This is a genomic window from Pseudomonas sp. 7SR1 (assembly GCF_900156465.1).
Classification (GTDB): Bacteria; Pseudomonadota; Gammaproteobacteria; order Pseudomonadales; family Pseudomonadaceae; genus Aquipseudomonas.
On sequence record NZ_LT707064.1, the window covers coordinates 780,001 to 836,582 of the forward strand.

Here is a 56,582-nt window from a genome sequence, read left to right on the forward strand (position 1 = left end):
CGGCGCCGGCCTCTGTGTTTTCAATTACAAGCTGGGAAACGCGAACTGCGAAGCCTCATGACTGGCGCGCTGCGGCCAGCGCTGAGTAATGGCCTTGCGTCGAGTATAGAAACGCACGCCATCCGGGCCGTAGGCGTGCAGATCGCCAAACAGCGAACGCTTCCAACCGCCGAAGCTATGGTAGGCCACAGGCACAGGCAACGGTACGTTGACGCCCACCATGCCGACCTCGATCTCATCGCAGAACAGCCGCGCCGCCTCACCATCACGGGTGAAGATGCAAGTGCCGTTGCCATATTCGTGATCATTGATCAGTTGCATGGCCTCTTCCAGGCTATTGACCCGGACAATGCACAGCACCGGCCCGAAGATCTCTTCCTTATAGATGCGCATCTCGGGCGTCACGCGATCGAACAGGCAACCTCCGAGGAAGAAACCTTCTTCGTGCCCGGCCACACTCAAGCCACGACCATCGACCACCAGCGTCGCACCCGATGCCACACCGTCCTCGATATAACCGCTGACCTTGTCGCGATGCTGTCCAGTCACCAACGGCCCCATGTCCAGACCGCACGAGGTGCCGGCGCCAATCTTCAGCGCTTGGATCTGCGGAACCAGCTTGCTCACGAGCGCATCCGCCACCTGGTCCCCGACACAGACAGCCACCGAAATAGCCATGCAACGTTCGCCGCAGGAACCATAGGCAGCCCCCATCAAGGCACTGACCGCATTGTCCAGGTCCGCATCCGGCATCAGCACCGCGTGGTTCTTCGCTCCGCCCAGCGCTTGGACGCGCTTGCCACGCCGAGTGCCCTCGGCATAGATGTATTCGGCAATCGGCGTCGAACCGACAAAACTCAGCGCCTTCACTTCCGGCGCTTCGATCAGCGCATCCACCGCAACCTTGTCGCCATGCACCACGCTCAATACGCCCTTGGGCAGCCCGGCTTCCAGAAGCAGTTGCGCAATCAGCAAGGTCGAGCTCGGATCGCGCTCGGAGGGTTTGAGGATGAAACAGTTGCCGCAAACGATCGCCAGCGGGTACATCCATAGCGGGACCATCGCCGGGAAGTTGAACGGAGTGATCCCCGCCACGACACCCAGCGGTTGAAAGTCCGACCAGGCATCGATGTTCGGGCCTACGTTGCGGCTGTATTCGCCCTTCAGAATTTCCGGTGCGGCGCAGGCGAACTCGACGTTTTCGATACCACGCTTGAGCTCACCAGCCGCATCTTCCAACGTCTTGCCATGCTCCTCGCTGATCAGTTGCGCGATACGCGACTCGTTCTGCTCAAGCAGTTGCTTGAAACGGAACATCACCTGGGCACGCTTGGCCGCCGGCGTCTTGCGCCAGGCAGGGAATGCCGCATTGGCTGCGTCGATAGCCTGTTGGATGGTGGCACTGTCGGCCAATGGCACTTTATGGATCGCCTGGCCGGTGGATGGGTTGAATACATCGGCCGTACGAGCACTGTCACTCAACAACTCGCCATTGATCAAATGCGGGATGAGGCTCATGGAGATCTCCGAAAATTATCCACAGGCGCCCGTGCCCGGGCGCCCATCATTGAATGTATAAAGAAGAGAATGTCAGTCCAGCTTGTTCAGCACTTCACCAACCGCATCGAATAGACGATCCAGGTCCTGAGGCTTGCTGTTGAACGTCGGCCCGAACTGCAGGGTATCGCCGCCGAAACGGACGTAGAACCCGGCCTTCCATAGGGCCATGCCCGCCTCGAACGGACGTACGATTGCATCGCCATCCCGCGGTGCAATCTGGATCGCTCCCGCCAGGCCGAAATTGCGAATATCGATGACGTTCTTCGCCCCCTTGATGCCATGCAGGGCATTTTCGAAATGCGGCGCGACCTCGGCCACGCTCTGCACCAGGTTTTCCTTCTGCAGCAAATCCAGCGCCGCCAGGCCCGCAGCGCACGCCACTGGGTGTGCCGAATAGGTATAACCGTGGGGAAATTCCACCGCGTATTCGGGGGTCGGTTGGTTCATGAAGGTCTGGTAGATCTCGGAACTGGCGATGACCGCGCCCATGGGAACAGCACCGTTGGTGACTTGCTTGGCAATGCACATCAGGTCGGGGGTCACTCCAAAGCTATCTGCACCGAACATCGAACCGGTACGGCCGAAACCGGTGATAACCTCGTCGAATACCAGCAGGATATTGTGCTGGTCGCAGATGTCCCGCAGGCGCTTGAGATAACCTTCAGGCGGCACCAGCACACCGGCGGACCCGGCCATCGGTTCGACGAATACTGCGGCGATATTTGAAGCATCGTGCAGCTCGATCAGCTTGAGCAGCTCATCGGCCAGAGCGATACCGCCCTCCTTCGGCATGCCACGGGAATAGGCGTTGCTTGCCAACAGGGTATGGGGCAGATGGTCGACATCCTGCATGGGCTGGCCGAACAACTTGCGGTTGCCGTTCACGCCACCCAGGCTGGTGCCCGCGATGTTGACGCCGTGATAACCACGGGCTCGGCCAATCATCTTGGTCTTGGTCGCCTGACCCTTGAGGCGCCAGTAGGCACGTACCATTTTCACGGCGGTATCGGCGCACTCGGAACCCGAGTCAGTGAAGAACACGTGGTTGAGGTTGCCTGGCGTCAGGCTGGTGATTTTTTCCGCCAACTGGAACGACAGCGGGTGGCCGTATTGGAAACCTGGCGAGTAATCGAGAGTTCCCAGCTGTTTGGCGACCGCCTCCTGGATCTCCTTGCGAGTGTGCCCGGCGCCACAAGTCCACAGCCCCGACAGCGAGTCGTACACCTTGCGCCCCTTGTCATCGACCAGCCAGCTGCCTTCGGCCGCGACGATCAGACGAGGATCGCGCAGGAAATTGCGGTTGGCGGTGTAAGGCATCCAGTGGGCATCGAGCTTGAGCTGGCTGGCCAGTGAAGCACCAGCGTGTTCGGGCATGTTCATCGACAAAACCTCGCAAGGAATAGACTGCATGAAGACGGAAGTGTGGTTGCGACTACGTTGCCACGGGGATAAAGTCGGTGAAATTCAACTTTTCTAACCTTCAGTCAGCGGTTCACTAAACTATGAGCGTTCGCCGCCCCGATCCGTTGGCCCAGGTCAGCGATTTCGATATCCGCTTGCTGCGCATCTTTCGAAGCGTAGTGGAATCCGGAGGATTTTCTGCGGCGGAAACCGTGCTGGGTATTGGCCGCTCAGCCATCAGCCAGCAGATGAGCGATCTTGAGCAAAGGCTGGGGCTGCGCCTGTGCCAGCGCGGAAGAGCCGGCTTCTCGCTGACGGAAGAAGGTCGCGAGGTGTATCAATCGGCGCTGCAGCTACTGAGCGCGCTGGAAAGCTTTCGTACCGAGGTCAACGGCCTCCACCAGCACCTGCGTGGCGAACTGATCATCGGCCTGACCGACAATCTCGTCACCCTGCCTCACATGCGCATCACCCATGCCCTGGCTCAGTTGAAGGAGCGCGGGCCCGACGTACAGATCCAGATTCGCATGATTGCCCCTAACGAAGTCGAGCAGGGCGTACTCGACGGGCGCCTGCATGTCGGCGTAGTGCCCCAGGCCAGCCCCCTTTCCGGGCTGGAGTACCAGCCGCTCTACAGCGAACGCTCGCTGCTTTACTGCGCCGTCGGGCATCCGCTGTTTTATGTGGATGACCTGCAGCTCGACGAAGCGCGCCTGAACAGCCAGGACGCCATCGCGCCAACGTTCCGCCTGCCTGCTGAAATCCAGGCCCGTTACCAGGCACTCAACTGCACTGCCAGCGCATCGGACCGCGAAGGGATGGCGTTCCTGATTCTCACCGGGCGCTACATCGGCTATCTGCCGGATCACTACGCCAACCTCTGGGTCCAGCAAGGCCGGTTGCGCGCCCTGAAACCCAGGGAACGCTTTTATGACCTGAGCCTGGTGACGGTGACGCGCAAGGGCCGACGTCCTCATCTGGTGCTGGAGAGTTTTCTCGAGAATCTCGCGGCTACCCGCTGACACCTCGCAGATGCGTGGGCAGGGTTTGCCCAGCGATAACGGAAAGGCTTTTGTCACAACGGCACTTGTCGGATCATCGCCGGTGCGCTATCAACGCATTTGCTTGCCCCACAGACCCAGTTCGGAAACGTCCATGACCTTCGAAGTCCCTGCCCACGGTGGCAAGCCCACCGGCCGAATTCGTCAAAAGAACGAAGAGACCATCCTCAAGGCCGCTGAAGATGAATTCGCCCGGCACGGATTCAAAGGCACAAGCATGAACACGATCGCCCTGAATGCCGGACTGCCCAAAGCGAACCTGCACTATTACTTCACCAATAAACTCGGGCTGTATGTCGCAGTCCTGAGCAACATCATCGAATTGTGGGACAGCACCTTCAACACCCTCACGGCTGAGGATGATCCGGCCGAAGCCTTGACCCGTTACATCCGCGCCAAGATGGAGTTTTCCCGCCGCCACCCCCAGGCCTCGCGGATCTTCGCCATGGAAGTGATCAGTGGCGGCGAATGCCTGACCGAATACTTCAACCAGGACTACCGTGCCTGGTTCAAGGGTCGTGCAGCGGTGTTCCAGGCCTGGATCGATGCCGGCAAGATGGATCCGGTCGATCCGGTACATCTTATCTTCCTGCTATGGGGCAGCACCCAGCACTACGCCGACTTCGCCACCCAGATATGCCGCGTGACGGGACGTAGCAAACTGACCAAACAGGACATGATCGAGGCCGGCGACAACCTGATCCGCATCATTCTCAAAGGCTGCGGCCTTACCCCCATCCTCTGAGTTCCAGCATGCCTTTTACCCTTGTCGGCCTTTGCGAGTACCGCGAAGAAATTCGCAAAAGCCGCTTCATTACATTCGCCGCCCCCATCACCAGTCCCGCCGAGGCCCAGGCCTTCATCGAGCAGCACAGCGACCTGGACGCAACGCATAATTGCTGGGCGTGGAAACTGGGCGATCAATATCGCAGCAACGATGATGGGGAACCGGGTGGAACCGCTGGAAGGCCGATCCTGGCCGCCATCGAAGCCCAGGCTTGCGATCAGGTCGTGGTGCTGGTGATCCGTTGGTACGGCGGGATCCAGTTGGGCACGGGCGGGCTGGCGCGGGCTTATGGCGGCGGCGCGAACAAGTGCCTGCAGAGTGCCGACAAGACAGAATTGATCAGCCGCGTGGCGCTGCATTGTACCTGCGCGTTCGCAGAGCTGGCCCTGTTGAAGCTGCGTGTCGCCGAATCTGGCGGACTGATAAACAACGAATCATTCACCGCCAACGGTGTGGAGTTGCAGCTGGCGGTAGCCGAAGCCCAGATCCAGACCTTGCAGGCACAACTGGCCGACTTGAGTCGCGGCCGAATTGTGCTGGTGCGAACCGACGGCGCTGATAATACCTGATCAAAATTGCCCACAACCACTGTGCAGCCGGCTGTGGATAACCTGAGCACATTCCTTTGCAACCCTTCTGTCATGCGGCTTTGCGAGGGTTGCTCATTTTTCGTCCAAGCGCCTGGCCAATCCAAATTCCATCCATAAAACAAACGCTTGCAGGGGGTTATCACTTTTGGAAGAAAGCCGGCCAACGCTTATGCCCGAGTCTCGGGCTTTCACACAATAACTGTGGAGCAAGCTGTGGATAACCCGTTCATGTCTCCCGCGACCCCAGGAAATGCATGGTTCTCAAGCGCTTGCTCACTTTTTAACCATTCCCCCCATGGACAAAACGAGCTTGCTCGCCACGTACAGGCAACAGCTGGACGACGGCCCACATCAACTCGAAAAACAGAAATACCCACACCAGCGCGCTGGCGCCATGCAGCAGCGCGTAAAGCATCCAGGTCGCAAACAGCAACCGCCCCACGGCGTCATACCGCCCGTACAGTGGCCGCGGATCCCGAATCCGCAGTACCGACCATACACAAACGATCGAGCCCAAGAGATTGGCCACCAACAGGTGCATGACCCCAAACGGGGGCAACTCTCCAGGCAGGCCGAGCATCTGGGTCGCGCCCAGCAACCAGCCGTGCAGAGCGGCGAAACTCCATGGCGTGGCGAATGCCGCAGTGACGATCAGGTCGTACCAGGCGCCACCGAGCACCACGCGACGAAATTGCAGTGAAGTCCACATAGGCATTGCTCCAGATAATCAAGGAGCGAAAAGACTAAAGCCTGGAGTAAGCTCCAGGGTCAAGCTTTCCGGAGATTGCCATGCGAATCGGTGAACTAGCCCAGGCCTGTGCCGTGAGTCGTGACACGCTGCGCTTCTACGAGCAGCGCGGACTGATTGCGGCGGGCCGCAGCGCCAATGGGTATCGCGACTACCCCGCCGACATGGTGCAACTGGTGCTCTATATCAAGACAGCTCAACGCCTGGGCTTTACCCTCGGCGAGATCGGCAGCAGCGTCGCCGCCCTGCGGCAGGCACCTGACCCGGACCGCGCCGTGGCTCAACTGCTGCAGAACAAACTGAACCTGATCGAAACCCGCATGAACGAACTCGACGCTTTGCGTCACGAGCTGAAACAACGGCTCGGGCAACGTTGTCCATTAAATCCGTGACCATTTCTTTCTAGGATGCTCCCCATGAATTCGGCAAAAAACGCACTGATCATTGGCGCCTCTCGGGGGCTGGGCCTTGGCCTGGTGAAAACGTTGCTGAGCGATGGCTGGAACGTGACCGCCACCGTACGCAATCCGCAGAACGCGCAGGCATTGAAGGCGCTGGGCCCGGTTCGAATAGAAAAACTCGACATGGATGACCAGCAAGCCGTAATCGCCCTGAGCCAACAGCTCAAGGGCGAAACCTATGATCTTCTGTTCGTCAACGCGGGCGTCAAAGGCCCGGACAACCAGAACCCCGGCGGCGCGACGCTGGCCGAAGTCGGCCAGTTGTTCTTTACCAACGCAGTGGCACCGATCAACCTGGCCCAACGGTTCGTTGGCCAGATCCGCGAAGGCAGCGGCGTCCTGGCATTCATGAGTTCGGTCCTGGGCAGCGTGACCATGCCCGACGCGCCGGAACTGGCGTTGTACAAGGCCAGCAAGGCCGCGCTCAATTCCATGACCAACAGCTTCGTTACCCAACTGGGCGGACGGCCATTGACGGTACTGTCATTGCACCCGGGCTGGGTGAAAACCGACATGGGCGGTGAAGGGGCGGATATCGACGTCGAAACCAGTACTCGTGGATTGATCGACCAGGTCAACGCCTTTGCCGGCAAGGGTGGACATCACTTCGTCAACTACAAGGGCGAAACCATCCCCTGGTAATGACGGACATTGGCAATAGGCTTACTTGCCAAGACAACGGGCCAGCCGGCATCAACGCCGGGTGCCCTTGCACATTCGCGAGTAAGCCCGCCTGCCCAGGAGCACGCGGCCCGGCACTGGAAATGTGTCCGGCAACCTGAGTAAACTCGCGCTTCGCCCCCAACGGCGACCCTGGATCAGCAGACAGGGCATCACTGAGCTGGCTAACCTGAACCCACTTTCAGAGGAGCCGGCCACCATGCCTGCGACCCGTACCTGGTTGAAAAATCCCCTCGCCATCTTCACGGCCAACGACCTCGACGCCCGTGGCGGCCTCGTCCTGCAAGGCGGTGTGATCGTCGAACTGCTGAGCGCGGGCCAATCCCCTTCCCTTCCCTGGGACAACGTCTTCGATGCACGCGACCATGTCGTGCTGCCGGGTTTGATCAATACCCATCACCATTTCTACCAGACGCTGACCCGCGCCTGGGCGCCGGTGGTCAACCAGCCATTATTCCCGTGGTTGAAAACCCTGTATCCGGTGTGGGCGCGGCTGACGCCGGAAAAACTTGCCCTGGCGACCCGAGTGGCACTGGCTGAATTGCTGCTGTCGGGCTGCACCACGGCCGCCGACCATCATTACCTGTTCCCCGAAGGGTTGGAAAACGCAATCGACGTGCAAGTGCACAGTGTCCGCGAACTGGGCATGCGCGCGATGCTGACCCGCGGTTCCATGAGCCTGGGCGAAGCCGACGGTGGCCTGCCGCCGCAGCAGACGGTGCAACAGGGCCAGGTAATTCTCGATGACAGCCAGCGCTTGATCGAGCGTTACCATGAGCGCGGCGACGGCGCGCAGGTCCAGATCGCCCTGGCGCCCTGCTCTCCATTCTCGGTCACCCCCGAAATCATGAAAGCCAGCGCCGACCTGGCGGACAGCCTCGATGTCCGCCTGCATACACACCTGGCAGAGACCCTCGACGAGGAAGACTTCTGCCTGCAGCGTTTCGGCCAGCGTACCGTGGACTACCTGGACAGCGTCGGCTGGCTCGGTCCTCGCACCTGGCTGGCCCACGGCATTCATTTCAACACCGACGAAATCGCTCGCCTTGGCGCCGCCGGCACCGGCATCTGCCATTGCCCCAGCTCAAACATGCGCCTGGCCTCGGGTATCTGCCCCACCGTCGAGCTGACCGCCGCCGGCGCCCCCCTTGGCCTCGGTGTGGACGGTTCGGCTTCCAACGACGCCTCGAACATGATCCTGGAAACCCGCCAGGCGCTGTACATCCAGCGCCTGCGCTACGGCGCACAGGCAATCACGCCAGAAAGGGTGCTGGGCTGGGCAACCCGGGGCTCGGCGCAGTTGCTCGGACGCAGCGACATCGGCGAACTGGCGGTGGGCAAACAGGCTGACCTGGCCCTGTTCAAGCTCGACGAGCTGCGCTTTTCCGGCAGCCACGATCCGATTTCAGCCTTGTTGCTGTGCGGCGCGGACCGGGCCGATCGGGTGATGATCGGCGGACGATGGCGCGTCATCGACGGCCAGGTCGAGGGGCTCGATCTGAAGGGGCTGATTGCCGACCACGGTCAGGCGGCGCGGGAACTGATCGCGGGTATCTGACCTGAAGCCTGCTCGCGATGCACACTGCTGTCGCGAGCAGGCCTTAGAGGCCCAGCAGCGACAACATGATGAAGGTCGCGAACAGGACGAAGTGAGTCATGCCTTCGATGGCATTGGTTTCGCCATCGTTGAGGTTGATGGCGCTGACGATCAGGGTGATGAAGATCATCACTGTCTGCACCGGGGTCATCGCCATCTGGAAAGGCTGGCCGGAGTAGAGCGCCATGGCCTCCATCACCGGCACTGTCAGGATCACCGTCGATAACGAAGCCCCCAGGGCAATGTTCACCACCGACTGCATCCGATTGGCGAGAGCGGCGCGCAGGGCGGTGAGGATTTCCGGTGCGGCGGAAATGGCCGCCACCAGTATCGCGGTGACCACCGGCGGTGCGCCTGAGCCCTCCAGGCCCAGGTCGATGGCCTTGGACATGACCTCGGCCAGCGCGCCGATCAGCACGACGCCAAACACCAGCGCACCGATGGAAAACGCCAGGCTGATGGGCTTGGGCTCGTTCTCCAGCGGTTCTTTCCGGCGGCGCTTTTCCGGATAGCTGTAGCTGAAGAAATAGCTGTGAGGTCCGACCTGCATGCGAAGAAAAAGGGTGTACAGCACGATCATCGCGCCGATGGTGAATGCCGAATAGTGCTTCCAGTTTTCCTGGGGAATGAATTCGGGCACCACCATCGAAACGCCCATGGCGGTGAGAATCATCACGCTGTAGGTGCGTGCCGAATCGTCGTTATAGACCTGCTCGCCATGCTTGAGCCCACCCATCAGCGCGGCGAGCCCGAGGATGCCATTGATGTCGAGCATCACTGCGCTATAGATCGTGTCCCGCACCAGAGTGGGAGATGCCTGGTTGCTCATCATGATCGCCAGGACCACGACCTCTACCAGTACCGCCGACAGGGTCAGGATCATGGTGCCGTATGGATCGCCGACCTTTTCCGCCAGCAGTTCGGCGTGATGGGCCACGCGCATGGACGCCGCGATAATGAAGCCGATCAGGACCAACCCACCCGTCAGCGCAACGATCCGGCCACCGCCCAACAGCCAGTGTTCCAGCGGATAGGCGACGAGCGCCGCCAGAAGCGCCAGCAACAACAGTTTTTCTTGCTTGATCAATGAGGACATCCCAGGCCTGCACTGTGCGCGGAGTCATGAGCTACTAGACTGTGGGGGGCTACGAACGTTTCCTCCGATTCATCGACCCGCGAGGCTCGCGGTGCGCAGCCTTGCCCAGACAGTGGATCGGCCGGTCAGGTTTTACCAGACATTACGGCCAGCCTCTGTAGAATGGCTGCCATCGATTCGCTGATGAGAAAAGAACATGTACGACTGGCTGAACGCCCTGCCCAAGGCTGAACTACACCTGCACCTGGAGGGCTCGCTGGAGCCCGAGCTGCTGTTCGCCCTGGCCGAACGCAACAGGATCGCCCTGCCGTGGAGCGACGTCGACACCCTGCGCAAGGCCTATGCCTTCAACAACCTGCAGGAGTTCCTCGACCTGTATTACCAAGGCGCCGACGTCTTGCGCACCTCGCAGGATTTCTACGACCTGACCTGGGCCTACCTGCTCCGTTGCAAGGAGCAGAACGTGGTCCACACAGAGCCGTTCTTCGACCCACAGACCCACACCGACCGTGGCATTCCTTTCGAAGTGGTGCTCAACGGTATCGCCGCCGCCCTCAAGGACGGTGAACAGCAACTGGGCATCACCAGTGGCCTTATCCTCAGCTTCCTGCGTCACCTGAGCGAAGAACAGGCCGAGAAAACCCTCGACCAGGCGCTGCCCTTCCGCGATGCCTTCGTGGCCGTGGGTCTGGACAGCTCCGAGATGGGGCATCCACCGAGCAAGTTCCAGCGGGTATTCGACCGCGCGCGTCACGAAGGTTTCCTGACCGTGGCCCACGCAGGCGAGGAGGGCCCGCCCGAATACATCTGGGAGGCCCTCGACCTGCTGAAGATCCAGCGCATCGACCACGGTGTGCGGGCCATCGAAGACGAGCGGTTGATGCGGCGGATCATCGACGAGCAGATTCCGCTGACGGTCTGCCCGTTGTCCAATACCAAGCTCTGTGTGTTCGACGACATGTCGCAGCACAATATCCTCGACATGCTCGAGCGTGGCGTGAAGGTGACCGTCAACTCGGACGATCCGGCGTACTTCGGCGGCTACGTCACGGAAAACTTCCACGCGCTGCACACTCATCTGGGCATGACCCAGGACCAGGCCAGGCGTCTGGCGCAAAACAGCCTGGATGCACGCCTGGTCAAGCCTTAAGCCTCACAATGAGCGACTCGCCACAGAAAAAGACCTGTGGCGAGTACTCTTGCTCCCCTCGCCACGGTCGTGTTCGTTACCTGGTGGCTTCGCTCAATTCTTCCAGGGTCCTGCCCCGGGTTTCCATCCCGAACAACCACACCACTCCGGCCGCCACGGCGAAGCACAGCGCGCCCAAAGCGAATACACCGCCCTGTCCGGTGATGGGAAATACCAGACCGGTCACCAGTGGCCCGAGCAACGAGCCGATGCGACCGACCGCGGAGGCAAAGCCCGAGCCCGTGGCCCGCGCCGAGGTGGGATACAGTTCCGGCGTGTAGGTGTAGAGCACCGCCCACATGCCGAACAGGAAGAACTGCATCAGCAGACCGGTGCCGATCAACAGGCCAACGTTGCCGCCGAACACCGCGCTCTGCCCATAGAGAAACGCCATTACGCCACCGCCCAACAGGGTCATGACACACACGGGCTTACGTCCCCAGCGTTCCACCAGCCAGGCCGCCATCAGGAACCCCGGGATCCCGCCCAGGGAAATCAGTACGGTGTAATACACCGACTGGGTCACGGCAAACCCCGACTGCTGCAGGAGCGCGCTCAGCCAGGATGTCAGCCCGTAGAATCCCAGCAGGGCGAAGAACCAGACACTCCAGATCATCATCGTGCGCTGGCGATACAACGGTGACCAGATCCGCGTCAGCGCCGAAAAGAACGTGCCCGGCGCATCCACCTGCCTCGGCAGCCGGATCGGCTCCGGCAGTGCCTGGCTCCCCAGGGAGCGCCGGACCTTGTCCTCGATTCGTCCCAGCACGGCGTCCGCCTCGCCATCCCGCCCGGCTTGTTCCAGCCAGCGCGGCGACTCGGGAATGAAGAAGCGAATCACCAGGACGAACACCGCCGGTACCGCCAGCACCAGAAAGATGTCGCGCCAGCCGATCACCGGCAGCAGGAAATACGACAGCGCCCCCGCCGCCACGAAGCCCAGCGGCCAGAAGCCATCCATCAAGGCAATGTAGCGTCCCCGCTGCCTGGCCGGGATCAGCTCAGAAAGCATGGACTGGGCAATCGGAAATTCCATGCCCATGCCGATCCCCAGCAGGATGCGAAACAGCGTCAGTGTCTCGATGTCCTGGGCGGTGGAGCACAGGTAACTGGCGACGCCCCACAACACGATGCTCCACTGGAACACCGGTTTGCGCCCGAACCGATCAGCCAGCATCCCCGATAACGACGCCCCCACCACCATGCCGAAGAAGCTGGAGCTGGCCAGCAGTCCCGCCTGGGCAGTGCTCAAGCCGAACTCGACTTTGATCGAGCCCAGCAGGAAGGTCATCATGGCCAGGTCCATCGAGTCGAAGAAAAACGCCAGGGCGATGATGATGAAGATAACCCGGTGATATCCGCTGATGGGCAGCCGCTCCAAGCGTTCTGCCGCACTGTAACGGTGAGTGTCCATATTGCGTCCCCAAGTCCGATGATCGTCGGCCCGAGTGTGCGCGAACCTCGCGGCTGGCTATTGCTGAATACGACCTTTCGATAGCCCTAGAGCGCCATTTCCAGGGCATCCTGCCTGGCGAAACGATGGATTTCCTGCTGGCCGAGCACCGTCACCTGCAAGGCGCGTGAGTCGTTGGGCAGGCTCAACCAGCCGGACTGCATGAACAATTGCAGCAACGCAGCCCCCAGGGCGCCTCCCAGGTGCGGACGGCGTTCGCTCCAATCGGGGCAGGCGCAGGCGGTGCGGGCATTGCGATGGGCCAGGGCCTGGATGAACAGGCCATGACCGGCCAACTGGCTGGAACCCTTGTGGGTGACGATGACACGCTGGTCGCACTGCTCGATCCAGCCGGCATCCAGCAGGCGCTGGTACAGGTCGGCCGCCAGGGTGCCTCCCAAGTGATCGTCACACAGCCTGGCCCGCAACAACGAGGCCGGGGCCGACGGCGCCTTGGTTGGCATCACCCCTCGCTTGAAGACCTCCGGGATCTGTCGCGGTGTGCTGGCGAGCGTGGCGCTGGCCAGGGCCTCGACAGCCGCGCCGATCTCGGGTGCCGCGAGGCGGAAAAACCGTTTGCGTCCCCGGGCTTCGACTTTCAACAGGCCACCGGCGGACAGGCGCCCCAGATGAGCACTGGCCGAGGACGGCGATAACCCGGCCAGCAAAGCCAGCTCTTCAGCCTGCCGCGCCGTGCCGTCCATCAGCGCCCACATCATTGCGCTGCGCTTTGGGTCGGCCAGCAGCGTGGCGATCTGGCTGATGCAAGGTGCATGTTCCATGTATTCACTCCCTGTTGAATCATTCGTCTACTGCTCTGGGGCCTGGTGACCCGTCATGAGGCGCCGCCCAAGGCGGCCCGACCGCGGGAACCGACGGCATCGATGCATCGACGGGACAATGCTTCCCCCGTGCCGTGTCGATTCAGGCGGCCGTTAGTATAAGCGTGGCGACCAAGCTTTCCTGTCCTCCGGAAACCTTTGGAGGCGATTGTTCATGAGGGAAAATTCTCTATTTGCCCGCGACTATTGGTCATCCTCTGTCGAGCGCGGAAATTGCGCGGTCAAATGTCCACAGCGGGCCTTGAGCATTTCCCGCAACAGGTTGATGGGCTTGCTCAACTGTGCCCGATGAGCACACAGCAGATTCAGCGGCGCACGCTCGCATTGCAGGTGCGGCAGCAGGATCTTCAAGCGTCCGGCCAGCACATCGGTCGAGACATCCAGCCACGACTTGTAGGCGATGCCCGCCCCGGCCACCGCCCAGCGTCGCACCACGTCGGCATCGTCGCTGAAGCGGTCCCCGCTGACGGTGAGACTCACTTCCCGCTTACCGTCATGAAAGCACCAGCGGTCATGGACCCGGGTACCGAGCATGTACAACAGGCAATTGTGCTGGGCCAGTTGTTCCAGCTGACGAGGTTCGCCATGGCGGGCCAGGTAGTCCGGCGCAGCACATAGCACCCTGCGGTTATCCGCCGCGACCGCAAGGGCCACCAGGCTAGAGTCCTCCGGTTCGCCATAACGCAGCGCGATGTCCACGGGTTGCTTGAACAGGTCGGCGATCCGATCCCCCAGCAACAGCCGCACCGTCAGCCCGGGATGCTCGCCCTGGAATTCGTCCAGCCAGGGCAGCAGCAGGTTGCGCCCCAGATCCGAGGGTGCGGACAGCTGCAGCACACCACTGACCCGGTCCTGGCCACTGGTCAACAATCGCCGTCCCTCGTCGAGGCTGCTCAGTGCGGCCCGGGCATATTCGAGGAAGCTCTCCCCTTCGGCGGTCAGGCGCAGGCTGCGGGTCGAACGGGCCAACAGCCGGGCCCCAAGATGCTGCTCGATCCGCTTCAATGCGGCACTGGCCACCGCTGCCGACAGGTCCATGACCCTGGCCGCGGCAGAAAGGCTGCCCAGATCCGCCGCCCGGACAAAGAGCTGCAGGTCATCGAATCGAAGCATGGCGACTCCATTATCAAAAAAATATTGAAAGAGCCTGTTCTTTTAGCCGGTTTTATCGCGTCGATAAATAGCTAACCATTGGCGGCATCCAATCATCTGACGGAGCCGCTTCATGAAAGCCATTGCCTACTACCATTCGCTGCCGATCACCGACGTGGAATCGTTGCAGGACATCGAGTTACCCGAACCTGTCGCAGGTCCCCGGGACCTGCTGGTGGAAGTCAAGGCCATTTCGGTCAACCCGGTCGACACCAAGGTCCGCCAGAATGTCTCGCCTGAAGGTGGCGCCGCCAAGGTGCTGGGCTGGGACGTGGCCGGTGTGGTCAAGGCCGTGGGCAGCGAAGTATCCTTGTTCAAGGCCGGTGACAAAGTGTTCTACGCCGGTTCCATCGCCAGGGCGGGTGGCAACAGTGAATTGCACGTGGTGGACGAGCGCATCGTTGGCCACATGCCCGTGACCCTCGGTTTTGCCGAGGCGGCCGCACTGCCATTGACAGCCATAACCGCCTGGGAGCTGTTGTTCGAACGGCTGCAGATCCGCGAAGGCCAGGACAACAGCGACCAGAGCCTGCTGATCGTCGGTGCCGCGGGAGGCGTGGGTTCGATCCTGACGCAACTGGCTCGCCGGCTCACCGGGCTGAAGGTCATCGGCACCGCTTCCCGGCCACAGACCCAGGAGTGGGTACGGGGCCTGGGGGCCGACCTGGTGATCGATCACAGCCAACCGTTGAGCCAAGCACTGAAAGCAGCGGGCCAGTCCCAAGTGACCCACGTTGCCAGCCTGACCCAGACCGACCAGCATCTGGAGCAATTGGTCGAGGCCCTGGCCCCCCAGGGCAAGCTGGCGCTGATCGACGATCCCAAGGCGTTGGACGTAACCAAACTCAAGCGCAAAAGCCTGTCGCTGCACTGGGAATTCATGTACACCCGCTCGCTGTTCGAAACGCCAGACATGATTGAACAGCACCGCCTGCTCAACCGTGTCGCCGCGCTGGTCGACGCCGGCACCCTGAAGACCACCGTCGGGGAACACTTCGGCATCATCAACGCCGAAAACCTGCGCCGCGCCCATGCGCTGCTGGAAAGCGGCAAGGCCAAGGGCAAGATCGTACTCGAAGGCTTCTAGCGATCGGCATGGCAGCTTGCTTGCGATGAATATGAGGAGGCACGGGACAGCGTGCCGCTCTCATCGCAAGCCTGCCCCTGGACGGAAATAGCCACCGTCAGTCTGACAATTGACCGTTGTCACAATTGCGATCGTATTCCGGTCTACACTCGAGGCCTTTGCAACGCAATCTTTTACGTGAGGAGGTCAGCAATGAAGATCCTGATAAAAGAAGTGGCAAAATCCCAGTGGCAAGTGCGTCTTGACCAGCATGTCGTCACCTTCCGTACCGAGGCCGAAGCCAAGGCCTTCGCCACCACCCTCCAGGCTCGAATTCTCGCGCCGCACCAATTCCCTGAACAGCAACAGCGCGCGGCCGGCTGAATCAGTCCTGACGACCGACGACCCGGGCATCCTGCAAGCGCCGGGTCAGCATGGCCGTGCCAACGACCAACAGTCCGCAAAGGCTGATGACCAACGCCATCGGCACGGCCGTACCGTCATGCAACGCCGCCACCAGCGCGGCAGAACCAGCGGCCACGGAGAACTGCAGGCACCCCAGCATGGCTGAAGCACTGCCAGCCCGGGCACCTTGGCCGTTCATGGCACATGCAGACGCGTTGGGAATGATGCATCCCAGGCTGGAGATGCAAACGAACAGAGGCACCAGCAACGGCCACAAATGCGCAGGCTGCAAGGAGCAAACACCCAGGAGGCTCAGGCCGGCGGCCAGGTAGACCCATACCGCGCGGACCAGCAGGAAGGCCGGGCCACGCTTGGACAGCAACCGAGCGTTGAGCTGCGCCACCAGGATAAAACCGGCTGCGTTGGTCCCGAACAGCCAACCGAAGTGCTCGGCCGGCACGCCGTAGAGCTTGATGAATACGAACGGCGAGCCGGCGATGTAGGCAAACATCCCGGCCATCGCGATCCCACCTGTCAACGCATGCCCCAGGAAGACCCAATCGCCCAACAACCGACCATATTGGCGCAAGGCGCCGGACAATGGTTGTCGGGGCATGTGGGGCGGCAGGCTCTCGGGCAGCCACAGGGCCACGGCCGTTGCGGCCAGTGCGCTGAACAGGGTCAGGCCGATGAAAATCGATTGCCAACCGTACAGGTTCACCAGCAGGCCGCCGAGCATCGGGGCCAGGATCGGCGCCAGTCCCATCACCAGCATCAGCTGGGAAAACACTTTGGCCGAGCCGACCGCATCGCATTTGTCGCTGACCACCGCGCGGGAGATCACCATACCGGCACATCCGCCCAGGGCCTGGACGAAACGGGCCCCGATCAGCCATTCCAGGCTCGGTGCGTAGGCGCAGGCCACGGACGCCAGGGTGAACAACCCGACGCCCGTCAGCAATGGAATGCGCCGACCGAAGCGATCGGCCACGGGCCCGTAGGCCAGTTGCCCGATGGACAGTCCAAGGAAATAGGCGGCGAGCGTCAGCTGGATATGTTTTTCGTCAGTGCCGAAGGCGGCAGCCATGGCCGGAAAGGCAGGCAGGTAGAAATCGATCGCCAAGGGACCGAAGGCGCTCAAGGCGCCAAGAATCAGAATGATACGAAGGTTCATCGGGCGTCCCGTTCAGGCGTCAGTCGGCAGCCCGACATTCTATCCGTGCCGGGCGCCCTTGAACATTCCGATAGGTCGCTAACGATTAAAAATAATTCAGGCGGGAGTGACCTCGTACCCCTCCTCCTGGATGGCCTCGACCAGCGTCTCGACCGGCAAGGAACTCTGGACCCGTACCGTCTTGGCGCCGAGGTCCACCTGCACGTCGGCGGATGGATCCCTGGCCTGTACAGCCTGGGTGATGGCCCTGACGCAATGACCGCAGGACATTCCCTGGACATTGAGTGTTTGCATGAAATGACTCCTAGGCAGTTGAGGTTGTCGGCAGTTTCAAGCTTGCCATCATGGCAAGGTCAAGTTCTGGCGAAAACTGCCGGGCTGGCAATCGGCAACGCGCTCAGCCAAGCTGCACACATCAAGGATTTCACACCGGAGGTTCAGTCATGCGCTGGTCAGCGTTCAGCCTGTTTTGCATGCTCGGTTTGTCAGCAGTGGTTCCCCAGGCTTCGGCCGCCGGCGAAGACTACGGCGTGCTGATCATTTCCCGCGAGCGCCTGGAAGTACCGACTTCCTGCGAGATTGGCATCTATATCGACGACCAACTCACGGCCAGGCTGTTTCAGGAAACGAGTACCTCCTTCAACCTGCCGCCAGGACGATTCTCCTTGCGTCTGAAACTACTGCCAGGCCAGGTGCCGGGATGCAGTCCAGGCATGCTCGCGCCAGGCTCGCAAGACGTCACCCTCAAGGCCGGGGACATTCTGAAGTTCCGTATAGCCGCCAATCAGCAAGGCATGTACCTCAAGCAGGCAACGCTGGGTTATTGATCCCCAGGATCGAATGAAGCGCTGCCTGCAGGCGCGAGCCAGCTCGCGATAGGGTCGCGCCTTCAGCCGCTCGCTTCCAGATGACTGGATAGTTTGAACTGGCTCTTGACCTTGCCAGCATGGCAAGGTTGATCCTGTAGTCATTCACTACAGGGAGCCTGACCAATGTCCGAATCCACCACGTTCAATCTGCCGATCGCCGGCATGACCTGCGCCAGTTGCGCCGGTCGGGTCGAGCGGGCGTTGAGCAAAGTCGCCGGCACCCGCGCCGTCAGCGTGAACCTGGCGACGGAACAGGCCCGGGTCGAGGCCCCGGCACAGAGCCTGCCGGCCTTGATGCAGGCCGTCGAACACGCCGGCTACAGCGTGCCCGTCCAGACCCTTGAACTGAAGATCGAAGGGATGACCTGCGCCTCATGCGTCGGCCGGGTCGAACGCGCCCTGGGCAAAGTCCCCGGCGTGAACCGCGTCAGTGTCAACCTGGCCAACGAGCGCGCCCACCTTCAATTGCTCGGCCAGGTCGATTCGCAAGCCCTGATCGACGCAGTCAAGCGTGCCGGTTACGACGCCAGCGTCTGGCAGGCCGAGCCCCCCCAGGACAGCCAGATCCGTCGGCTGGACCGAGAACGCCTGGTGCTGATACTGGCGATCATGCTGTCGTTGCCGCTGGTGCTGCCGATGCTGTTGCAGCCATTCGGCGTGCACTGGATGCTCCCGGCCTGGGTGCAGTTCGTCCTGGCGACGCCGGTCCAGTTCATTTTCGGGGCGCGTTTTTATGTCGCGGCCTTCAAGGCAGTGCGTGCTGGGGCGGGGAACATGGACCTGCTGGTGGCCCTGGGCACCAGCGCCGGCTACGGCCTGAGTATCTATGAATGGGTGCTCGCCGGTTCGTCGCATCTGTATTTCGAGGCTTCGGCGGTGGTGATTGCCCTGGTATTGCTGGGCAAATATCTGGAGAGCCGTGCCAAGCGCCAGACCGCCAGCGCCATTCGCGCCCTCGAAGCCCTGCGCCCGGAACGGGCAACGCAGGTGATCGACGGCCAGGAACGGGACGTCGCCATCAGTGCCCTGCGCCTCGATGACGTGGTGCTGGTCAAGCCTGGAGAGCGCTTTCCAGTGGACGGTGAAGTCCTGGAGGGACAAAGTCATGCCGACGAGGCGTTGATCAGCGGCGAGAGCCTGCCGGTCCCCAAACAGCCCGGCGACAAGGTCACCGGCGGCGCCATCAATGGCGAAGGCCGCCTGTTGGTACGCACACGGGCCCTGGGTACCGAGACAGTCCTGGCGCGCATCATCCGCCTGGTGGAAGACGCCCAAGCGGCCAAGGCCCCCATCCAGAAACTGGTGGATAAGGTCAGCCAGGTATTCGTGCCCGTGGTGCTGGTGCTGGCCCTGGCCACCCTGGCGGGCTGGTGGCTGTATGGGGCGCCGCTGGAGACGGCATTGATCAATGCCGTCGCCGTACTGGTGATCGCCTGCCCTTGCGCCCTGGGCCTGGCGACACCTACAGCAATCATGGCCGGTACCGGCGTGGCGGCGCGCCACGGGATTCTGATCAAGGATGCCGAGGCTCTGGAGCGCGCCCATGAAGTCAGCTCGGTGGTCTTCGACAAGACCGGTACCCTCACCTCCGGCACACCACGAATCGCCCACCTGGCGGCCCTCGACGGCGACGAGGCTACCTTGTTGCAACTGGCTGGTGCCCTGCAACGCGGCAGCGAACATCCCCTGGCCAAAGCAGTGCTGGACGCTTGTGCCGAGCGTGGCCTGGATGTGCCGAACGTCAGCGACAGCCAGGCCCTGGCCGGACGCGGCATCGCCGGCAGCCTCGATGGTCGGCGCCTGGCCCTGGGCAATCGTCGCCTGCTGGACGAACTGGGCCTGGCCCCCGGATCGCTGGCCGAGTCGGCCCAGGCCTGGGAAACCGAAGGCCGGACTCTGTCCTGGCTGGTCGAACAGAACGCCACGCCCCGCGTGCTGGGCCTGTTCGCGTTCGGTGACACCCTCAAGCCTGGTGCTCTGGCGGCTGTGCAGGCGCTGGACGCACGGCATATCACCAGTCACCTGCTCACCGGCGATAACCGGGGCAGCGCCCGAGCGGTTTCCGAGGCGCTGGGTATCGCCAATGTGCATGCCGAAGTGCTGCCGGGAGACAAGTCCGCCATCGTCGTTGAATTGAAGAAAAACGCCGTGGTGGCCATGGTCGGCGACGGGATCAACGACGCCCCGGCCCTGGCCGCCGCGGACATCGGTATCGCCATGGGCGGCGGTACCGACGTGGCCATGCACGCCGCCGGCATTACCCTCATGCGCGGTGATCCACGGCTCGTGCCGGCGGCTCTGGACATCAGCCGCAAGACCTACGCCAAGATCCGCCAGAACCTGTTCTGGGCCTTTGTCTATAACCTGATCGGCATTCCGCTGGCGGCATTCGGCTTGCTCAACCCCGTATTGGCCGGCGCCGCCATGGCGCTGTCGAGCGTCAGCGTGGTGAGCAATGCGCTGCTGTTGAAATTCTGGACACCCGGGCACCTGGAGGACAAGTGATGAACATCGGCCAAGCGGCCCGCCAAAGCGGCCTGAGCGCGAAGATGATCCGGTATTACGAAGCCATCGGCCTGCTCAAGGCCGCCCATCGAACCGACAGCGGCTACCGGATCTACGGCACCGAAGACCTGCACACCCTGGCGTTCATCAAGCGCTCCAGGGATCTGGGGTTTTCCCTGGAAGAAGTCGGCAAACTGTTGACCCTCTGGCAGGACCGACAACGGGCCAGCGCCGATGTGAAGGCCTTGGCGCGACAGCACATCGACGAACTGAACCAGAAAATTCGTGAGCTGGCCGGGTTGCGCGACACCCTTCAGGACCTGGTGGAGCACTGTCACGGCGATCACCGCCCGGACTGCCCGATTCTCAAGGAGCTGGCATCGGGGTGCTGCGAAAAGACCGCGGATGCCTAGATCCGCCTCCCCTTGAGGATTTGAATGCCCCCAGGACATCAATGCGGGAGCGAACCGGCACCGACGATGCCGATACATCCGGCATCACCGCGAACTGACTCGCTCCCACAGAGCTCGAGCAACCGAATCACTGCATCCAGGGCGGAGGCGGCTCTTCGGCCTTGCCAGGCGGTGCATCCTCGGCCGCACGCAGGGCCTGGCGACGTTCTTCTTCCCGACGGGCGGCCTCGATCTCGCGCATGACCCCACCCACATCCGCCAGTTGCTCCGGCTCAGCGAACTCACCGGTCAATACGCTGCCAGGATGCAAGGTGCCGGCCTCGTAAAGCGCCCACATCTCCTTGGCATATCGGGTGCGCTTGAGCTCCGGGGCGAACCGGCCGAAATAGGACGCCATGTTGCCTACGTCCCGCTCCAGCATGCTGAAGGCATGGTTGTTACCGGCGGCATCCACGGCCTGTGGCAAGTCGATGATCACCGGACCGGTCGGCGCGAGCAGCACGTTGAACTCCGACAGGTCCCCGTGCACCAGTCCGGTACACAGCATCAGCACGATCTGGGAGATCAGAAACGCGTGGTACTCACGGGCCTGTTCTGGCTCCAGTACCACATCGTTCAGCCGTGGGGCTGCGTCGCCGTACTCGTCAGCCACCAACTCCATCAACAGCACGCCCTCGAGGAAGTCGTACGGCTTGGGCACGCGTACCCCGGCATTGGCCAGGCGGAACAGCGCCGCCACTTCGGCGTTCTGCCAGGCGTCTTCAGTTTCCTTGCGTCCGAACTTGGAGCCCTTCGCCATGGCCCGGGCCTGGCGGCTGTTGCGCACCTTGCGGCCCTCCTGGTATTCGGCGGCCTGACGGAAACTTCGCTTGTTCGCCTCCTTGTAGACCTTGGCGCAACGTAGCTCATTGCCACAGCGCACCACATAAACAGCTGCTTCTTTACCACTCATGAGTGGGCGCAGCACCTCGTCGACCAGACCGTCCTCGATCAGGGGTTCAATGCGTTTTGGAGTCTTCATCAGCTTTTATTCTGGGTCCTTTGTGACCAAACACGCGAATGACAGCCGTTATACGGCAATACAACCTCCACGGGGAGGGGTTGCCGACCTGTGTAGAGGCAATGCACACAATGTGCCGATATCGACAGAGTCGAATCATAGCCGAGAGCAGTACCGGTGTTGCCAAGCGATGCCCTGGTTATTGCGACAAGAACTGACAACCCTCGCCAGGCTCAACGCTTGAACAACTCGCCCGGCGTGAACCCGAACATGGTCTTGAATGCCGCAATGAAAGCGGAGGTGGAATCATACCCACACGACAACGCCGCGCCGGTCACGCTGTCCCCCTCTTCCAGCGACCCCAGGGACGACAACAACCGCATGCGCTGTCGCCAGGCTCGGAAGCTCAGACCGGTCTCACGCTGGAACAGACGCATCAAGGTCTTTTCCGACATGCCCAGGCGTTCGGACCAGGCCTGCAGGGTGGCGTTCCGTTCGGGCTGCCCGATCAGTTCGTTGCACAATCCCAGCAAACGCACGTGACGGGGCAGCGGCAGGGAGAATTCCACTTCCGGCAACGTTGCCAACTGGTCCAGCAGCACCTGCACCAGCCGCTCCTGCGGCGTGTCTCCCTGGGGATAATCGGCCGGCCACTGGCAGAACACCTTGATCAGTTCCCGGGCCAGCGGCGTGACTTCCAGCACCCGACAATGGCCATCGGCCCAGGGGCAGGCGTCGCGATGGACATACAGGCTGCGCATTTCCGCCCGGGTGGAGGTCACGACCTGATGTTCCAGGTCCGCCGGGATCCAGATGCCCCATTGCGGCGGGGCGAAGAAACTGCCAGCGGCGGTATGCACCCCCAGGACACCGCTGATGGCATAGGAAAACTGCACCCAGTCATGCCGATGGGCCTGCGTCCATGAACCGGCGTTCAAGCTTTCGACACGGGCGTACAGCGGCCTGGGCAACTGAATCAGGTCGGGAATGCGGCGTTCCAGCTGCTGGTGTCCGTTAGTCGGCATTGAATGGCCTTATGTCGCAAGACGGTGGCAGGGGCCGACGTTAGGCTAAGTCATCGTTTCCTACAACTGTGGTGCACTATGGCAATCTTCAGACACCTCAAGCGCATGGTGACCGACTGGTTCCTGTGCGGCATGCTGCTCGCCACATTGCTGGCGTACTTTTTTCCCACTTTCGGCGCCACCGGTGGCGCAATGCATGCCGAATGGGTCGTCAATATCGGCATCTTCGTAGTGTTCTTCCTGCACGGGGTGAACCTGTCCGGCGAGCAGGTCCGTCATGGCCTGAAAAATATCCGGCTGCACCTGATGGTGCAGGTCTTCACCTTCGCGGTATTCCCACTGATCTGGCTGGCCTGCAATGCATTGCTGGGCAGCCATGTTCCGCCACTGCTGATGCTGGGGTTCCTATACCTGTGCGCCCTGCCCTCGACCATTTCCTCTTCCGTGGCCCTGACCGGTAGCGCAGGCGGCAACGTCCCGGCGGCGATTCTCAACGCGAGCCTGTCCAGTGTGCTGGGGATTTTTCTTACGCCACTGCTGGTCAGCTTCGTCGTCGGGCGGGGCGCCGGGGGTATCGACCTGGGCTCCACGCTGCTGGATCTCTGCCTGATGCTGCTCCTGCCGCTGGTGCTCGGGCAGTTCCTGCGGCGCTGGCTGGCCGGGTTCTTCGGCCGCTACAAGCGCTACACCGCCATCATCGACAAGCTGGTGATCCTGCTGCTGGTCTATGCAGCGTTCTGCAATTCCATGGTGTCCGGGATCTGGCAGCAGCAAGGCCATGGCGTGCTGCTCAGCGCCGTACTGGGCAGCACCGTGCTGCTGGCAGTCATTCTGTGGACCACCACTCGCACCGCCCGTGCCCTGCGGTTCAGCAATGCCGATGAAATCGCCGCGGTGTTCTGTGCCAGCAAGAAGTCCCTGGCCGCCGGCGTCCCGATGGCGGCGCTGATCTTCGGCGACCATCCCGGCCTGGGACTGATCCTGTTGCCGATCATGATCTACCACCCGCTGCAGCTGATCGTTTGCTCGATCCTGGCCGAGCGCTATGCAAGCCGCCGGCGGGTCTCGGCCACCCAGCCAGCCAAGGCAGTGCTCAACGCTCGATGATGGCCGTCACGCCCTGGCCGGCCGCTGCGCAGATGGAAATCAGCCCTCGTCCCCTGCCCGCGGCATCCAGCAGCTTGGCGAGGTTGGCGACGATTCGCCCGCCCGTGGCGGCAAACGGATGCCCGGCGGCCAGGGAACTGCCCTTCACATTCAGTCGGCTGCGGTCCAGGGCACCGAGCGGGGCGTCGAGGCCCAGGCGGGTCTGGCAATAGTCCGCATCCTCCCAGGCCTTGAGGGTGCATAACACCTGGGCGGCGAATGCTTCGTGGATTTCGTAGTAATCGAAATCCTGCAGAGTCAGGCCGTTGCGCGCCAGCAGCCGCGGTACCGCATAGGCTGGAGCCATGAGCAACCCTTCGGCACCGTTGACGAAATCCACCGCCGCGGTTTCGCCGTCACGCAGATACGCCAAAATCGGCAGTCCCCGGGCCCTGGCCCATTCTTCACTGCCCAGCAACACCAGCGAAGCGCCGTCGGTCAGCGGCGTGGAATTGCCAGCGGTCAGCGTCCCCCTGGCGCTTTTTTCGAAAGCCGGTTTGAGAGAGGCAAGCTTTTCCAGGGTCAGGTCCGGGCGCAGATTGTTGTCCCGGGTCAAACCGAGAAACGGCGTCATCAGATCGTTCTGCCAGCCCTGGGCGTAGGACGCGGCCATTTTCTGATGACTTTCCAAGGCCAACTGATCCTGGTCCTCTCGGGAAACCTGCCAGGTCTGGGCCATGAGTTCGCAATGCTGGCCCATGCTCAGGCCCGTGCGCGGCTCATTGATGCGAGGCAGGTCGGGGATCAGATGACGGGGACGCAGTTGCAGGAAGGTCTTGAGCTTGTCGGCGGTGCTCTTGGCTCGATTGGCTTGCAGCAGGATCTTGCGCAGCCCTTCGTTGACGGCAATCGGAGCATCCGAGGTGGTGTCCACGCCACCGGCGATAGCGCTGTCGATCTGGCCAAGGGCAATCTTGTTGGCCACCAGCAACACGGTCTCCAGCCCTGTGCCGCAGGCCTGTTGCACATCGTAGGCCGGGGTGCTGGGAGACAGTCTCGAGCCCAGCACGCATTCGCGGGTCAGGTTCATGTCCCGGGAGTGCTTGAGCACCGCCCCGGCAGCCACTTCGCCGAGGCGCAAGCCATGCAGGTTATAGCGCTCGATCAGCCCCTCGAGGGCGGCTGTCAGCATCGCCTGGTTGCTGGCGGTGGCGTAAGGCCCGTTGGAACGGGCGAAGGGAATGCGGTTTCCACCGATGATGGCGACGCGGCGTGGCTGTGTCATGAAGAACCCCCGTGTATGTTCGGATGTGCCCGGATAAAACCACAGGCGCTGTATCGCGAGCAGGCTCGCTCCCACATCAGCCCAGCTTAGGCTTTATACGAAAAGTCGCCGAGCTGCGATCAGACAGGCCTTTTGCTGCACTGCATGCTCGTTGCCCTGGCACTTTCGACACTCAAGCCTAGGCTTTATTTGGTCGATCGAACGACCGATTGCCAATCATGGTCCACACTTGGAAGCTCATCAGCCGGAGAGTGTTCCATGTCTGACCGTTATATCGACTTCGCCAACTCGGCCCTTGGCCTGCGCCTGGTGGGGGCGCTCGGCTTGCCCTCGCCGGTACGCCTGGAGCGCTGGCAGGCCGGTCGGCTGCGGCCGATCGAGGGCGCGCTGCTGCTGGGTGGTGGCCCACTGACCGAACAGGTCGGTGCGTTCGCCAAACGCCTGACCGACGCGATTTTCGTCTACGGGGGCGAGCCGACGCTGGCCACCGAGTGGATCCCCGGCCATGGTCCGAAAATCAAGGCCGTGGTGTACGACGCCAGTCATCTGGTCCAGGTGGATCAACTCAAGCAACTGCGGGAGTTCTTCCAGCCGCTGATGAAGAACTTCGACCACAGCGCCCATGTCGTCATCCTCGGGCGCGCCCCGGAAAGCCTCGGCGAGCCGTTCGCCGCCAGTGCGCAACGGGCGCTGGAGGGGTTCAGCCGGTCACTGGCCAAGGAGCTGCGTCACGGCGGCACCTTGCAACTGCTGTATGTCGGCGACGGTGCCGAAGCCCAGTTGGAGGGCGCGCTGCGGTTCTTCCTGTCACCCAAGAGCGCTTACATTTCCGGGCAAGTGATCCGCCTCCAGGCCTGCGAGACCCAGGTCCAGGACTGGACCCGGCCACTCACGGGGCTCAAGGCGCTGGTCACCGGCGCCGCCCGTGGAATCGGCGCGTCCATCGCCGAGACCCTGGCCCGTGACGGCGCCGATGTGATCCTGCTGGACGTCCCGCCCGCCAAGACCGATCTCGACGCCTTGGCGGCACGCCTGGGCGGGCGTAGCGTCACGCTGGATATCTGCGCCGAAGAGGCCGCCGCCCAATTGATCGAACACTTACCCGATGGCGTCGATATCGTGGTGCACAACGCCGGCATCACCCGGGACAAGACCCTGGCCAACATGACCCCGGAATTCTGGGACGCCGTGCTGGCGGTCAACCTCAACGCACCGCAAGTGCTGACCAAGGCCCTGCTCGACAGCGGCACCCTGCGGGACAATGGCCGGGTAATCCTGCTGGCGTCCATCAGCGGCATCGCCGGCAATCGCGGCCAGACCAACTATGCGGCCAGCAAGGCCGGGCTGATCGGCCTGGCCCAGGCCTGGGCCCCGGTCTTGAAGACACGAGGGATCAGCATCAACGCCGTGGCCCCGGGTTTCATCGAAACCCGCATGACCGCCGAAATCCCCTTCGCCCTGCGCGAAGCCGGGCGACGCATGAGTTCCCTGGGCCAGGGCGGGCTGCCCCAGGATGTCGCCGAAGCCGTGGCCTGGCTCGCACAACCGGGCACCGGGGCCGTCACCGGCCAGGCATTGCGGGTATGTGGGCAGAGCCTGCTGGGAGCATGACCATGACGACTCAATGGCATGAAGTCAGCAGCGCACCGAACATGTCCGGGCTCTACACAAAAGCCGCGACACGACGCAAGGTCACTGGAACGACCTTGCCGGGCGACGGACTGCGCCAGGTGCTTCAGGTCGATCAACAACGCCTGGCGGCCTACCGCAAGGTCTGCGGCTTCGTCGAAAACGGACTGTTGCCGCCGACCTATCCTCATGTGCTGGCGTTCCCCTTGCAGATGCAACTGCTCACCGCCAGCCACTTCCCCTTCCCGCTGCTGGGGCTGATCCACCTGAGCAACCGCATCCGGGTGCTGCGTCCCATGGGCGGCGTCAGCCAGGCGAGGGCCAGTGTCCATGTGGAAAACCTGCGCCCTCACCCCAAGGGCGCGGTATTCAGCCTGGTGACCTGTCTCGACGATCAACTGGGCCCCTTGTGGGAGGCCGAGAGCGAGATGCTCTGCAAGGGTGTGCAACTGGATGGCGCACTGGTAGAGCCACCTTTACCGGATACCCCGGCATTGACCGAGGTGGCGCACTGGGCCGCTCCCGCCGACATTGGCCGGCAGTACGCCAAGGTCTCCGGCGATTACAACCCGATCCACCTGAGCGGCATCAGCGCCCGGCTGTTCGGTTTCCCCACGGCCATCGCCCATGGGCTGTGGAACAAAGCCCGGACCCTGGCGGCCCTGGACGATCGCTTGCCCAAAGCCAATGTGGAAATCGAGGTGACCTTCAAGAAACCGGTGCGCCTGCCCAGCGAAGTGACGTTGCTGGCGAGCGCCGCAGGGTCCAGCGGCGATTTGCAATTGGTGGGATCGGGTGAGTTGGAACATATGGTGGGGAGTTGGCGGCCAGTTGTCTGAACGGTCCCAGACCAATAGACCTACCCCGGCACACCCGCCACACGGACGTTTTCGGGGCGGCGTCCAATCCTGGTCGCTCGGAAAAGCGGGCTTGCGCGAAGACGTTGCACCAGCCTGACCCTATGCCAGGCGAGACTGTGTTTGCGCGTCCGACATCCGGTCCACCACCAGCCAATCATCGCGGCGGGTAATTGGACAGGATCCGCGCCACGGTTTCACGTACCGCCGCGCTACGGTCGGCCGGGTTGGGCGAGGTGCTGAGCAGTTGCTCGTCACTGCCCCGCCATACCAGCTTGCCGTCCTTGCCATCGAGCAGGTCGACCTGCACCGTGGCGACCTTATAGCTGATGTTGCGGGTTTCGTTGTACATCGGGCCTCCTCCATAGCCATACCATGGACTCCCCCAACCGCCACCGTAGCTCGTGGTGACCTGCTGTTGACGGTCTTCCACGATCAGGTAGGCCTGGACCTGCACATCGCCTCGCCCACCGGCAGGAGCCGGACGCAGGCCGCGCTGGTCGAGCTGATCGGCCACGGCCTGGCGGATCCGCTGTTCGGTCAGGTCACTTTTTATCCGCGGATCGTCAGGGCGGTATTGCAGCGCCGGTTCTTTCCAGCTCCAGCTTCGGTAGGCCGCGAAATCGCGGCTGGTGTCGAAGTCATGATTGACCTGGGTGCCCGCACAAGCGCCAAGCAGTGCAGCAAAAGCCAGTAGAACGAGACGGCGAAACATGGTTTTTCTCCGTTACATGATCAACTTGGCGGATAAGCCGACAGGGCTTTTTCCACCGCTTCGCGAATGGCATCGGTGCGTTCGCCCTGTGTGCCGCGCTGGCTGGTTTCGGCACTGGAACTCCACACGGGCTGGCCCGTGCGGGCATCGAACAAGTCCAACCGGACCACCACGACCTGCTCCTGATACGTGCGCACTATCGGTACCGTGTGATACATGCCATAGCCTGGACCGTAGCCGTGATAGCGGTTGTAGCCACCGTAATACCCCGTGTCGTAGTCGTCCCGGACCTGACGCACGCGGGTCTCCAGATGGAGACTGGCACTGACGAACAGGTCGGCTGCACGGTTGTCCTGCAACGGCCGCAGCCCTCTTTGGTCCAGGGCGTTGCTCACCGCCTCGGCCACCTGGGCCGAATCCGCCCAGGCGGTACCCGGTGGCAACTGCCCGTTGCGCCAGGTCCAACTGCGATAACGCCCATAGTCACGAGGGGGTGCCGGATAGGCGCTACGATCGAATACCGTGGCGGCTTCGGGAGGCGCCGGGGGCAGCGGCCTGGACGTCGCGACATACGGATTGCTGGACTGGCAGGCCACCAGCCCCAGGCACAACACCAATAATCCTGAACGGCCTTTCATCTCGCCCTCCGATCACACCGGTCGGCAGATCCAGTGCAGATAACGTCCCAGCCCGGCGAACGCCGGATGACGGCGGTGAGCCAGCTCCATTTCCAGCAACTGTGCAAGCTCTGCGCGCGCCTGGAATTCCACCGGCATGTAGTCATGGAAAACCCGCACCCCACTCTCGGTTTCGACCTGCCACAGACCTTCAAGTTGCGCCGCCAATTCCCGCGGATCAAGGGGTTGTTGCGGGGTCAGGCTCTGTTTTTCGCCCGCCATGTCGTTTTTGCGCAACTTGCGGAAGTGGCCCTTGAGCAGGTTGCGGTAGACCAGTGCATCGCGGTTGTAGAACGCCAGGGACAGCCATCCGCCCGGTGCCGTCAGTTGGTGCAGCACCGGCAGGATCGCATGGGGCTGCGCCAGCCACTCCAGCACCGCATGACACAGCACCAGGTCATACGGTCCGGTGAGCTGACCGGGCAGGTCCTGCCACGGTGCCTGGATGAAGGTTGCACTCCGACCGGCCTCGGCGAACCGCTGGCGGGCCCCCTCTATCATGGGTTCGGCCGGCTCGGCCAGGGTCACCTGGTGGCCTCGCTCGGCCAGCCACAACGACATGTGGCCCAGGCCGGCGCCGATGTCCAGCACGCGCAGCGGACGCTCTGGCAAGGCCTCGAGCAGATCCGCCTGGAGCACCGCCAGGCGGATCGCGCCTTTGGCCCCTCCATAGATCTTTTCGGCGAAACGCGTGGCGAGCTGATCGAAATGACGGTCGCTCATTGGCCGAACCGCCGCTCGCTGTCGGCCAGCTTGGCACGCACGACGCAATCCATGTCCAAGCCCAATTCGCTGCACAACAGCAGCAGGTACAACACGATATCGCCGATCTCCTGCCCGGCGTGGGCCAGTTTGTCCGCGGGCAGTTCACGCGACTGGTCCTCGGTCAGCCACTGGAAGATCTCTACCAGCTCGGCCATTTCCACGCTGGCGGCCATGGCGAGGTTTTTCGGGCTGTGGAATGGGCGCCAATCGTTACGGTCTCGAATGGCGTGCAGGCGTTCGGTCAGTTCAACAAGGTTCATCGGGCTCTCCTGAATGCCCATAGCTTCGGGGGGATGACGGGGGAAGGCAAGCGTCTCGGTACGAAGCGGCGATTTGCCTCATAATCGAACGATCCAGGCCTCGGGCAACTCCTACAATCAGGGCCAGCGGCTCGATTCCAACTTCTTTCCATCAGGATGCACACATGCAGGTAGAAAGCTTTTTCGAATGGCTCGGCCAGGCACTCGGTTCGATGATCCGTTTTATCGTCGATCTGCTCAGCGGCCTGTTCAACACCCTCGCCAATGCCGGCGGCAACTTCGTCGAAGGCCTGTCGCGAGCACTGGGCATGGACACCTCGATCATCAGCATCATCGCGCTCATTCTTGGCCTGTTGATGCTGTATTCGGCGATCCGCGCCTTCATGCGGGCGTCGATCATCCTCGGCATCATCTGGCTGGTGCTGGGGCTGTGGTTGCTGAGCTGGATCATCCACTGAAGCACTTGCCCTACCCCGTTAGCATCGTGGCAAGGAAGCTTGCTCCTGCGCCACGATGAGTCCCGTGACCCGAAGAACGCCGGCGCAAGAACCCGCTACAATCGCGCTCCATCAAGGAGCCCGCATGTCCAACCTGATCACCGACTGGCGCGACCGCCTGACCCATCGCCGGGTCTGGGCACTGGCTGCGCCGATGATTCTCTCGAATATTTCCGTCCCCCTCGTGGCGCTGGTGGACAGTACCGTCATCGGTCACCTGCCTCATGCGCATCAGTTGGGCGCGGTGGCGGTCGGGGCCAGTCTGTATACGGTGCTGGCCTGGGCCATGGGCTTCCTGCGCATGGGTACTACCGGGTTCGCGGCCCAGGCTGCCGGACGCGGGGACGGGGCGGCGTTGCGGCAGGTGCTGCTGCAAGGCCTGCTGCTGGCAATGGGATTGGCGGTGATGCTCGGCGCGGTAGGCGTGCCGTTGAGCGACGTGGCGCTGCACTTCATGCAGCCGTCGGCGGAACTCGATCAACTCACCCGGGATTTCTTTCATACCCGGCTTTTCGGCCTGCCGGCGGCGCTGGCCGCCTATGCGCTGGTGGGCTGGTTCCTGGGGGCGCAGAATGCCCGGGCACCGCTGGCGATCCTGTTGACCACCAACCTGGTGAACATCGTCCTGAACCTGTGGTTCGTGCTCGGCCTGGACTGGGGCGTGATCGGCTCGGCCCGGGCCTCGGTGCTGGCGGAGTGGACCGGTGCGCTGGTGGGCCTGGTGCTGGCCCGCCAGACCCTGCACGCCTGGCCGGGACGGATCGCCTGGGCAGTCCTGGGAATTTGGCAGAGCTGGCGTCCGCTGCTGGCAGTGAACCGGGACATCTTCATCCGCAGCCTGGCCTTGCAATCGGTCTTTTTCCTGATCACGGTCCAGGGCGCGCGGCTGGGAGACGCGACGGTGGCGGCCAATGCGCTGCTGCTCAATGGGCTGCTGTTGACCGCCCATGCCCTGGACGGCCTGGCTCATGCCGTCGAAGCGCTGTGCGGCCACGCCATCGGTGCTGGCGATCGCCTGGCCCTGCGCCGCTCGCTGGTGGTGGCCTGTGGCTGGTCGCTGATTGCCAGTGTCGGATTCGCGCTGCTGTTCCTGATTGCCGGGCATCTGTTCATCGATATGCAGACCGACATCCCCGACGTACGCACCACCGCCTACCGCTACTTGCCCTATCTGGCGCTCCTGCCGCTCATCGCGGTGTGGAGCTACGTGCTCGACGGCCTGTTCATCGGCGCCACCCGCGCCCGGGAAATGCGCAACGGCATGCTGCTGACCCTGCTGCTGGTGTTGCCCTTCGCCTGGGCGCTGCAAGGCCTGGGCAACCATGGGTTGTGGGTGACCTTCCTGCTGTTCATGTCGCTGCGCAGCCTGACCCTCGGCGGTTTCGCCTGGCATCTGCATCGACACGACCGCTGGCTCGGTGCCCGCGCCGACTGACGCTTCAGCCTTCGCCGTTCTGCCACGACCGACGCAGATATTCCAGACGCTCGTGCTGCGACTCGCCCCTGAGTTCCGGCACGGGCCGGGCATCGGGGTACTGCAGGCGCAGCCACAACCAGCCATCGAGCACTTCGCGTTCGGTAAACCCCAGTTTCAATCCTTGCTCCAGGTATTCCCAGAGCACCCGGTAATCGCGTCGGGTGGCGCACGACCATTGCCAGGCATGACGTTCCAGCAGGCACTGTTGCAGCTTGTTCTGCTGCCGGATGCTGAGGCTATGCTCGTTTTCCAACGCGCCAACCGGTAGACCGGGATTGGAAAGTTGCTGCCAGCCCTGGCTGCCGATGGCCCGGTCGGCCCATGTTCCGCCGAACCAGCGCATCAGGCTGATGGGGCCCAGCCAGCAACTGAGTTCGGCCGGGTCGCAACCGTCGAAGAAATAGCTGGCGGTGTGGGGGTTGTAATAGCTCAGCAACGCTTTGTGATGCAGGCCCAGCGTCACCGCCAGCATTCGTCGCAGATGGGCCAGCAACTGCGCGACTGGCGAAGCACTCACCAGCAGCAACCCCGGCCAGGCGTCCGGATCCAGATGGCACAGCCCGGCCAGGGCCGGCGATTGCTGCAAGTCCACCAGTAGCGGGCCATGCTCCCGAAGCCCATGCCATTCGGTCTGCTCGAACAAGGCAAAACGCCGAACCTCTGCGAACTGCTCGTGCAGAAGGCGCGCCGCACCCGGTGCGCCCGGCAGGTCGAGCAGCAACCATTGAGGCGTGGACCCGGACATGGCGACAGCACTCATGGGGCGGAGCTCGCGCCGCCTTGAGTGATCAGCCGGCAGGTGCACACCGGCTGGCCACAGGGACTGAAGCTGCCGCCCCCAGGCAACAGACACAACAGGATCAACGGCTCGGCCGCCTGGATCGCAGCCAACAACACAGGATCGACTCCGAACGAGCTGGCCGGCTCGTGGAAGGCTCCCCCAGCCGCCTCATTCTCCATTGGCATGGATAACCGACCGCCGAGAAAGGCACTGACCATGGGACGATCCGGGTCGCCTTCGATAAAGCTCACCAGCACCTCGGTCCCTTCATCGATTGCGCCCGGCCCGCAAGCGGCGAGCTCCGGCGCCAGGGGCAACCAACAATGACTGGGGCTGGCTCCCTCGCCTTGGTAGACCCAGTCGAACTGCACCGCCACCCGCCCCGCCATCTGCAACGCTGACTCGTCCACCGCCGCCACCCACCCGCGTTGCTGGCCCAGCATGCGCGGCTTCGAAGGCCTGTCAGCCGCAAGCGGCTGCCCATCGGCAACGGCGTGAAAGTGATTGCCGTACCCACCGGCATCGCCGCGATGCTCGACCCGGGTCAATAGCCAGCGTCGATTCCAGGCCTCGAACGGATGAGCGGACAGCACCAGAGCCTGCCCGCAATGCAGATTCATCAGGTCGCTATGGCCCTCGGCGAGCTGCGCCTCGCAAGCGGCGGTTTGCACGTTGAACAGGTGGACGCCAGGGGCCTGGCATCCGGCGCCATAACTCGCCTCCCGGACTGGCGAAAAACTGCGCGAACCGTCCGCAATGACCAGGCAATGTCCTGCGCGCCCGTGTTCGAAATGGAAATGCAGGCCAGCCTGGGCACACAGGCGCTGGAGAAATCGCAGATCCGATTCCCGGTACTGGGTACAGTAATCCAGCGGGGGATAATCCTTTTCCAGATCCAGGCACAGGTCGTGCCCGCCGATGCCGTGGGCCTTGAGCACCTCGCGGATGATCTGAGGCACGGTGCGAGCGCTGAATACCCGCTGGTTGAAGCGTTGCGCGAGGCACCCCAGCTTCGGCCCGATACGCACCCGGTAAGCGCCGTCATGCCGGTGTTGCACAAGTTCATGAAGCTGACCATGGATACCCCGGCCCGAGTCCCCGAAGCTCAACCAGACGCTGCGGTACAACATTGCCGCCAGGTCCAGGTGGGCATCACCGGGCAACAGCTCCACGTCATAGCTGAACGGCTCGTTGATGGCTTCGCTACCCATGAAGGCCGACACGACAAAGGGTTCGGGCAGACCGGCTATCTCCAGACGAAAGAGTGGCTCGTTGGCTGGATCGGACATCGGCGTATCTCTACAGGAGGGGCGGCCGGGGATTCTCGCTGAGAGCCATGGCCGAGTAGAGGGCCCAAGTACAAGTTAGGAAAGGGACTACATGAAATAAGGACAGCACGGGTTAAATGGACCGGTGTGTGGAAATAACAACGGCACAAATAAAAACGCCCTCCGGGACTATCCGAAAATCCCCGCAGCACACGGCGTATTTTCTGACAGCTCGAAAGGGCGATGCCAATCGGTCGTGGGGCCGCCGAAAAGCTTTCGGCGGCGAGGGAATATTCCCCCACCACCGGGCGCTTCAGGCTCCGCTCAGGAAGACAGGTAGGACGAACGGGTCAACCCCAGGCGCAAGGCGTCGAGGAACTGGGTCCGCTCGGCGGCGCTGATGCGGGCGCTGGCGCACTTGTCGCGGTAGTGGGTCATCAACTCCTCCGGCGACAGGTGCACGTAGCGCAGCATGTCCTCGATGGTGTCGTGGGTTTCGATACCGGCGTGGTACACGCTGCCGTCGGCATTCTGGTAGATGTTCACCGAGTCGGTGTCACCGAACAGGTTGTGCATGTCGCCGAGAATTTCCTGGTAGGCCCCCACCAGGAAGATACCCAGCAGGTAGTCTTCACCCGGGTTGAGGGAGTGCACCGGCAGGCTGGTCTCGATGCTCTGCTCGTCGACGTACTGCTTGATCTTGCCGTCGGAGTCGCAGGTCAGGTCTTGCAGCACGGCACGACGCAGCGGCTCTTCGTCTAGGCGGTGCAGCGGCAGGATCGGCAGCACCTGGCCGATGGCCCAGGTGTCCGGCAGGCTCTGGAAGACCGAGAAGTTGCAGATGTACTTGTCCGCAAGCTTGTCATTGAGCTCGTCCAGCACCTGGCGGTGGGAACGCTGGCGGGCCTTGAGGGAGTTGTGCAGGCGACGGCACACGGCGAAGTAGCACTGTTCGGCGAGGGCTTTCTCCGCCAGGGTCAGTTTGCCGTCGGCGTACTGGGCGGCCACGTCGCTCATGTAGTGGGTGGCGCGCCAGTAGGTTTCGGTGACCATCTCGATATCGGTCGGCCCCAGCAGATCGACCAGCCATTGCACGGTTTCGGGCAAGGCTTCCTTGTTTTCGATCACCGGCACGTCGTCGTGATGCTTCTCGACATCAGTCACCTGCACCACCAGCATCGCGTGGTGGGCGGTCAGGGAGCGACCGCTTTCGGAGAAGATGTGCGGATGCGGCAAGCCCTGGGCGTCGCAGAATTCCTTGAGCATGCCGACCACGACACCAGCGTAGTCGTCCATGTCGTAGTTGATCGAGCTGGCGTTGCGCGAATGGGTTCCGTCGTAGTCCACGCCCAGGCCACCGCCGACGTCGATGTGATCCACCGGCAGGCCGAGGTTGCGCAGCTCGCCGTAGTAACGGATCGCTTCCTTGAAGCCATGCTGGTAGTCCGCCAGGTTGGCGATCTGCGAACCCATGTGGAAGTGCAGCAGGCGGATCCCCTGGTCCAGGCCGGCGCCGCGGAAACGCTCCACCACCGACAGCAACTGGGCGGCAGAGAGACCGAACTTGGATTTCTCGCCACCGGTATCGGCCCACTTGCTCGAGGCCAGGGACGACAGGCGAACCCGCAGGCCAACCTGTGGCTTGACCTTGAGGGACGCGGCCTCTTCGATCACCAGGCCGACTTCGGATTCTTTCTCGATCACGATGAACACGTTGTGACCCAGCTTCTGGCCCATCAGCGCCAGGCGGATGAACTCGCGATCCTTGTAGCCGTTGCAGACAATGGTCCCGCCCTTGGGCGCCAGGGCCAGCACCGCCAGCAGCTCCGGCTTGGAACCGGCTTCCAGGCCGATGGAAACGTTCTGGGTCGCGATGATGTTCTCGATCACCGCTTCCTGCTGGTTGACCTTGATGGGATAAAGCGCGGTGTATTGGCTCTGGTATTCCAGACGCGCGATGTTGCTGTCGAATGCACCGGTAAGCTGGCGCACACGGTCTTGCAGGATGTCTGGAAAGCGCACCAGCAGAGGTAGGGAAAGGCCACTCTGGCGCAGCTGGTCGACCTGTTCGAACAGGTCGATGGGTGAACTGTCGGGACCGTTCGGACGGACTTCTACGCGACCGGCGTCATTGATCGCGAAATACCCGGCCCCCCAATGGCGAATCCCGTAAACACTGCGGCTGTCCGCAACTGTCCATTGGCTGCCATCGTCTTTGCGTGTGCGTCGTACGGACATCGAAGTCCCCTATGAATGAAGTCGAAAATGCGCCATCCGGTCAGAGGCCGGCGCAGTCTGGAGAGTGAAGATGACGAATTGCCTGTCAGCAGGGTAGACCTTGCTCACCGGGCTGAGTTTAGAAAGCCGTTCAGCCGCCGGATTTTTTCGCCTTGAAACCGTGCCGGGCCAGTTCGGCCAGCAGCAGCTCGACGTGATCGCCCTGGATCTCGATGACACCGTCTTTCAACGCGCCACCGGTGCCACAGCGTTTCTTCAACGTAGTAGCCAGTTCCTTGAGCGCGTCCTCGGCCAACGGCACGCCGGTGATGGTGGTCACCGTCTTGCCGCCGCGACCTTTGCTTTCGCGGCGCACGCGGGCGATACCATCCCCGGCGGGGATGACGGTCTGTTTGCAGATGCAGGCATCCACCGGCTGGCGGCAATCAGGGCAATGACGACCGGCGTCGGTAGAAAATACCAGGCCACCCAGGGCGGCGAAGGATGCGGCTTTTTTGGCCACCGGCAATCCTCTCGGGAGGACAAAGACTGGCCGAGACAAGCAGTGCCCCGACCGCGAAGCCCCACTCAGGCAGGGGCAGCGCTACTGGACCGGCAGACGCCGGTCCAGCTTGAAAAGTCGCGCAGTGTAACGGCAAAAAGCCGACTTGCTAAGAGCCAATCGGCGCCAATTTACTGCTTCTTTGCGACGCCCTCGCCATGGACCCGCAAATAGCGCTCCAGGGCCGCCAGGGAGTCCGGGCAATAAGGCTTGCACCGGATTTCTTCCAGCACCTGCCCGATGGACAGGAAACGCGCCTCGAGCACCTCTTCCGGCTGCAGGACCAGAGGGCCGTCCCACACCGCCGAGAACGCCGAGCACCATAGCCGGCTGCCGGGGTCTTCGAAGTAGAAATGGTCGTGGGCCATGAGTGGAACGCCGCTCACCCCCAGTTCTTCCGCCAGCTCGCGGGCCGCCGACTCGGCGTAGGTCTCGTTCGCCTGCACCATTCCGCCCGCAGCCACATCCCAGAAACCGGGATAGATCGCCTTGCTCATGGTCCGGCGGTGAACGCACAGCTCACCGGCCGAATTGAACAGCATGATGTAGGTGCCGCGTCCGATCAGGCCACGTTCCCGCAGTTCCGAGCGCACCAGGCTGCCCAGCAGGTTATCGTTTTCGTCGACCCAAGCGATCAGCTCGGCATCCGAGGCCACCCGATGGGCGGCCTCCCGGGCGCTTTCGTTCATGGATCAGCCCTGGTTCAGCAACTGCCGCAAGTCGATCACCGCCGCGTTGGCACGGGAAATGTAGTTGGCCATGACCAGCGAATGGTTCGCCAGGACGCCGAAGCCACTGCCATTGAGGATCATCGGGCTCCAGATCGGCTCCTGGGACGCTTCCAGCTCGCGGATGATCTGGCGCACGCTGACCGTGGCGTTCTTCTTCGCCAGCACATCGGCGAAGTCCACCTCGATGGCCCGCAGCAGGTGGGACAGCGCCCAGGCCTGGCCGCGAGCTTCATAGAACACGTTATCGATCTGCAGCCACGGGGTTTCGACACGTTCTTCGTCGACTTCCGGCACCTGGCCCGGCGCAGGGGCCTCGGTTTTCAATGCGGTATTGAGCTTGACCCGACCGACACTGGCCGACAGCCGCTGGGACAGCGAGCCCAGGCGGGTGCCGACGTCACCCAGCCAGTTGTTCAGGTTGTCGGCACGGGCGTAGAACAGGGCGCTTTTCTGGCTGGGGTCGGACAGGCGTGCCTGGTATCGGCTCAAGGAGTTGATGCCCTCCTGGTATTCCGACTCGCTGGAGGGCAGCACCCAGCTGCGATTGTCGAAGTTGAAGCGCGGCTCGGCCTTGGCCAGGTCGGCGTCCTCGGCGGACTGGGACTGGGAACGGGCGAAGTCCTTGCGCAAGGCACGGCTCAGGTCGCGGACCTGGACCAGCACGCCGTATTCCCAGCTCGACATGTTGTCCATCCACAGGCCTGGAGGGAACCGGTCGTTGGAAATATAGCCGCCCGGCTTGGTCAGCAGGGTTCCAGCGACGCTCTTGAGGGTCTCGACAGTGGTATAGCCCACCACCATCTGCCGGCCGTCCTTCTCGGCGGCCGCCTGGGCATTCTGCTGTACCGGGAACAGGGACGGCTCCTGGCTCCAGTACCAACCGATGGCGATGGTCACCAGCAGGTACAGGCCCACCAGCGTGGCCAGCGCGCGGCTGAAGAACAGCCCGCCCAGGTAGCTGCGGGTGGCCGATTTCGGCTCGGCGGCACGTTCAGGCGCGCTGCCCGCGCGGTTTTTCCAGTCCAGCATGGCGATGTCCCTTCAATCACTTGAGTTCACGGTTCGACCACAACCCTACGCCATCGTGCCTGACTTGAAACGCGGAATCACGCCAGCCAGGGCGAGGCAATCGGACCGCCACTATAAAGGAAGCGCCGTCATCGGCCTATGATGACCATTGGGTCAGAAACTGAATTTCATCCCGAGGCAGATTATTGACGTATGACACTCATGCGAGGGAAAAGAGGTGCTAGCATAGAGCCACCAGTCGACCTCAGCATGCACCCTAACTAGTAGTCAGGATATGACCGAGCCAGAAGACCCCAGCCGTGAGCGCCTCAAGCACCACTTTGCCCAGCGGGTAATTCATCAGGCTCGCCAGATCCTGGAGATATGGCAGCGCCTGCAACGCAGCGAATGGTCCAGCACCGATCTGTCGGAGCTCAGCGAAGCCACCCTGCGCCTGCAGCGTTTCGCCGAGCGCTTCGAGCAACCGGAGCATACCCAGTTGGCCCAGGGCATCAGCCAGTCGCTGCAAGCGGTGGATGCCAATCGCGGACGACTGAGCAGCCACCTGATCACTGAAATCAATCGCTTGATGCAGCGCCTGTCCCGCACCGGCCTGCGTCATGGCGATCAGCTCGAACAAACCTTCCTGCCGCCGCTGCGCAAGCCTATCTATGTGCTACTGCAAGACCATGACCGTGCCGAACGACTGGCCAAGCAGCTGGAATTCTTCGGCCTCAGCGCCCAGGCCCTGGAAAGTGTCGCGGCGTTTCGCGCCTCGATGGTGGAGCGCCTCCCCGCAGCGATCGTCATGGATGTGGATTTCAGCGGCCCCGGTATCGGCCTGAAACTGGCCGCCGAAGCCCAGCAAGGCCTGGAGCAGCCGTTGCCGCTGCTGTTCTTCAGCTTGCTGGAAACCGACACCCCGACCCGCCTGGCGGCGGTGCGGGCCGGTGGACAGGAGTTCCTGACCGGAACCCTGGAAGCCTCGAGCCTGCTGGAAAAGATCGAAGTGCTGACCTGCGTGGCCCAGTACGAGCCCTATAAAGTGCTGATCATCGACGACTCCCGCGCCCAGGCCCTGCACACCGAGCGCCTGCTCAACAGCGCCGGCATCGTGACCCGCACGTTGATCGAGCCGATCCAGGCCATGGCCGAACTGGCCGATTTCCAGCCAGACCTGATCATCCTCGACATGTACATGCCTGCCTGCACCGGTACGGAACTGGCGAAGGTGATCCGTCACAATGACCGCTATGTCAGCGTGCCCATCATCTATCTGTCCGCCGAAGATGACCTGGACAAGCAACTCGATGCCATGAGCGAGGGCGGCGACGACTTCCTGACCAAGCCGATCAAGCCGCGGCACCTGATCACCACCGTGCGCAACCGCGCGGCCCGGGCGCGCAATCTCAAGGCGCGGATGGTTCGCGACAGCCTTACGGGGCTGTACAACCACACCCATATCCTGCAGTTGCTCGAAGACTGTTGCTTCCGCGCTCGTCGCGAAGGCAAGCCCCTGAGCTTCGCCATGCTGGACATCGACCACTTCAAGCGAGTCAACGACAGCCACGGCCACCCCATGGGCGATCGGGTCATCAAGAGCCTGGCGCTGTTCCTCAAGCAGCGGCTGCGCAAGACCGATTTCATCGGCCGTTATGGCGGCGAGGAGTTCGCCATTGTCATGCCCGACACTGATATCGACGCCGCATGCACGGTACTGGATGAAATTCGCCAGCGCTTTGCCGAAATCCACTATCCGGCCCAGCCCCATGACCTCTGGTGCACATTCAGTGCCGGGGTGGTGGAAATGAGCGAAACGTCCGACAGCCTGATGATGGCCAGCCAGGCGGATGCAGCGCTGTACCGCGCCAAGCATGCCGGCCGTAATCGGGTGCAGAGCGCGCACCAATCAAAGCAAAGTGCCACTTTTTCATCGGAATCCACCGATTCAGTCATAAACCTGTAACCAAGGCGCAATAAATTCAGGCACTTACGATTCTGCCCCCGGTAGACCCCGATGCGCCTGAAGCTGCTGACGAACCTCAATACCCTCCTTTTGGTGGCCGTGTGTCTTGGCCTCGGCGCCACGCTCTGGTGGTCTCAGATCGCCCTGGAGCGCCCCTATTTGCTGATGGAGCGTTACCTGGGGCTGTCACGGCAATTCCAGGGCGAGGTGGCTCGCAACATCGAGGACTATCTGGCCAGCGGCGACGCCCTGCGCCTGAGCGCCGCCACCCAGGCCCTCGAAACCTTGCAACAGGATCTGGACCAGTTCCCGCCGGAACTGGCACAGGGCCTGCGCCCGAGCCTGTCGAGCCTCGATGGCTTCAGCAAGAACGATCTGCTGGCCGCCGGCAAACTGGCCGCAGATCCCCAGGCCCTGCTGCTGCAGGCCGAACGTGAGCTGAGCGCCAACCTGGACCGCCTCGCCCAATACGCCAACGGTGCACCCGCCTACCTGGCCCCACTGTTCGCCGCATCGCAGCATGTGGGCCGGCTGTCGCTGACCCGGGAAAAAATGGTCAGCGGCGGCCGCAGCGAACTGGCCGCCGACGTCGAACGGGAATTGGCCAATATCCGCACCCAGGCCGAACAGATCGATAGCCTTCCGTTGCTCGGCGTAACGGCCAGCAGCGAATCCGGCAGCGATGACTTCGCCGCACTGATGGGTCTGGAAACCCAGGAAAAGACCGCCGCCGAAGACGCCGGCATTGCCCTCAAGCGTGAACTCAACAGCCTGCTTGGCCGTTATCCGGCAGAGCTGGGACGCACCCAGGCACTGATCCAGAAGCGCACCGAGTTGAGCAACGCCACGCACCTGAAAACCGCCGATGTGCAGCAGGCCATTGATGCCATGGAGCCCGCTGTGCGTGCCCAGCACGGACAGATCCAAGGAGAGGTCCGCTTGATCCAAGGCGTGATGATCGGCCTGATCCTGCTGATCGCCCTGCTTATCGATACCCTGCAACGACGCCTGGCCCGGACCCTGACACACCTGGCGCCCGCGCTATCGACCTGGGCCGAAGGCGACTTCAGTCGCGATATCCATGTCGGCGCCAGCAACCGTGAGTTGCGGGACATCGAGGCATCGCTCAATCGACTGCGCGCTTATCTGACAGACCTGGTAGGGGCCATCCATTTGAATGCCGAGCAGGTCGCCGGCAGCAGCCGGGCCCTGGCCGAGCTGAGTGCGCAAATGCACAGCGGCGCGGAGCACCAGGCCGGCGACACGGCACTGATCCGCGATTCCCTCAGTGAACTGGAGGCGACCATCCAGCAAGTGGCCGGTGACGCCAGCCAGGCCGCGCAGGCCAGCCGCAGCGCCGGACACGCTGTGGAACAGGGGCAGAAAGTCATTGGCCTGAGCCTCACCGGGCTGCATGCACTGGTGGGCGAGGTGCAAGGCAACGCGCAGATGATCGAACAACTGGCCGAGGAATCGGCCACCATTGGCGGCGTGCTGACGGTGATCCGCTCGATCGCCGACCAGACCAACCTGCTGGCCCTCAACGCCGCCATCGAAGCCGCTCGAGCCGGGGAAATGGGCCGGGGGTTCGCGGTGGTGGCCGAGGAAGTGCGCTCCCTGGCGCAGCGTACCGCAGGGGCCACGGCCGAGATCCAGGCCCTGATCGCGCGCCTGCAACTGGCCGCACGCCAGTCCGTGGACGGCATGCGCGCCCAAGTCGAACACGCCGAGGCCACCGCCAACCAGGCCCAAGCGGCCGACGGTGCACTGGACAAGATCGTCGATGCCATCCAGACCATCGCCGACACCGCGGTGCGCATCGCCGACGTCACCGCCCAACAGAGCGGCGCGGTCAGCGAGATTCGCGATCACAGCGAACGCATCCACCAACTGGGCGGGGAAAACCTGCTGCGCATCGGCCAGGGCCGGGAACAGGGTGACAACCTGTTGGTCCTGGGTGGGCGCCTGCACACCGCCGTGCAAGCCTTTCGCGTCTGACTCGCGGCACAGCCTGCCAATCCAGGCTTTTGCGCCAACGGATGACCGGTTTTTAGAGCACGGTCACAAATTTCGCGCAAACATCGGTCATCGTGCTGGCTATTGCCGAGAACTGGACAGTCATAAAGGCTTTGCGGCATAGTCGCCGGGTTCTGACACCTGCTCACGGATAACAAGGAACAGCAGATGGCGACCCTATTGGTCCTGCATGGACCCAACCTGAACCTGCTTGGCACCCGCGAACCGGGCGTCTACGGGGCCGTCACGCTCGCTCAGATCAACCAGGATCTGGAGCAGCGGGCCCGCACCGCCGGCCATCATTTGCTCTATCTGCAAAGCAACGCCGAGTACGAACTGATCGACCGCATTCATGCCGCCCGCGACGAAGGCGTGGACTTCATTCTGATCAATCCCGCAGCTTTTACGCATACAAGTGTCGCATTACGTGACGCGCTGCTGGCGGTGAGCATCCCATTCATCGAAGTGCATTTGTCCAACGTGCACAAACGCGAACCTTTCCGCCATCACTCCTATTTCTCCGATGTAGCGGTAGGAGTGATCTGCGGCCTTGGCGCCAGTGGTTACCGACTGGCCCTGGAGGCCGCCCTAGAGCAGCTTGAAAGACAGGCAACAGCTTGAACAACAAGCGTTAAACGCCCCTGACCGACCCTTGGGAGTTGATGATTCATGGATATCCGTAAAGTTAAGAAACTGATCGAATTGCTGGAAGAGTCCGGCATCGACGAGCTCGAGATCAAGGAAGGCGAAGAGTCCGTACGTATCAGCCGTCACAGCAAGACTCCGGCCCAGCAGTACTACGCCCCGGCCCCTGTGCAGGCTCCGGCCGCCGCACCGGCTCCGGCCGCACCTGCTGCAGTTGCTGCTGCTCCAGCCGCTGCCGCCGCGCCTGCGCTCAACGGCACCGTCGCTCGCTCGCCAATGGTAGGCACTTTCTATCGCAAGTCGTCCCCAACCTCGCCGTCCTTCGTTGAAGTGGGCCAGACCGTGAAGAAAGGCGACACCCTGTGCATCGTCGAAGCCATGAAGATGATGAACCACATCGAAGCTGAAACCAGCGGTGTGATCGAGTCCATCCTCGTTGAAGACGGCCAGCCGGTTGAGTACGACCAACCGCTGTTCACCATCGTTTGAACCGCGGAGAGCCTTTGATGACTGCGAAGCTGGAAAAAGTCCTGATCGCGAACCGCGGTGAAATCGCCCTGCGAATCCTGCGCGCCTGCAAAGAGATGGGCATCAAGACCGTCGCCGTTTATTCCAAGGCCGACAAGGAACTGATGCACCTGGGCCTGGCAGACGAGTCCGTCTGCATCGGTCCGGCATCGGCCGCGCATTCCTACCTGCACATCCCGGCGATCATCGCCGCGGCCGAAGTGACCGGCGCCACCGCCATTCACCCAGGCTATGGCTTCCTGGCGGAAAACGCCGATTTCGCCGAACAGGTCGAGAACTCCGGTTTTGCCTTCATCGGCCCGAAAGCCGAAACCATCCGCCTGATGGGCGACAAGGTTTCGGCCAAGCACGCGATGATCGCGGCCGGCGTACCCACCGTTCCAGGTTCCGACGGCCCGCTGCCTGAGGACGAGGAAACCGCCCTGCGCATCGGTCGCGAAGTCGGTTATCCGGTGATCATCAAGGCCGCTGGCGGCGGCGGTGGTCGCGGCATGCGCGTGGTCCACAAGGAAGAAGACCTGATTTCCTCGGCGAAGCTGACCCGCTCCGAAGCGGGCGCGGCGTTCGGCAACCCGATGGTCTATCTGGAAAAATTCCTGACCAACCCACGCCACGTCGAAGTCCAGGTACTGTCCGATGGCCAGGGCCACGCCATCCATCTGGGCGACCGCGACTGCTCGCTGCAACGTCGTCACCAGAAGGTCCTCGAAGAAGCGCCTGCACCGGGCATCGACGAGAAGGCACGCCAGGAAGTGCTGGCCCGTTGCGTCAAGGCCTGCATCGACATCGGCTATCGCGGCGCCGGTACCTTCGAGTTCCTGTACGAGAACGGTCGTTTCTACTTCATCGAAATGAACACCCGTGTTCAGGTGGAGCACCCGGTTTCGGAAATGGTCACCGGTATCGACATCGTCAAGGAGATGCTCAGCATCGCCGCCGGCAACAAGCTGTCGTTCACCCAGGATGACGTGGTCATTCGCGGTCACGCACTGGAGTGCCGGATCAACGCCGAAGACCCGAAAACCTTCATGCCAAGCCCAGGCACGGTCAAGCATTTCCATGCCCCGGGCGGCAACGGCGTTCGTGTCGACTCGCACCTGTACAGCGGTTATGCCGTTCCGCCGAACTACGACTCGTTGATCGGCAAGCTGATCACCTACGGGGCGACCCGCGACGAAGCCATGGCGCGCATGCGCAATGCGCTGGACGAAATCGTGGTGGACGGGATCAAGACCAATATCCCGCTGCACCGCGACCTGACCCGCGACGAAGGCTTCTGCGAAGGTGGCGTCAACATCCATTACCTGGAGCACAAGCTGGCCAACCAGCATTGATGCCCGTGTGATGTAAAAAAGACCCCGGTCCGTTGGCCGGGGTCTTTTTTTTCCTTTCCCAGTGACGATGAACGGGTCAGCTCAGCGCCACCGTGGGGAACGCGTGTGCCTCGATCTGGGCCGAGGTCGCAGGTCGGCCCTGGAAGGTGAGCACCGCACCGTTGGCACTGGCCGCCAGCGGTTCGCTGCGTACGCGCGCCATGAATTCGCGCGCCCGCGCCGACACCGGGTCGGAACTCTTCTTCGCCCTGGCCAGCACCGGGATGTAATAGCGCTCGACCTGGCTGCGAGAGGTCTTGAAGACCGAGGTCATACCGCTGCGCAGGTCCAGCGAGACTCCATAGGTATTGCCGAAGCAGGATGAATACGACCAGTGATCCCAGGTGGGTCGCAACCCCTTGCGCCTCATCGCCGACCTCACTCGACCGCCAATGTCAGCCCCCGTCAGCCAATCTCCCCCCGCCAGCGTGGCGCGGATATCCTTGGCCGCACCGCCCAGGCGCCGGATCACATCCCCCAGGCTGCGCTCGATGAGGGCGCGGATATTGTGATCGAAATGGATGACGGCCCCCACCCTGGTGCTCGGGTTATACAACGAAGCGATTACGCATGTCTGGGCGTTCAGCGAGAACAGATAGTTGTCCGCCACCGATTCGCTGAACCTTGCCACCACCGCCTCGCCCTGCAAGGCGCCCCTCGATACATCCGGGTAGACATGGCCAGGAAACGCTTCGCGCAGGTCCTTCACGCGCCCGAGGACCAGCACATCGTCGGCGCCGCCCCTCAAGCCGACTTTGTCGTGCACCCACTTGCCATCCCCCATCCTGCGGATGGGCAGTTTGTACAAGGCATCGGGACGACTGGCGTCCACCAGGCACAGGCCACCGAAGTAAGGGTCCTCTTTCACCTGGTAGTACTTGCCCTTGCTGCGTATGTAGTACTTGTTTTGCGGCTGCGACGCGCTGGAGGGGCTGCGATAGGTACCCTGGAAGAGGCCTTCATCGGTCACCCGCTCCAGATTCCCAGGGGTTTTGCCGACCGCCTGCCTTGGCTTGAAACGGATGGGCCGGACGACCGGCCCGGTGTCCTTGGCGATGACCGGCGCCACGCGCCGCAAACGCTGCGCGGACAATGACATCGGCGTCATGACCTGTTTCAGGCTCCTGGCTCCATTGCCCACCAGGGAGGCAAGGGTTCCGGCTCCCAGCGCGGCGAAGAATACGCCCCAGGAGGCCATCAGCCAGTAAGCCAGGGCGCGATCCGTGTCGCCTTGCCCATGCGCCTCGGCGGCCTGCCTGACGCTGGCGGCGATGAAGACCGCATCCAGCAGCAGGGCAAAGGGCGGGTACACCAGGCACACGGGGGCAGACGCAAACAGCAGCCCCTTGATCACCTGCTCCCTGATTACCACGGCGCGGCTTTTGGTGACATCTTCCACATCGCTGATGGCGCGCTCTACCCAGGCATCGAACTCAGTCCGGATATCGATCACCCGATTGAACTCGCGCAAGGTATCGAGGCCACCTTTCGATGCCTGCAGGACCAACAGCGAGCGCCTGACGGCCGTGCGCGCAGCGAGTGCGACTCGCGCCAGCACGTAGTCATGCAGACGCGCGACGACCTTGCCGGTGAAATCGCGGTACGGGCGGAACGTGACGCCGTCCGGAGCGTCAGGCGTGTACAACCAGGAAAAACCCTTCGGATCGAAGTAGGTAAAGACGTAGACACCCATGACGATATGGCCACCCACGGAGAACCTGATCACGCCTTCGCGCTGCACCAGCGAGCCCGAGTAGAGCGGGCCGACCGTGGGCACCGACTCGCTCAGCAGGGTGACCTGGCGTGTAAGCCACCAGAATTCGTCGGCGCTGAGCTGGGACTTGCCTGTTGCGACACGCAGGTCGCGGTCCATCCGGGTCAGCAGCAGATTGCGGTAGGCACTGCGCCGCCTGGCGTACTGCGGAGTGCTGGCGTCGAGAAACCGGGCACGGACCTGCGCCGCATATTGCTCGCCCAGATACGCCCGCCGCAGATACGACGCCAGCTCCGCACTGCGAACCTGGCTCAGGTCCTGCCCCACCGATGAGCGCACACCTTTTGCGGGATGGTCGATCCCTGAGTTGTCGTCATAGCCGTAGATGGCGAGATCCAGCAGGCTGGCGACCTGCGTCTTGCCACCCGCCAGCCCGGGGCTGTAGTCGATGAGCACCGTCGCGGGGTCCACCGGCTCCTGGACACCCTTGCTGCGCATGTAGGGTGCGATCGCCTGGGTGACGACGCGCCTGGCGAAATCGGCGAACACTTCATAGCCCGCAAGCGCTTTGTCGAACACCTGCTGATGCCTCAGGAGCTCCTGGCTCAAGCTGCTGATGTTACGCCGTGACTCCAGGGGTAGCGCGCTGTACCAAAGAGGCGATTCGTCCTGCTCCACTTGCGCGAGGTTGTGGGCAAGGCCGGTTGCGACGATGTCACCCACGCAGGCCTGGAAGCCGGTCACCGTGGCCCTGGGATCCTTGCTGGCGTTCCAGAACGATGGCTTGTCCGCCACCTTGGCAAAGTATTCCCGGGCCACGCTCCGATCGGCTGGAGAAATCCGCTGCAACAAATATTCGCGACCCGCTTCACTTCGGGTCCAACCGCCGATCTCCACGCTGACCGCCCACAGCGATGGCAGCTCGATCCACTCCTGGCCATCCGGCTTGTCCGGGGCATACAGCAGCAGATCACCTTGCAGGTCATGGCGATAGAACAGCAGGACGTCAGTGCATTTCAATGCGTTTGGCAGCACTACCCCGGCCACCTGGAAAAGGCTGCCCGCCTGTACCATGGGGCCGCCTGTACACAGGGCTTTCACCGCGTCATGGTGGGCAGGTTTCAAATGGCCCGCGCAACGGGCGACGAACGCGCTATGCAGAAGCCGCGCCACGAACCAGTCGAACAAGGCGTCCTTCAGGTCGTCGCGGCCATAGCGGCTGACCAGCGCCTGCCGGTAGCCGGCCGGAGCGTCCACCTGGGTCAGCAACTGAGTAATGAAGGCGGATGAAAGAGGCTGGTTGCGCAACATGCCGCCGTTTTCCACCAGGAACACCGAGACGCTGTCCTGCCTCAACGGCCCCACCGTCAACAGCTCGCTCAGGCTGTGGGCCCGCACCGGCTGGTCGATGACGGTTCGCCACAGCAACTGCACGCGAATACTGTCCGGCTCGACTTCCATGTCCAGCTCATGCCTGACGTACTCCCTGGCCAGTTGCCGCGCAAAGGCCCGTAGCGAACCCAGGCCATCGAGCAATTCATCCACCAGCGCCGCCGCTTGGGTGGACTGCTCCTGCAACGTCTCCAGTTGCGTACGCTCGGCCTCGCCCAGGGTTCGCAGCCAGTCAGGCAACTGCCCGCGAGTCATTGCCTCAAGACTCCGTCGCTCCAAAGGCGTAGCCAAGGCGGTCAATCGATTGCCGCGACGCCATGAATCCTGGAACAGCTCGATCGTCTCTCGGAGCTCATCGACGCCCAGGCCCGCCAGTCGGGCAGGTTGGAAAGCCAGGTCGATGAGAGCCATGTGCTCGTTGAGTCGCTGCCCGACCCTCTCTCCAAGCTCTGGGTCGAGACCAGTCATCCGCCAATGGCGCCGCAGATAATCCTTGTAGTGATCGACAAGACCCGATGCGACCCCTTCGACTGTCTGGGCGATGACCTCCTGGCGCTCGGCCGCGAATCCCCGGTCAGCCGCCCCCTCCCAACGGTAGGGCGCATCCTGCTCTTCATCGATGACCACCAGTTCCCGGTCGATCAATCGCTGCAGCACCGTGTCCATCAGGGTGCCTATGAAATGCGGATCGATGTTGCCTTCGTAAAAGTGTGTGCGCAGCTCGACTAGCAGACGCTCCTCCAGCACCTCCAGAAAAGTCATCTGGCTGTTCCATCGAGCATCGAGCGCAGCCTGCCATCGAGTCAGTTTCTGCAAAATGCCCTGTGCAGTTTCCCCCTGGGGGGAAGGCACCGGCCCCGTGCCGTTCGCCTTCCCTTGCCGTTCGGCAGTGTTGTCCATCACATTCCTCCCTGTCGTGTGGACCCGCACCTTATCCGCCCCGCGTCGTGCCGGGGCCATACATATGTATATCGGCCAGGAGACGAGCCACGCTTATCCACTTTGACCTCGACCTGGCGTACACTGCGCAGCTTTCGCAGCCCTGGGGCTGCTCCTGTAGATTTATTTCCAAAGGTGCCCGCCATGCCTTGGCTGCAAGTACGCCTGGCCATCCGCCCGGAACAAGCCGAAACCTACGAAGACGCATTTCTCGAAGCAGGCGCCGTGTCGGTAACGTTCATGGATGCCGAAGACCAGCCGATCTTCGAACCGGAACTCAATACCACCCCGCTGTGGGCCCACACCCACTTGCTGGCGCTATTTGAAGGCGGCACCGAGGCGGCTGGCGTACTGGCCCATCTCGAAGAGCTGACCGGCAGCCCGCTGCCGGAACATCACAGCGAAGTGATCGAAGACCAGGACTGGGAACGCAGTTGGATGGACAACTTCCAGCCGATGCGCTTCGGCCAGCGCCTGTGGATCGTGCCAAGCTGGCACGCGGCGCCCGAACCCGACGCGGTAAACCTGCTGCTGGATCCGGGGCTGGCATTCGGCACCGGTACCCACCCGACCACCGCGCTGTGCCTGGAATGGCTCGATGGCCAGGACCTGAAAGGGTGCAACGTGCTCGATTTCGGCTGTGGCTCGGGCATCCTGGCCATTGCCGCGCTCCTGCTGGGCGCCAGGGAAGCGGTGGGCACCGACATCGACATCCAGGCCCTGGAAGCCTCTCGCGACAACGCCGGGCGCAACAACATCGACCCTGAGCATTTCCCGCTTTATCTGCCGCAGGACTTGCCACAGGTCCAGGCCGATGTGCTGGTGGCCAACATCCTGGCCGGCCCGCTGGTCTCCCTGGCCCCGCAACTGTCGAGCCTGGTCAGGCCGGGTGGGCGCCTTGCGTTGTCGGGCATCCTCGCCGAACAGGGCGCGGAAGTCGCCGCCGCTTATGCCGCGGACTTTGACCTGGACCCGATCGCCGATCGTGATGGCTGGGTGCGCATCACCGGACGTCGGCGCTAGAATGACCGCCTGTATCCACCGGATTGCCGCATGACCGACAGCTTCGTCACCCAGTGCCCGCATTGCCACACCAGTTTCCGCGTCAGCCATACTCAATTGAGCGTGGCGCGCGGGGTGGTTCGCTGCGGCTCGTGCCTGCAGGTGTTCAATGCCGCACGGCAATTGCTGGAACAACGCGCCGCCAAGGAAACCGCTGTCCCCATTGCCCCACCGGTCAAGCCTGTCGCCACCGAAGCGCCGCCCCGTGCCATCAGCCAGAAACAGTGGACCGCCGCCGAGCTGGACCTCGATGACCTGGACAAGGAGCTGGCTCGCCTGGAACGGCGCGACAAACGGGCGCCGGGCACTGCCGGTCGACGCCGCGAAGACAATCTGAGCGCACAACGCGATCCCCTGTCCGACGAGCAAGAGGCTTGGTCCGACAGCCTGTACAGCGAATCCCCCGCCGAGCGCTTCGAGGCCGTCACCCAGGCGCCGATCGAGCCGTTCTCGCCTCATGAGCCCGCCCGACCGCCGCGCACCGAGCCTTCCCTGTCCCTGACCCTAGAGCCCCTGGAGCCGGACGACGAACCTGTCGCCCCGCTACGCCTGGAGCCCGTGGACGAGCCCGGTGAACATCTCGAACGCCTGTCTGCCACCGACGACCTCGACGAAGAGCCGGAGCCGGCGACGCCGCCGCGCAAGAAACGCGAGCGCCAGGAACCCGGGATTCGCGCCGAAGTCCTGCAGGACCTGGACGACGACCCGTTGCGGCTGGACTGGCGCAAGCGTCGCTCGCCATGGGGCCGACGCTTGCTGTGGAGCCTGTTGATCCTGCTGGCCACCGCGGCCCTGGCCGGACAATACATCGCCTATCACTTCGAAGAACTGGCCCGCCAGGATCAATATCGCCCCTGGTTCCTGCAAGTCTGCCCGGTCATCGGTTGCGACGTTCCATCCAAGGTCGATATCGCGAAGATCAAAAGCAGCAACCTGGTGGTACGCAGCCACCCGGAGTTCAGTGGCGCCCTGGTGGTGGACGCGATCATCTACAATCGTGCGCCCTTCTCCCAGCCGTTCCCTCTGCTGGAACTGCGGTTCGCCGACCTTAACGGTCACCTGATCGCCAGCCGTCGTTTCAAACCCGGGGAGTACCTGGGCGGCGATGTCGAAGGCCTTGGGGAAATGCCCCCGCAGACACCGATCCACATCGCACTGGATATCCTGGACCCGGGTCCCAAGGCGGTGAACTACAGTCTGAGCTTCCACTCGCCCGAGTGAGGCGACCCGCGTCAGGCGAATGACGACGGCTTTCTGGGCGACCCCACCCAGACCAAACCGCTGGCGATAACGAATCAGCTGTTCAGATTTTATCCAATTCGATCTTTATCCAGTCATCGAGAGCGGGTATCATGCCAACCCTTTTTCGAAGTCTCATGATCCGGCCCCACTTCAGGGAAGTCCTATGTCGGCGGTACGCATCGGCCCATATACATTGCAGAACGGTCTGGTTCTCGCCCCCATGGCGGGCGTCACCGATCAGCCCTTTCGTCAGCTGTGCAAGCGACTGGGTGCAGGTTTAGTGGTTTCGGAAATGGTCACCAGTGACATGACGCTGTGGAACACCCGCAAATCGCGTCTGCGCATGGTCCACGAAGGCGATCCCGAGCCCCGCTCGGTACAGATCGCCGGTGGCGATGCGCAGATGCTGGCGGAAGCGGCCCGGGCCAACGTGGCGTTGGGGGCACAGATCATCGACATCAACATGGGCTGCCCGGCGAAAAAAGTCTGCAACAAGGCTGCCGGTTCCGCGCTGTTGAAGGATGAGGCCCTGGTTACCGAGATCCTGCAGGCGGTCGTCGCCGCGGTCGATGTGCCGGTGACCCTGAAGATCCGCACCGGGTGGGACCGGGAAAACAGGAATGGCCTGACGGTGGCGAAGATCGCCGAACAGGCGGGGATCACGGCACTGGCAGTCCATGGCCGCACCCGTGCCGACCTGTACACCGGCGAGGCCGAGTACGACACCATCGCCGCGATCAAGCAGGCGGTGTCGATTCCGGTCTTCGCCAATGGCGATATCGATTCGCCCGAGAAGGCCCGGTACGTGCTGGACGCGACCGGTGCCGACGGCCTGTTGATCGGCCGGGCCGCCCAGGGGCGGCCGTGGATTTTCCGTGAGATCGAACATTTCCTGCGCACCGGCGAAAAGCTCGCTGCGCCGCAATTGTCCGAGGTGGAACGAATTCTGCTGGAGCATCTGGCCGCGCTGCATGCCTTCTACGGAGAAGTCATGGGCGTACGCATCGCTCGCAAGCATGTGGGCTGGTATCTCGCAACCCTGCCGGGCGCCAGGGAGTTTCGCGCCCGCTTCAATCGTTTGGATGGTACGCAAGCACAATGCGCCGACGTTCAGGCCTTCTTCGCTGAACGTTACAAGAGCCTGACAGGGGACGAAGGGGTGGCCGCATGACGATGATGACCGAGACTTTAGTGAGTGGAATAACACCCGTGAGCGACAACGTGAATTTGAAACAGCACCTCAATACGCCCAGCGAAGAGGGTCAGACCCTTCGCGGGAGCGTCGAGAAGGCGCTGCACAATTATTTCGCCCACCTTGAGGGCGCTGCCGTCACGGATGTGTACAACCTGGTGCTTTCGGAAGTCGAGGCACCCCTGCTCGAAAGCGTGATGAACTACGTCAAGGGCAACCAGACCAAGGCCAGTGAGCTGCTGGGCCTGAACCGCGGCACCCTGCGCAAGAAACTCAAGCAGTACGATCTGCTGTAAGCATTCAATCAAACCAGAAAGGCGCCCGCGTAAAAAACGGTCGCCTTTTTTGCTGACTTCCCTTGCTTTTGATGGAAATTGAAATGACCGACCAGACCACCCGCCTGCCGATCCGCCGCGCCTTGATCAGCGTCTCCGACAAGACCGGGATCCTCGAATTCGCCCGTGAGCTGCAACAGCTGGGCGTCGAGATTCTCTCCACCGGCGGGACCTTCAAGCTGCTGCAGGACAACGGCGTCGCCGCAGTGGAAGTCGCGGACTACACCGGTTTCGCGGAAATGATGGACGGTCGGGTCAAGACCCTGCACCCGAAGATCCATGGCGGGATCCTGGGCCGTCGCGGCATTGACGATGCCATCATGAACGAACATGGCATCAAGCCGATCGACCTGGTGGCGGTCAACCTCTATCCGTTCGAAGCCACCATCAACAAGCCAGGCTGCGACCTGCCGACCGCCATCGAGAACATCGACATCGGCGGCCCGACCATGGTTCGCTCCGCAGCCAAGAACCACAAGGACGTGGCCATCGTGGTCAACGCCAGCGACTACGCCAGCGTGCTGGAGAACCTCAAGGCCGGCGGCCTGACCTATGCCCAGCGTTTCGACCTGATGCTCAAGGCCTTCGAACATACCGCCGCCTATGACGGCATGATCGCCAACTACATGGGCACCGTGAACCAGGCCGCCGACACCCTGAGCACCGAAGGCCGCAGCGAGTTCCCCCGCACCTTCAACAGCCAGTTCATCAAGGCCCAGGAAATGCGCTACGGCGAGAACCCGCACCAGAGCGCGGCATTCTACGTCGAAGCCAAGCCTGCCGAAGTCGGCATCGCCACCGCCACCCAGCTGCAAGGCAAGGAGCTGTCGTTCAACAACGTGGCCGACACCGATGCCGCGCTGGAATGCGTGAAGAGCTTCGTCAAGCCGGCCTGCGTGATCGTCAAGCATGCCAACCCGTGTGGCGTAGCGGTCAGCCCGGACGCCGAGGGCGGTATCCGCCAGGCCTATGAACTGGCCTACGCCACCGACACCGAATCGGCCTTCGGCGGCATCATCGCCTTCAACCGTGAACTGGACGCCGAGACCGCCAAGGCCATCGTCGAGCGTCAGTTCGTCGAAGTGATCATCGCCCCTTCGGTCAGCGAAGAAGCCCGCGCCATCGTCGCCGCCAAGGCCAACGTGCGCCTGCTGGCCTGCGGCCAATGGTCGGCCGACCGCGCACCGGCCTGGGATTACAAGCGTGTCAACGGCGGCCTGCTGGTTCAGAGCCGTGACATCGGCATGATCGGCAGCGACGATCTGAAAGTCGTGACCCAGCGCGCCCCCAGCGAGCAGGAAATCAACGACCTGATCTTCGCCTGGAAAGTGGCCAAGTACGTCAAGTCCAACGCTATCGTCTACGCCAAGAACCGCCAGACCATCGGTGTCGGCGCCGGTCAGATGAGCCGTGTGAACTCGGCCCGCATCGCCGCGATCAAGGCTGAACACGCCGGCTTGCAGGTCAAGGGCGCTGTCATGGCCTCCGACGCGTTCTTCCCGTTCCGCGACGGCATCGACAATGCCGCCAAGGTGGGTATTACCGCAGTGATCCAGCCGGGCGGCTCGATGCGTGATAACGAAGTGATCGCAGCCGCTGATGAAGCCGGCATCGCCATGGTATTCACCGGCATGCGCCACTTCCGTCATTGATACACCGATCAACTGTGGGAGCGAGCCTGCTCGCGATAGCGTCGGATCAGTCAACATTGAAGTCCAATACACGCCGCCATCGCGAGCAAGCTCGCTCCCACAGAAAAGCATCTGCGCGATGCTCAACAGAATCAGCGTCATCCGAGGTTTTTGAAATGAATGTTTTGATCATTGGCAGTGGCGGCCGTGAACACGCCCTGGCCTGGAAAGTGGCCCAGGATTCGCGTGTGCAGAAGGTCTTCGTGGCACCGGGCAATGCCGGCACCGCCATCGAAGCCAAGTGCGAAAACGTCGCCATCGACGTGCTGGCCCTGGAACAGCTGGCCGATTTTGCCGAGAAGAACGTCTCCCTGACCATCGTCGGCCCGGAAGTGCCGTTGGTGGCCGGTGTCGTCGACCTGTTCCGCGCCCGTGGCCTGGATTGCTTCGGTCCGACCGCCGGTGCCGCCCAGCTGGAGGGCTCCAAGGCGTTCACCAAGGATTTCCTGGCACGTCACAAGATCCCGACCGCCGACTACCAGAACTTCACCGAAATCGAACCGGCCCTGGCCTACCTGCAGGAAAAGGGTGCTCCGATCGTGATCAAGGCCGATGGCCTGGCGGCCGGTAAAGGCGTGATCGTGGCCATGACCCTGGCCGAGGCCGAAGCCGCCGTGCGCGACATGCTGGCCGGCAATGCCTTCGGCGATGCCGGCTCCCGCGTGGTGATCGAAGAGTTCCTCGACGGCGAAGAAGCCAGTTTCATCGTCATGGTGGACGGCAAGAACGTCCTGCCGATGGCCACCAGCCAGGATCACAAGCGCGTCGGCGACGGCGACAGCGGTCCGAACACCGGTGGCATGGGCGCATACTCCCCAGCCCCGGTGGTCACCGCCCAGGTGCACCAGCGCGTGATGGACCAGGTGATCTGGCCGACCGTGCGCGGCATGGCCGAGGAAGGCAACGTCTATACTGGTTTCCTTTATGCCGGCTTGATGATCGACAAGGCCGGTAACCCAAAAGTCATCGAATTCAACTGCCGCTTCGGCGATCCTGAGACCCAACCGGTGATGTTGCGCCTGCAGTCGAGCCTCGTGCTGCTGGTCGAAGCCGCCCTGGCCCAGGCGCTGGACAAGGTCGAAGCCCAGTGGGACCCGCGCCCGAGCGTCGGCGTCGTACTGGCTGCCGGAGGTTATCCGGGCGACTACGCCAAGGGCAGCGTGATCCATGGCCTGGACGCAGCGGCCCAGCAGGAAGGCAAGGTCTTCCACGCCGGTACTGCGCTCAAGGATGGCCAGATCGTCACCGCCGGCGGTCGCGTACTGTGCGCCACTGCCATGGGCGCCAGCGTCGACGCCGCCCAGCAGCAAGCCTACAGGCTGGCCGCCGCCATCGACTGGGAAGGCTGTTTCTACCGCAAGGATATCGGCTATCGTGCCATTGCCCGCGAGCGTGGTGAAAATCTGCAATAACCCGGCCTTTCAGCCAGGCAGGGGCGTGTGGCCCTTGCCTGTCTGCCGGGACGCCGCGCATAGTTATAATCTGGCATCAACCTTTGAAGGGAACTCGCCGTGCGCTGGCTCAGGATTGCCATAGGCTTTACCGTTACCCTGCTGACGCTGCTCTGCATGCTCCCGGCCCAGGCCGCGCCAGGCAG

Annotated in this window: 52 protein-coding genes (1 of these 52 running past the window's edge); 29 read left to right on the forward strand and 23 right to left on the reverse strand. The window is 62.6% G+C overall.

The genetic code is table 11. The features are described from left to right. Window positions 1-24: 24 nt before the first annotated feature. Both BW992_RS03700 and BW992_RS03705 read right to left on the reverse strand, forming a co-directional pair. A complete protein-coding gene (locus BW992_RS03700; RefSeq protein ID WP_072397784.1) occupies window positions 25-1,518 on the reverse strand; it encodes a CoA-acylating methylmalonate-semialdehyde dehydrogenase in 1,494 nt (497 codons plus the stop codon). Between the two features lie 72 nt (window positions 1,519-1,590). Beyond that, a complete protein-coding gene (locus tag BW992_RS03705; protein ID WP_072431746.1) occupies window positions 1,591-2,940 on the reverse strand; it encodes an aspartate aminotransferase family protein in 1,350 nt (449 codons plus the stop codon). Between the two features lie 122 nt (window positions 2,941-3,062). On the opposite strand from BW992_RS03705, the gene BW992_RS03710 reads away from it, so the two are divergent. The 3 genes from BW992_RS03710 (at window position 3,063) to BW992_RS03720 (ending at window position 5,378) form a co-directional block, all read left to right on the forward strand. Beyond that, window positions 3,063-3,983 (forward strand): LysR family transcriptional regulator, encoded by a 921-nt coding sequence (locus BW992_RS03710; RefSeq protein ID WP_072397786.1) that lies wholly within the window; start codon window positions 3,063-3,065, stop codon window positions 3,981-3,983. Window positions 3,984-4,116: 133 nt separating this feature from the next. Beyond that, on the forward strand, window positions 4,117-4,767 hold the full coding sequence (locus tag BW992_RS03715) for a TetR/AcrR family transcriptional regulator (RefSeq protein WP_072397787.1): 651 nt from the start codon (window positions 4,117-4,119) through the stop codon (window positions 4,765-4,767). An 8-nt stretch (window positions 4,768-4,775) separates the two neighbouring features. Beyond that, complete coding sequence (locus BW992_RS03720) at window positions 4,776-5,378, forward strand: IMPACT family protein (protein ID WP_072431745.1); 603 nt, start codon at window positions 4,776-4,778, stop codon at window positions 5,376-5,378. A 301-nt stretch (window positions 5,379-5,679) separates the two neighbouring features. Here the strand turns inward: BW992_RS03720 and BW992_RS03725 are convergent, their stop codons facing one another. Continuing rightward, window positions 5,680-6,108, reverse strand: coding sequence for a hypothetical protein (locus tag BW992_RS03725; RefSeq protein WP_072397789.1), 429 nt, complete (start codon window positions 6,106-6,108; stop codon window positions 5,680-5,682). 80 nt (window positions 6,109-6,188) lie between these two features. On the opposite strand from BW992_RS03725, the gene BW992_RS03730 reads away from it, so the two are divergent. The 3 genes from BW992_RS03730 (at window position 6,189) to BW992_RS03740 (ending at window position 8,847) form a co-directional block, all read left to right on the forward strand. Then, on the forward strand, window positions 6,189-6,539 hold the full coding sequence (locus tag BW992_RS03730; protein WP_072397790.1) for a MerR family transcriptional regulator: 351 nt from the start codon (window positions 6,189-6,191) through the stop codon (window positions 6,537-6,539). Between the two features lie 24 nt (window positions 6,540-6,563). Further along, window positions 6,564-7,250: an SDR family oxidoreductase gene (locus BW992_RS03735; RefSeq protein ID WP_072397791.1), complete on the forward strand. Its 687-nt coding sequence runs from the start codon at window positions 6,564-6,566 to the stop codon at window positions 7,248-7,250. A gap of 238 nt (window positions 7,251-7,488) precedes the next feature. Continuing rightward, window positions 7,489-8,847: an 8-oxoguanine deaminase gene (locus tag BW992_RS03740; RefSeq protein ID WP_072458596.1), complete on the forward strand. Its 1,359-nt coding sequence runs from the start codon at window positions 7,489-7,491 to the stop codon at window positions 8,845-8,847. 43 nt (window positions 8,848-8,890) lie between these two features. Here BW992_RS03740 and BW992_RS03745 read toward each other — a convergent pair whose 3' ends face one another. Continuing rightward, entirely contained in the window at window positions 8,891-9,982 is a 1,092-nt protein-coding gene (locus BW992_RS03745; RefSeq protein ID WP_072397793.1) for a calcium:proton antiporter, read from the reverse strand. Between the two features lie 196 nt (window positions 9,983-10,178). Here BW992_RS03745 and BW992_RS03750 point away from each other — a divergent pair, with 196 nt between their 5' ends. Then, the gene (locus BW992_RS03750; protein WP_072431743.1) at window positions 10,179-11,132 is read left to right on the forward strand and encodes an adenosine deaminase; all 954 of its coding nucleotides are present in this window, start codon (window positions 10,179-10,181) and stop codon (window positions 11,130-11,132) included. Window positions 11,133-11,208: 76 nt separating this feature from the next. Here the strand turns inward: BW992_RS03750 and BW992_RS03755 are convergent, their stop codons facing one another. The 3 genes from BW992_RS03755 to BW992_RS03765 form a co-directional block, all read right to left on the reverse strand. After that, window positions 11,209-12,585: an MFS transporter gene (locus BW992_RS03755; RefSeq protein WP_072431742.1), complete on the reverse strand. Its 1,377-nt coding sequence runs from the start codon at window positions 12,583-12,585 to the stop codon at window positions 11,209-11,211. Window positions 12,586-12,671: 86 nt separating this feature from the next. Then, window positions 12,672-13,406, reverse strand: coding sequence for an ArsR/SmtB family transcription factor (locus tag BW992_RS03760; RefSeq protein ID WP_072397796.1), 735 nt, complete (start codon window positions 13,404-13,406; stop codon window positions 12,672-12,674). Window positions 13,407-13,649: 243 nt separating this feature from the next. Further along, window positions 13,650-14,579 (reverse strand): LysR family transcriptional regulator, encoded by a 930-nt coding sequence (locus tag BW992_RS03765; RefSeq protein WP_072397797.1) that lies wholly within the window; start codon window positions 14,577-14,579, stop codon window positions 13,650-13,652. A 112-nt stretch (window positions 14,580-14,691) separates the two neighbouring features. Here BW992_RS03765 and BW992_RS03770 point away from each other — a divergent pair, with 112 nt between their 5' ends. Beyond that, entirely contained in the window at window positions 14,692-15,705 is a 1,014-nt protein-coding gene (locus BW992_RS03770; RefSeq protein ID WP_072397798.1) for a zinc-binding alcohol dehydrogenase family protein, read from the forward strand. Between the two features lie 192 nt (window positions 15,706-15,897). Next, a complete protein-coding gene (locus tag BW992_RS27050) occupies window positions 15,898-16,068 on the forward strand; it encodes a hypothetical protein (protein WP_165887848.1) in 171 nt (56 codons plus the stop codon). Between the two features lies 1 nt (window position 16,069). On the opposite strand, the gene BW992_RS03775 is transcribed toward BW992_RS27050, so the two are convergent. After that, a complete protein-coding gene (locus BW992_RS03775; RefSeq protein ID WP_072397799.1) occupies window positions 16,070-17,263 on the reverse strand; it encodes a multidrug effflux MFS transporter in 1,194 nt (397 codons plus the stop codon). 96 nt (window positions 17,264-17,359) lie between these two features. Next, window positions 17,360-17,557: a heavy-metal-associated domain-containing protein gene (locus tag BW992_RS03780; protein ID WP_072397800.1), complete on the reverse strand. Its 198-nt coding sequence runs from the start codon at window positions 17,555-17,557 to the stop codon at window positions 17,360-17,362. Window positions 17,558-17,706: 149 nt separating this feature from the next. On the opposite strand from BW992_RS03780, the gene BW992_RS03785 reads away from it, so the two are divergent. The 3 genes from BW992_RS03785 (at window position 17,707) to cueR (ending at window position 21,050) form a co-directional block, all read left to right on the forward strand. Continuing rightward, the gene (locus tag BW992_RS03785) at window positions 17,707-18,090 is read left to right on the forward strand and encodes a hypothetical protein (protein ID WP_072397801.1); all 384 of its coding nucleotides are present in this window, start codon (window positions 17,707-17,709) and stop codon (window positions 18,088-18,090) included. A gap of 165 nt (window positions 18,091-18,255) precedes the next feature. Further along, window positions 18,256-20,637 (forward strand): heavy metal translocating P-type ATPase, encoded by a 2,382-nt coding sequence (locus BW992_RS03790; protein ID WP_072458600.1) that lies wholly within the window; start codon window positions 18,256-18,258, stop codon window positions 20,635-20,637. Beyond that, window positions 20,637-21,050, forward strand: a complete 414-nt coding sequence (cueR, locus tag BW992_RS03795; RefSeq protein WP_072397803.1) for a Cu(I)-responsive transcriptional regulator — start codon at window positions 20,637-20,639, stop codon at window positions 21,048-21,050. Before BW992_RS03790 ends, cueR begins: the two co-directional genes overlap by 1 nt. 127 nt (window positions 21,051-21,177) lie before the next feature. Here cueR and BW992_RS03800 read toward each other — a convergent pair whose 3' ends face one another. Further along, on the reverse strand, window positions 21,178-22,071 hold the full coding sequence (locus BW992_RS03800; RefSeq protein WP_072397804.1) for a PA4780 family RIO1-like protein kinase: 894 nt from the start codon (window positions 22,069-22,071) through the stop codon (window positions 21,178-21,180). A gap of 212 nt (window positions 22,072-22,283) precedes the next feature. Further along, window positions 22,284-23,075, reverse strand: a complete 792-nt coding sequence (locus BW992_RS03805; RefSeq protein WP_072397805.1) for an AraC family transcriptional regulator — start codon at window positions 23,073-23,075, stop codon at window positions 22,284-22,286. 78 nt (window positions 23,076-23,153) lie between these two features. Here BW992_RS03805 and BW992_RS03810 point away from each other — a divergent pair, with 78 nt between their 5' ends. After that, the gene (locus BW992_RS03810) at window positions 23,154-24,182 is read left to right on the forward strand and encodes a bile acid:sodium symporter family protein (RefSeq protein ID WP_072458601.1); all 1,029 of its coding nucleotides are present in this window, start codon (window positions 23,154-23,156) and stop codon (window positions 24,180-24,182) included. Here the strand turns inward: BW992_RS03810 and BW992_RS03815 are convergent. Continuing rightward, complete coding sequence (locus BW992_RS03815; RefSeq protein WP_072397807.1) at window positions 24,169-25,446, reverse strand: acetyl-CoA C-acetyltransferase; 1,278 nt, start codon at window positions 25,444-25,446, stop codon at window positions 24,169-24,171. The two genes, BW992_RS03810 and BW992_RS03815, sit on opposite strands and share 14 nt — an antisense overlap. A 258-nt stretch (window positions 25,447-25,704) precedes the next feature. Here BW992_RS03815 and BW992_RS03820 point away from each other — a divergent pair, with 258 nt between their 5' ends. Then, window positions 25,705-27,057: a 3-oxoacyl-ACP reductase gene (locus tag BW992_RS03820; protein ID WP_076405630.1), complete on the forward strand. Its 1,353-nt coding sequence runs from the start codon at window positions 25,705-25,707 to the stop codon at window positions 27,055-27,057. A gap of 2 nt (window positions 27,058-27,059) precedes the next feature. After that, complete coding sequence (locus BW992_RS03825; RefSeq protein ID WP_076405632.1) at window positions 27,060-27,914, forward strand: MaoC family dehydratase; 855 nt, start codon at window positions 27,060-27,062, stop codon at window positions 27,912-27,914. Between the two features lie 175 nt (window positions 27,915-28,089). Here BW992_RS03825 and BW992_RS03830 read toward each other — a convergent pair whose 3' ends face one another. The 4 genes from BW992_RS03830 to BW992_RS03845 are packed head-to-tail and all read right to left on the reverse strand — an operon-like array spanning window position 28,090 to window position 30,349. Further along, window positions 28,090-28,647, reverse strand: coding sequence for a DUF4136 domain-containing protein (locus BW992_RS03830; protein ID WP_072397810.1), 558 nt, complete (start codon window positions 28,645-28,647; stop codon window positions 28,090-28,092). Between the two features lie 20 nt (window positions 28,648-28,667). Beyond that, window positions 28,668-29,285 (reverse strand): DUF4136 domain-containing protein, encoded by a 618-nt coding sequence (locus BW992_RS03835; protein WP_076405634.1) that lies wholly within the window; start codon window positions 29,283-29,285, stop codon window positions 28,668-28,670. Window positions 29,286-29,297: 12 nt separating this feature from the next. Next, window positions 29,298-30,047, reverse strand: coding sequence for a methyltransferase domain-containing protein (locus BW992_RS03840; protein WP_072458606.1), 750 nt, complete (start codon window positions 30,045-30,047; stop codon window positions 29,298-29,300). Beyond that, window positions 30,044-30,349, reverse strand: coding sequence for a MazG-like family protein (locus BW992_RS03845; protein WP_072397813.1), 306 nt, complete (start codon window positions 30,347-30,349; stop codon window positions 30,044-30,046). The genes BW992_RS03840 and BW992_RS03845 overlap by 4 nt, the downstream gene beginning before the upstream one ends. 164 nt (window positions 30,350-30,513) lie before the next feature. Between BW992_RS03845 and BW992_RS03850 the strand changes: the two genes are divergently transcribed. Together BW992_RS03850 and BW992_RS03855 are read left to right on the forward strand one after the other, a co-directional pair. Further along, the gene (locus tag BW992_RS03850) at window positions 30,514-30,807 is read left to right on the forward strand and encodes a hypothetical protein (protein ID WP_072397814.1); all 294 of its coding nucleotides are present in this window, start codon (window positions 30,514-30,516) and stop codon (window positions 30,805-30,807) included. A gap of 124 nt (window positions 30,808-30,931) precedes the next feature. Beyond that, the gene (locus BW992_RS03855; RefSeq protein ID WP_072397815.1) at window positions 30,932-32,281 is read left to right on the forward strand and encodes an MATE family efflux transporter; all 1,350 of its coding nucleotides are present in this window, start codon (window positions 30,932-30,934) and stop codon (window positions 32,279-32,281) included. 4 nt (window positions 32,282-32,285) lie between these two features. Here the strand turns inward: BW992_RS03855 and BW992_RS03860 are convergent, their stop codons facing one another. The 6 genes from BW992_RS03860 to BW992_RS03885 all read right to left on the reverse strand — a co-directional run bounded on the left by BW992_RS03860 (window position 32,286) and on the right by BW992_RS03885 (window position 38,911). After that, window positions 32,286-33,083 carry a DUF4123 domain-containing protein gene (locus tag BW992_RS03860; protein WP_072397816.1) on the reverse strand — a complete coding sequence of 266 codons (798 nt, stop codon included), beginning with the start codon at window positions 33,081-33,083 and terminating at the stop codon, window positions 32,286-32,288. Further along, a complete protein-coding gene (locus BW992_RS03865) occupies window positions 33,080-34,393 on the reverse strand; it encodes a type VI secretion system Vgr family protein (protein ID WP_072397817.1) in 1,314 nt (437 codons plus the stop codon). The genes BW992_RS03860 and BW992_RS03865 overlap by 4 nt, the downstream gene beginning before the upstream one ends. 303 nt (window positions 34,394-34,696) lie before the next feature. Next, on the reverse strand, window positions 34,697-36,610 hold the full coding sequence (gene speA, locus BW992_RS03870) for an arginine decarboxylase (protein WP_072397818.1): 1,914 nt from the start codon (window positions 36,608-36,610) through the stop codon (window positions 34,697-34,699). A 130-nt stretch (window positions 36,611-36,740) separates the two neighbouring features. Next, complete coding sequence (locus tag BW992_RS03875; RefSeq protein WP_072397819.1) at window positions 36,741-37,112, reverse strand: translation initiation factor Sui1; 372 nt, start codon at window positions 37,110-37,112, stop codon at window positions 36,741-36,743. Window positions 37,113-37,282: 170 nt separating this feature from the next. Next, complete coding sequence (locus BW992_RS03880) at window positions 37,283-37,840, reverse strand: NUDIX hydrolase (protein ID WP_072458609.1); 558 nt, start codon at window positions 37,838-37,840, stop codon at window positions 37,283-37,285. Between the two features lie 3 nt (window positions 37,841-37,843). Further along, window positions 37,844-38,911, reverse strand: a complete 1,068-nt coding sequence (locus BW992_RS03885; protein ID WP_072397821.1) for a DUF2333 family protein — start codon at window positions 38,909-38,911, stop codon at window positions 37,844-37,846. A gap of 274 nt (window positions 38,912-39,185) precedes the next feature. Here BW992_RS03885 and BW992_RS03890 point away from each other — a divergent pair, with 274 nt between their 5' ends. The 5 genes from BW992_RS03890 to accC all read left to right on the forward strand — a co-directional run bounded on the left by BW992_RS03890 (window position 39,186) and on the right by accC (window position 45,379). Continuing rightward, window positions 39,186-40,856, forward strand: coding sequence for a diguanylate cyclase (locus BW992_RS03890; protein ID WP_072431727.1), 1,671 nt, complete (start codon window positions 39,186-39,188; stop codon window positions 40,854-40,856). Window positions 40,857-42,086: 1,230 nt separating this feature from the next. Then, the gene (locus BW992_RS27420) at window positions 42,087-42,854 is read left to right on the forward strand and encodes a methyl-accepting chemotaxis protein (RefSeq protein WP_371264406.1); all 768 of its coding nucleotides are present in this window, start codon (window positions 42,087-42,089) and stop codon (window positions 42,852-42,854) included. 186 nt (window positions 42,855-43,040) lie between these two features. After that, a complete protein-coding gene (gene aroQ, locus BW992_RS03900) occupies window positions 43,041-43,493 on the forward strand; it encodes a type II 3-dehydroquinate dehydratase (protein WP_072397824.1) in 453 nt (150 codons plus the stop codon). A 48-nt stretch (window positions 43,494-43,541) separates the two neighbouring features. Beyond that, window positions 43,542-44,006 (forward strand): acetyl-CoA carboxylase biotin carboxyl carrier protein, encoded by a 465-nt coding sequence (gene accB, locus BW992_RS03905; protein WP_076405638.1) that lies wholly within the window; start codon window positions 43,542-43,544, stop codon window positions 44,004-44,006. A 17-nt stretch (window positions 44,007-44,023) separates the two neighbouring features. Next, complete coding sequence (accC, locus tag BW992_RS03910; protein WP_072397826.1) at window positions 44,024-45,379, forward strand: acetyl-CoA carboxylase biotin carboxylase subunit; 1,356 nt, start codon at window positions 44,024-44,026, stop codon at window positions 45,377-45,379. Between the two features lie 76 nt (window positions 45,380-45,455). Here accC and BW992_RS03915 read toward each other — a convergent pair whose 3' ends face one another. Continuing rightward, window positions 45,456-49,286: a dermonecrotic toxin domain-containing protein gene (locus BW992_RS03915; protein ID WP_231991101.1), complete on the reverse strand. Its 3,831-nt coding sequence runs from the start codon at window positions 49,284-49,286 to the stop codon at window positions 45,456-45,458. A gap of 321 nt (window positions 49,287-49,607) precedes the next feature. Here BW992_RS03915 and prmA point away from each other — a divergent pair, with 321 nt between their 5' ends. From prmA to BW992_RS03950, 7 genes are all read left to right on the forward strand, one after another. Next, window positions 49,608-50,486, forward strand: coding sequence for a 50S ribosomal protein L11 methyltransferase (gene prmA, locus BW992_RS03920; RefSeq protein ID WP_072397828.1), 879 nt, complete (start codon window positions 49,608-49,610; stop codon window positions 50,484-50,486). 30 nt (window positions 50,487-50,516) lie between these two features. Beyond that, window positions 50,517-51,746, forward strand: coding sequence for a DUF3426 domain-containing protein (locus BW992_RS03925; protein ID WP_072431725.1), 1,230 nt, complete (start codon window positions 50,517-50,519; stop codon window positions 51,744-51,746). 184 nt (window positions 51,747-51,930) lie between these two features. Then, entirely contained in the window at window positions 51,931-52,938 is a 1,008-nt protein-coding gene (gene dusB, locus BW992_RS03930) for a tRNA dihydrouridine synthase DusB (protein WP_072397830.1), read from the forward strand. Further along, the gene (gene fis / locus BW992_RS03935) at window positions 52,935-53,255 is read left to right on the forward strand and encodes a DNA-binding transcriptional regulator Fis (protein ID WP_025211617.1); all 321 of its coding nucleotides are present in this window, start codon (window positions 52,935-52,937) and stop codon (window positions 53,253-53,255) included. The genes dusB and fis overlap by 4 nt, the downstream gene beginning before the upstream one ends. 83 nt (window positions 53,256-53,338) lie before the next feature. Next, entirely contained in the window at window positions 53,339-54,946 is a 1,608-nt protein-coding gene (gene purH / locus BW992_RS03940; protein ID WP_072397831.1) for a bifunctional phosphoribosylaminoimidazolecarboxamide formyltransferase/IMP cyclohydrolase, read from the forward strand. A 155-nt stretch (window positions 54,947-55,101) separates the two neighbouring features. After that, entirely contained in the window at window positions 55,102-56,397 is a 1,296-nt protein-coding gene (gene purD, locus BW992_RS03945; RefSeq protein ID WP_072397832.1) for a phosphoribosylamine--glycine ligase, read from the forward strand. 99 nt (window positions 56,398-56,496) lie between these two features. Then, window positions 56,497-56,582, forward strand: partial view of a hybrid sensor histidine kinase/response regulator gene (locus BW992_RS03950; protein ID WP_072397833.1) — the start only. Its footprint extends 2,686 nt past the window's final position; only the first 86 of its 2,772 coding nucleotides appear in the window; its start codon is at window positions 56,497-56,499; its stop codon lies beyond the right edge, outside the window.

Excerpts from the sequence above, each read along its gene's own strand:
- BW992_RS03715 (WP_072397787.1), top strand. The coding sequence starts at position 4,117 with ATGACCTTCGAAGTCCCTGCCCACGGTGGCAAGCCCACCGGCCGAATT.
- BW992_RS03730 (WP_072397790.1), top strand. The coding sequence starts at position 6,189 with ATGCGAATCGGTGAACTAGCCCAGGCCTGTGCCGTGAGTCGTGACACG.
- aroQ (WP_072397824.1), top strand. The coding sequence starts at position 43,041 with ATGGCGACCCTATTGGTCCTGCATGGACCCAACCTGAACCTGCTTGGC.
- BW992_RS03785 (WP_072397801.1), top strand. The coding sequence starts at position 17,707 with ATGCGCTGGTCAGCGTTCAGCCTGTTTTGCATGCTCGGTTTGTCAGCA.
- accB (WP_076405638.1), top strand. The coding sequence starts at position 43,542 with ATGGATATCCGTAAAGTTAAGAAACTGATCGAATTGCTGGAAGAGTCC.
- BW992_RS03860 (WP_072397816.1), bottom strand. The coding sequence starts at position 33,083 with ATGAGTGCTGTCGCCATGTCCGGGTCCACGCCTCAATGGTTGCTGCTC.
- BW992_RS03780 (WP_072397800.1), bottom strand. The coding sequence starts at position 17,557 with ATGCAAACACTCAATGTCCAGGGAATGTCCTGCGGTCATTGCGTCAGG.
- BW992_RS03835 (WP_076405634.1), bottom strand. The coding sequence starts at position 29,285 with ATGAAAGGCCGTTCAGGATTATTGGTGTTGTGCCTGGGGCTGGTGGCC.
- BW992_RS27420 (WP_371264406.1), top strand. The coding sequence starts at position 42,087 with ATGCACAGCGGCGCGGAGCACCAGGCCGGCGACACGGCACTGATCCGC.
- BW992_RS03700 (WP_072397784.1), bottom strand. The coding sequence starts at position 1,518 with ATGAGCCTCATCCCGCATTTGATCAATGGCGAGTTGTTGAGTGACAGT.
- BW992_RS03865 (WP_072397817.1), bottom strand. The coding sequence starts at position 34,393 with ATGTCCGATCCAGCCAACGAGCCACTCTTTCGTCTGGAGATAGCCGGT.
- BW992_RS03745 (WP_072397793.1), bottom strand. The coding sequence starts at position 9,982 with ATGTCCTCATTGATCAAGCAAGAAAAACTGTTGTTGCTGGCGCTTCTG.
- speA (WP_072397818.1), bottom strand. The coding sequence starts at position 36,610 with ATGTCCGTACGACGCACACGCAAAGACGATGGCAGCCAATGGACAGTT.
- BW992_RS03755 (WP_072431742.1), bottom strand. The coding sequence starts at position 12,585 with ATGGACACTCACCGTTACAGTGCGGCAGAACGCTTGGAGCGGCTGCCC.
- BW992_RS03880 (WP_072458609.1), bottom strand. The coding sequence starts at position 37,840 with ATGAACGAAAGCGCCCGGGAGGCCGCCCATCGGGTGGCCTCGGATGCC.
- cueR (WP_072397803.1), top strand. The coding sequence starts at position 20,637 with ATGAACATCGGCCAAGCGGCCCGCCAAAGCGGCCTGAGCGCGAAGATG.
- BW992_RS03915 (WP_231991101.1), bottom strand. The coding sequence starts at position 49,286 with ATGACTTTTCTGGAGGTGCTGGAGGAGCGTCTGCTAGTCGAGCTGCGC.
- BW992_RS03850 (WP_072397814.1), top strand. The coding sequence starts at position 30,514 with ATGCAGGTAGAAAGCTTTTTCGAATGGCTCGGCCAGGCACTCGGTTCG.
- BW992_RS03710 (WP_072397786.1), top strand. The coding sequence starts at position 3,063 with ATGAGCGTTCGCCGCCCCGATCCGTTGGCCCAGGTCAGCGATTTCGAT.
- BW992_RS03890 (WP_072431727.1), top strand. The coding sequence starts at position 39,186 with ATGACCGAGCCAGAAGACCCCAGCCGTGAGCGCCTCAAGCACCACTTT.
- BW992_RS03825 (WP_076405632.1), top strand. The coding sequence starts at position 27,060 with ATGACGACTCAATGGCATGAAGTCAGCAGCGCACCGAACATGTCCGGG.
- BW992_RS03815 (WP_072397807.1), bottom strand. The coding sequence starts at position 25,446 with ATGACACAGCCACGCCGCGTCGCCATCATCGGTGGAAACCGCATTCCC.
- BW992_RS03840 (WP_072458606.1), bottom strand. The coding sequence starts at position 30,047 with ATGAGCGACCGTCATTTCGATCAGCTCGCCACGCGTTTCGCCGAAAAG.
- BW992_RS03810 (WP_072458601.1), top strand. The coding sequence starts at position 23,154 with ATGGCAATCTTCAGACACCTCAAGCGCATGGTGACCGACTGGTTCCTG.
- BW992_RS03790 (WP_072458600.1), top strand. The coding sequence starts at position 18,256 with ATGTCCGAATCCACCACGTTCAATCTGCCGATCGCCGGCATGACCTGC.
- BW992_RS03855 (WP_072397815.1), top strand. The coding sequence starts at position 30,932 with ATGTCCAACCTGATCACCGACTGGCGCGACCGCCTGACCCATCGCCGG.
- BW992_RS03925 (WP_072431725.1), top strand. The coding sequence starts at position 50,517 with ATGACCGACAGCTTCGTCACCCAGTGCCCGCATTGCCACACCAGTTTC.
- BW992_RS03805 (WP_072397805.1), bottom strand. The coding sequence starts at position 23,075 with ATGCCGACTAACGGACACCAGCAGCTGGAACGCCGCATTCCCGACCTG.
- fis (WP_025211617.1), top strand. The coding sequence starts at position 52,935 with ATGACGATGATGACCGAGACTTTAGTGAGTGGAATAACACCCGTGAGC.
- BW992_RS03845 (WP_072397813.1), bottom strand. The coding sequence starts at position 30,349 with ATGAACCTTGTTGAACTGACCGAACGCCTGCACGCCATTCGAGACCGT.
- BW992_RS03720 (WP_072431745.1), top strand. The coding sequence starts at position 4,776 with ATGCCTTTTACCCTTGTCGGCCTTTGCGAGTACCGCGAAGAAATTCGC.
- accC (WP_072397826.1), top strand. The coding sequence starts at position 44,024 with ATGACTGCGAAGCTGGAAAAAGTCCTGATCGCGAACCGCGGTGAAATC.
- BW992_RS03735 (WP_072397791.1), top strand. The coding sequence starts at position 6,564 with ATGAATTCGGCAAAAAACGCACTGATCATTGGCGCCTCTCGGGGGCTG.
- BW992_RS03885 (WP_072397821.1), bottom strand. The coding sequence starts at position 38,911 with ATGCTGGACTGGAAAAACCGCGCGGGCAGCGCGCCTGAACGTGCCGCC.
- BW992_RS03820 (WP_076405630.1), top strand. The coding sequence starts at position 25,705 with ATGTCTGACCGTTATATCGACTTCGCCAACTCGGCCCTTGGCCTGCGC.
- prmA (WP_072397828.1), top strand. The coding sequence starts at position 49,608 with ATGCCTTGGCTGCAAGTACGCCTGGCCATCCGCCCGGAACAAGCCGAA.
- purH (WP_072397831.1), top strand. The coding sequence starts at position 53,339 with ATGACCGACCAGACCACCCGCCTGCCGATCCGCCGCGCCTTGATCAGC.
- BW992_RS03760 (WP_072397796.1), bottom strand. The coding sequence starts at position 13,406 with ATGGAACATGCACCTTGCATCAGCCAGATCGCCACGCTGCTGGCCGAC.
- BW992_RS03830 (WP_072397810.1), bottom strand. The coding sequence starts at position 28,647 with ATGTTTCGCCGTCTCGTTCTACTGGCTTTTGCTGCACTGCTTGGCGCT.
- BW992_RS03750 (WP_072431743.1), top strand. The coding sequence starts at position 10,179 with ATGTACGACTGGCTGAACGCCCTGCCCAAGGCTGAACTACACCTGCAC.
- BW992_RS03725 (WP_072397789.1), bottom strand. The coding sequence starts at position 6,108 with ATGTGGACTTCACTGCAATTTCGTCGCGTGGTGCTCGGTGGCGCCTGG.
- BW992_RS03705 (WP_072431746.1), bottom strand. The coding sequence starts at position 2,940 with ATGAACATGCCCGAACACGCTGGTGCTTCACTGGCCAGCCAGCTCAAG.
- BW992_RS03740 (WP_072458596.1), top strand. The coding sequence starts at position 7,489 with ATGCCTGCGACCCGTACCTGGTTGAAAAATCCCCTCGCCATCTTCACG.
- BW992_RS03775 (WP_072397799.1), bottom strand. The coding sequence starts at position 17,263 with ATGAACCTTCGTATCATTCTGATTCTTGGCGCCTTGAGCGCCTTCGGT.
- BW992_RS03765 (WP_072397797.1), bottom strand. The coding sequence starts at position 14,579 with ATGCTTCGATTCGATGACCTGCAGCTCTTTGTCCGGGCGGCGGATCTG.
- dusB (WP_072397830.1), top strand. The coding sequence starts at position 51,931 with ATGTCGGCGGTACGCATCGGCCCATATACATTGCAGAACGGTCTGGTT.
- BW992_RS27050 (WP_165887848.1), top strand. The coding sequence starts at position 15,898 with ATGAAGATCCTGATAAAAGAAGTGGCAAAATCCCAGTGGCAAGTGCGT.
- BW992_RS03770 (WP_072397798.1), top strand. The coding sequence starts at position 14,692 with ATGAAAGCCATTGCCTACTACCATTCGCTGCCGATCACCGACGTGGAA.
- BW992_RS03800 (WP_072397804.1), bottom strand. The coding sequence starts at position 22,071 with ATGAAGACTCCAAAACGCATTGAACCCCTGATCGAGGACGGTCTGGTC.
- purD (WP_072397832.1), top strand. The coding sequence starts at position 55,102 with ATGAATGTTTTGATCATTGGCAGTGGCGGCCGTGAACACGCCCTGGCC.